This is a genomic window from Candidatus Marimicrobium litorale (assembly GCF_026262645.1).
GTDB classification, from domain to species: domain Bacteria; phylum Pseudomonadota; class Gammaproteobacteria; order Pseudomonadales; family Halieaceae; genus Marimicrobium; species Marimicrobium litorale.
Window position 1 is genome coordinate 55,794 of sequence record NZ_SHNO01000001.1, and the last position, 56,848, is coordinate 112,641.

At 55.3% G+C, this 56,848-nt stretch carries 56 protein-coding genes and 1 pseudogene (2 of these 57 only partly in view); 29 read left to right on the forward strand and 28 right to left on the reverse strand.

What is annotated here, in order from left to right:
• From EYC82_RS00280 to EYC82_RS00290, 3 genes are all read left to right on the forward strand, one after another.
• Window positions 1–29, forward strand: partial view of a hypothetical protein gene (locus EYC82_RS00280; RefSeq protein ID WP_279247553.1) — the 3' portion only. Its footprint begins 1,303 nt before the window's first position; 29 of the gene's 1,332 nt are visible here — the last part of the coding sequence; its start codon lies off the left edge, out of view; the stop codon is at window positions 27–29.
• A 108-nt stretch (window positions 30–137) separates the two neighbouring features.
• Entirely contained in the window at window positions 138–962 is an 825-nt protein-coding gene (locus tag EYC82_RS00285) for a class I SAM-dependent methyltransferase (protein WP_279247554.1), read from the forward strand.
• A gap of 51 nt (window positions 963–1,013) precedes the next feature.
• A complete protein-coding gene (locus EYC82_RS00290) occupies window positions 1,014–1,769 on the forward strand; it encodes an SDR family NAD(P)-dependent oxidoreductase (protein ID WP_279247555.1) in 756 nt (251 codons plus the stop codon).
• Here EYC82_RS00290 and dapE read toward each other — a convergent pair.
• The 7 genes from dapE to map form a co-directional block, all read right to left on the reverse strand.
• Window positions 1,758–2,888, reverse strand: coding sequence for a succinyl-diaminopimelate desuccinylase (dapE, locus tag EYC82_RS00295; protein ID WP_279247556.1), 1,131 nt, complete (start codon window positions 2,886–2,888; stop codon window positions 1,758–1,760). The two genes, EYC82_RS00290 and dapE, sit on opposite strands and share 12 nt — an antisense overlap.
• A 19-nt stretch (window positions 2,889–2,907) precedes the next feature.
• The gene (dapD, locus tag EYC82_RS00300; protein WP_279247557.1) at window positions 2,908–3,927 is read right to left on the reverse strand and encodes a 2,3,4,5-tetrahydropyridine-2,6-dicarboxylate N-succinyltransferase; all 1,020 of its coding nucleotides are present in this window, start codon (window positions 3,925–3,927) and stop codon (window positions 2,908–2,910) included.
• A 191-nt stretch (window positions 3,928–4,118) separates the two neighbouring features.
• Window positions 4,119–4,475 carry an ArsC family reductase gene (locus EYC82_RS00305; RefSeq protein ID WP_279247558.1) on the reverse strand — a complete coding sequence of 119 codons (357 nt, stop codon included), beginning with the start codon at window positions 4,473–4,475 and terminating at the stop codon, window positions 4,119–4,121.
• Window positions 4,476–4,605: 130 nt separating this feature from the next.
• The gene (gene nth / locus EYC82_RS00310) at window positions 4,606–5,259 is read right to left on the reverse strand and encodes an endonuclease III (protein WP_279247559.1); all 654 of its coding nucleotides are present in this window, start codon (window positions 5,257–5,259) and stop codon (window positions 4,606–4,608) included.
• Between the two features lie 2 nt (window positions 5,260–5,261).
• Window positions 5,262–6,452: a succinyldiaminopimelate transaminase gene (dapC, locus tag EYC82_RS00315; protein ID WP_279247560.1), complete on the reverse strand. Its 1,191-nt coding sequence runs from the start codon at window positions 6,450–6,452 to the stop codon at window positions 5,262–5,264.
• Window positions 6,453–6,456: 4 nt separating this feature from the next.
• Entirely contained in the window at window positions 6,457–9,135 is a 2,679-nt protein-coding gene (gene glnD, locus EYC82_RS00320; protein WP_279247561.1) for a [protein-PII] uridylyltransferase, read from the reverse strand.
• The gene (map, locus tag EYC82_RS00325; RefSeq protein ID WP_279250626.1) at window positions 9,132–9,929 is read right to left on the reverse strand and encodes a type I methionyl aminopeptidase; all 798 of its coding nucleotides are present in this window, start codon (window positions 9,927–9,929) and stop codon (window positions 9,132–9,134) included. The genes glnD and map overlap by 4 nt, the downstream gene beginning before the upstream one ends.
• Window positions 9,930–10,250: 321 nt before the next feature.
• On the opposite strand from map, the pseudogene rpsB reads away from it, so the two are divergent.
• From rpsB to EYC82_RS00400, 15 genes and pseudogenes are all read left to right on the forward strand, one after another.
• A pseudogene (gene rpsB, locus EYC82_RS00330) lies at window positions 10,251–11,000 on the forward strand (30S ribosomal protein S2); the annotation flags it as partial.
• A gap of 272 nt (window positions 11,001–11,272) precedes the next feature.
• A complete protein-coding gene (tsf, locus tag EYC82_RS00335; RefSeq protein WP_279247562.1) occupies window positions 11,273–12,130 on the forward strand; it encodes a translation elongation factor Ts in 858 nt (285 codons plus the stop codon).
• A 264-nt stretch (window positions 12,131–12,394) separates the two neighbouring features.
• The gene (pyrH, locus tag EYC82_RS00340; RefSeq protein ID WP_279247563.1) at window positions 12,395–13,120 is read left to right on the forward strand and encodes a UMP kinase; all 726 of its coding nucleotides are present in this window, start codon (window positions 12,395–12,397) and stop codon (window positions 13,118–13,120) included.
• 20 nt (window positions 13,121–13,140) lie between these two features.
• A complete protein-coding gene (frr, locus tag EYC82_RS00345; protein ID WP_279247564.1) occupies window positions 13,141–13,698 on the forward strand; it encodes a ribosome recycling factor in 558 nt (185 codons plus the stop codon).
• A gap of 9 nt (window positions 13,699–13,707) precedes the next feature.
• Complete coding sequence (gene uppS / locus EYC82_RS00350) at window positions 13,708–14,490, forward strand: polyprenyl diphosphate synthase (RefSeq protein WP_279247565.1); 783 nt, start codon at window positions 13,708–13,710, stop codon at window positions 14,488–14,490.
• Entirely contained in the window at window positions 14,483–15,319 is an 837-nt protein-coding gene (locus EYC82_RS00355; protein WP_279247566.1) for a phosphatidate cytidylyltransferase, read from the forward strand. Before uppS ends, EYC82_RS00355 begins: the two co-directional genes overlap by 8 nt.
• Window positions 15,313–16,506 carry a 1-deoxy-D-xylulose-5-phosphate reductoisomerase gene (gene ispC / locus EYC82_RS00360; RefSeq protein ID WP_279247567.1) on the forward strand — a complete coding sequence of 398 codons (1,194 nt, stop codon included), beginning with the start codon at window positions 15,313–15,315 and terminating at the stop codon, window positions 16,504–16,506. Before EYC82_RS00355 ends, ispC begins: the two co-directional genes overlap by 7 nt.
• A gap of 26 nt (window positions 16,507–16,532) precedes the next feature.
• On the forward strand, window positions 16,533–17,888 hold the full coding sequence (gene rseP, locus EYC82_RS00365) for an RIP metalloprotease RseP (protein WP_279247568.1): 1,356 nt from the start codon (window positions 16,533–16,535) through the stop codon (window positions 17,886–17,888).
• A gap of 63 nt (window positions 17,889–17,951) precedes the next feature.
• Entirely contained in the window at window positions 17,952–20,540 is a 2,589-nt protein-coding gene (gene bamA, locus EYC82_RS00370) for an outer membrane protein assembly factor BamA (protein ID WP_279250627.1), read from the forward strand.
• Window positions 20,541–20,576: 36 nt separating this feature from the next.
• Complete coding sequence (locus EYC82_RS00375; RefSeq protein WP_279247569.1) at window positions 20,577–21,101, forward strand: OmpH/Skp family outer membrane protein; 525 nt, start codon at window positions 20,577–20,579, stop codon at window positions 21,099–21,101.
• A 97-nt stretch (window positions 21,102–21,198) separates the two neighbouring features.
• Complete coding sequence (gene fabZ, locus EYC82_RS00380) at window positions 21,199–21,627, forward strand: 3-hydroxyacyl-ACP dehydratase FabZ (RefSeq protein ID WP_279247570.1); 429 nt, start codon at window positions 21,199–21,201, stop codon at window positions 21,625–21,627.
• Between the two features lie 51 nt (window positions 21,628–21,678).
• Complete coding sequence (gene rnhB / locus EYC82_RS00385; protein WP_279247571.1) at window positions 21,679–22,302, forward strand: ribonuclease HII; 624 nt, start codon at window positions 21,679–21,681, stop codon at window positions 22,300–22,302.
• A 14-nt stretch (window positions 22,303–22,316) separates the two neighbouring features.
• Entirely contained in the window at window positions 22,317–25,814 is a 3,498-nt protein-coding gene (gene dnaE / locus EYC82_RS00390) for a DNA polymerase III subunit alpha (RefSeq protein ID WP_279247572.1), read from the forward strand.
• Window positions 25,815–25,880: 66 nt separating this feature from the next.
• The gene (locus EYC82_RS00395; RefSeq protein ID WP_279247573.1) at window positions 25,881–26,669 is read left to right on the forward strand and encodes an SDR family oxidoreductase; all 789 of its coding nucleotides are present in this window, start codon (window positions 25,881–25,883) and stop codon (window positions 26,667–26,669) included.
• 76 nt (window positions 26,670–26,745) lie between these two features.
• Window positions 26,746–27,033, forward strand: a complete 288-nt coding sequence (locus tag EYC82_RS00400) for a DUF1244 domain-containing protein (RefSeq protein ID WP_279247574.1) — start codon at window positions 26,746–26,748, stop codon at window positions 27,031–27,033.
• On the opposite strand, the gene EYC82_RS00405 is transcribed toward EYC82_RS00400, so the two are convergent.
• On the reverse strand, window positions 27,030–27,434 hold the full coding sequence (locus EYC82_RS00405; protein WP_279247575.1) for a hypothetical protein: 405 nt from the start codon (window positions 27,432–27,434) through the stop codon (window positions 27,030–27,032). The two genes, EYC82_RS00400 and EYC82_RS00405, sit on opposite strands and share 4 nt — an antisense overlap.
• Window positions 27,435–27,586: 152 nt before the next feature.
• Here EYC82_RS00405 and EYC82_RS00410 point away from each other — a divergent pair, with 152 nt between their 5' ends.
• From EYC82_RS00410 to EYC82_RS00420, 3 genes are all read left to right on the forward strand, one after another.
• Window positions 27,587–28,051 (forward strand): DUF2141 domain-containing protein, encoded by a 465-nt coding sequence (locus EYC82_RS00410; protein ID WP_279247576.1) that lies wholly within the window; start codon window positions 27,587–27,589, stop codon window positions 28,049–28,051.
• 183 nt (window positions 28,052–28,234) lie between these two features.
• Complete coding sequence (locus tag EYC82_RS00415; protein WP_279247577.1) at window positions 28,235–28,450, forward strand: hypothetical protein; 216 nt, start codon at window positions 28,235–28,237, stop codon at window positions 28,448–28,450.
• A gap of 99 nt (window positions 28,451–28,549) precedes the next feature.
• On the forward strand, window positions 28,550–30,055 hold the full coding sequence (locus EYC82_RS00420; protein ID WP_279247578.1) for an MBOAT family O-acyltransferase: 1,506 nt from the start codon (window positions 28,550–28,552) through the stop codon (window positions 30,053–30,055).
• A gap of 16 nt (window positions 30,056–30,071) precedes the next feature.
• On the opposite strand, the gene EYC82_RS00425 is transcribed toward EYC82_RS00420, so the two are convergent.
• The 4 genes from EYC82_RS00425 to EYC82_RS00440 all read right to left on the reverse strand — a co-directional run bounded on the left by EYC82_RS00425 (window position 30,072) and on the right by EYC82_RS00440 (window position 34,276).
• Window positions 30,072–31,340, reverse strand: a complete 1,269-nt coding sequence (locus EYC82_RS00425) for a hypothetical protein (RefSeq protein ID WP_279247579.1) — start codon at window positions 31,338–31,340, stop codon at window positions 30,072–30,074.
• 216 nt (window positions 31,341–31,556) lie between these two features.
• On the reverse strand, window positions 31,557–31,919 hold the full coding sequence (locus EYC82_RS00430) for a nuclear transport factor 2 family protein (RefSeq protein WP_279247580.1): 363 nt from the start codon (window positions 31,917–31,919) through the stop codon (window positions 31,557–31,559).
• Between the two features lie 17 nt (window positions 31,920–31,936).
• Window positions 31,937–33,076 carry an acyl-CoA dehydrogenase family protein gene (locus tag EYC82_RS00435; protein ID WP_279247581.1) on the reverse strand — a complete coding sequence of 380 codons (1,140 nt, stop codon included), beginning with the start codon at window positions 33,074–33,076 and terminating at the stop codon, window positions 31,937–31,939.
• A 12-nt stretch (window positions 33,077–33,088) separates the two neighbouring features.
• Window positions 33,089–34,276 carry an acyl-CoA dehydrogenase family protein gene (locus tag EYC82_RS00440; protein WP_279247582.1) on the reverse strand — a complete coding sequence of 396 codons (1,188 nt, stop codon included), beginning with the start codon at window positions 34,274–34,276 and terminating at the stop codon, window positions 33,089–33,091.
• A gap of 274 nt (window positions 34,277–34,550) precedes the next feature.
• Between EYC82_RS00440 and EYC82_RS00445 the strand changes: the two genes are divergently transcribed.
• Window positions 34,551–35,300 (forward strand): SDR family NAD(P)-dependent oxidoreductase, encoded by a 750-nt coding sequence (locus EYC82_RS00445; protein ID WP_279247583.1) that lies wholly within the window; start codon window positions 34,551–34,553, stop codon window positions 35,298–35,300.
• Between the two features lie 18 nt (window positions 35,301–35,318).
• Here EYC82_RS00445 and EYC82_RS00450 read toward each other — a convergent pair whose 3' ends face one another.
• The gene (locus EYC82_RS00450; RefSeq protein WP_279250628.1) at window positions 35,319–36,323 is read right to left on the reverse strand and encodes a S1C family serine protease; all 1,005 of its coding nucleotides are present in this window, start codon (window positions 36,321–36,323) and stop codon (window positions 35,319–35,321) included.
• A gap of 60 nt (window positions 36,324–36,383) precedes the next feature.
• A complete protein-coding gene (locus EYC82_RS00455) occupies window positions 36,384–37,106 on the reverse strand; it encodes a DUF1499 domain-containing protein (RefSeq protein ID WP_279247584.1) in 723 nt (240 codons plus the stop codon).
• A 220-nt stretch (window positions 37,107–37,326) separates the two neighbouring features.
• On the opposite strand from EYC82_RS00455, the gene EYC82_RS00460 reads away from it, so the two are divergent.
• Complete coding sequence (locus EYC82_RS00460; RefSeq protein WP_279247585.1) at window positions 37,327–38,097, forward strand: glucose 1-dehydrogenase; 771 nt, start codon at window positions 37,327–37,329, stop codon at window positions 38,095–38,097.
• Window positions 38,098–38,110: 13 nt separating this feature from the next.
• Window positions 38,111–38,833 carry an EthD domain-containing protein gene (locus EYC82_RS00465; RefSeq protein WP_279247586.1) on the forward strand — a complete coding sequence of 241 codons (723 nt, stop codon included), beginning with the start codon at window positions 38,111–38,113 and terminating at the stop codon, window positions 38,831–38,833.
• Window positions 38,834–38,849: 16 nt separating this feature from the next.
• Here EYC82_RS00465 and EYC82_RS00470 read toward each other — a convergent pair whose 3' ends face one another.
• From EYC82_RS00470 to EYC82_RS00500, 7 genes are all read right to left on the reverse strand, one after another.
• The gene (locus EYC82_RS00470) at window positions 38,850–39,008 is read right to left on the reverse strand and encodes a hypothetical protein (RefSeq protein WP_279247587.1); all 159 of its coding nucleotides are present in this window, start codon (window positions 39,006–39,008) and stop codon (window positions 38,850–38,852) included.
• A 211-nt stretch (window positions 39,009–39,219) separates the two neighbouring features.
• Window positions 39,220–40,107, reverse strand: coding sequence for a protease HtpX (gene htpX / locus EYC82_RS00475; protein WP_279247588.1), 888 nt, complete (start codon window positions 40,105–40,107; stop codon window positions 39,220–39,222).
• Window positions 40,108–40,185: 78 nt separating this feature from the next.
• On the reverse strand, window positions 40,186–40,518 hold the full coding sequence (locus EYC82_RS00480) for a hypothetical protein (protein WP_279247589.1): 333 nt from the start codon (window positions 40,516–40,518) through the stop codon (window positions 40,186–40,188).
• A gap of 71 nt (window positions 40,519–40,589) precedes the next feature.
• Window positions 40,590–41,303 carry a J domain-containing protein gene (locus EYC82_RS00485; protein WP_279247590.1) on the reverse strand — a complete coding sequence of 238 codons (714 nt, stop codon included), beginning with the start codon at window positions 41,301–41,303 and terminating at the stop codon, window positions 40,590–40,592.
• An 8-nt stretch (window positions 41,304–41,311) separates the two neighbouring features.
• A complete protein-coding gene (locus EYC82_RS00490; RefSeq protein WP_279247591.1) occupies window positions 41,312–41,998 on the reverse strand; it encodes a VWA domain-containing protein in 687 nt (228 codons plus the stop codon).
• A gap of 22 nt (window positions 41,999–42,020) precedes the next feature.
• Window positions 42,021–42,209 carry a hypothetical protein gene (locus tag EYC82_RS00495; protein ID WP_279247592.1) on the reverse strand — a complete coding sequence of 63 codons (189 nt, stop codon included), beginning with the start codon at window positions 42,207–42,209 and terminating at the stop codon, window positions 42,021–42,023.
• A 105-nt stretch (window positions 42,210–42,314) separates the two neighbouring features.
• Window positions 42,315–44,327: an alkaline phosphatase D family protein gene (locus EYC82_RS00500; protein WP_279247593.1), complete on the reverse strand. Its 2,013-nt coding sequence runs from the start codon at window positions 44,325–44,327 to the stop codon at window positions 42,315–42,317.
• 65 nt (window positions 44,328–44,392) lie between these two features.
• Between EYC82_RS00500 and msrA the strand changes: the two genes are divergently transcribed.
• Window positions 44,393–45,046: a peptide-methionine (S)-S-oxide reductase MsrA gene (gene msrA / locus EYC82_RS00505; protein ID WP_279247594.1), complete on the forward strand. Its 654-nt coding sequence runs from the start codon at window positions 44,393–44,395 to the stop codon at window positions 45,044–45,046.
• A 103-nt stretch (window positions 45,047–45,149) separates the two neighbouring features.
• Here the strand turns inward: msrA and EYC82_RS00510 are convergent, their stop codons facing one another.
• The 6 genes from EYC82_RS00510 to EYC82_RS00535 form a co-directional block, all read right to left on the reverse strand.
• A complete protein-coding gene (locus EYC82_RS00510; protein ID WP_279247595.1) occupies window positions 45,150–47,711 on the reverse strand; it encodes a TonB-dependent receptor in 2,562 nt (853 codons plus the stop codon).
• A 261-nt stretch (window positions 47,712–47,972) separates the two neighbouring features.
• Complete coding sequence (locus tag EYC82_RS00515; protein WP_279247596.1) at window positions 47,973–48,680, reverse strand: 16S rRNA (uracil(1498)-N(3))-methyltransferase; 708 nt, start codon at window positions 48,678–48,680, stop codon at window positions 47,973–47,975.
• A gap of 7 nt (window positions 48,681–48,687) precedes the next feature.
• Window positions 48,688–50,013, reverse strand: coding sequence for a 30S ribosomal protein S12 methylthiotransferase RimO (gene rimO, locus EYC82_RS00520; RefSeq protein WP_279247597.1), 1,326 nt, complete (start codon window positions 50,011–50,013; stop codon window positions 48,688–48,690).
• 201 nt (window positions 50,014–50,214) lie between these two features.
• Entirely contained in the window at window positions 50,215–51,954 is a 1,740-nt protein-coding gene (locus EYC82_RS00525; protein WP_279247598.1) for a DcaP family trimeric outer membrane transporter, read from the reverse strand.
• A 7-nt stretch (window positions 51,955–51,961) separates the two neighbouring features.
• Window positions 51,962–52,261 carry a putative quinol monooxygenase gene (locus EYC82_RS00530; protein ID WP_279247599.1) on the reverse strand — a complete coding sequence of 100 codons (300 nt, stop codon included), beginning with the start codon at window positions 52,259–52,261 and terminating at the stop codon, window positions 51,962–51,964.
• Between the two features lie 109 nt (window positions 52,262–52,370).
• The gene (locus EYC82_RS00535) at window positions 52,371–52,985 is read right to left on the reverse strand and encodes a thermonuclease family protein (protein WP_279247600.1); all 615 of its coding nucleotides are present in this window, start codon (window positions 52,983–52,985) and stop codon (window positions 52,371–52,373) included.
• A gap of 540 nt (window positions 52,986–53,525) precedes the next feature.
• Here EYC82_RS00535 and EYC82_RS00540 point away from each other — a divergent pair.
• Together EYC82_RS00540 and EYC82_RS00545 are read left to right on the forward strand one after the other, a co-directional pair.
• Window positions 53,526–54,350 (forward strand): sulfurtransferase, encoded by an 825-nt coding sequence (locus EYC82_RS00540; RefSeq protein ID WP_279247601.1) that lies wholly within the window; start codon window positions 53,526–53,528, stop codon window positions 54,348–54,350.
• Between the two features lie 31 nt (window positions 54,351–54,381).
• Window positions 54,382–54,642 carry a DUF5062 family protein gene (locus EYC82_RS00545; protein WP_279247602.1) on the forward strand — a complete coding sequence of 87 codons (261 nt, stop codon included), beginning with the start codon at window positions 54,382–54,384 and terminating at the stop codon, window positions 54,640–54,642.
• Between the two features lie 51 nt (window positions 54,643–54,693).
• Here the strand turns inward: EYC82_RS00545 and EYC82_RS00550 are convergent, their stop codons facing one another.
• On the reverse strand, window positions 54,694–55,356 hold the full coding sequence (locus EYC82_RS00550; RefSeq protein WP_279247603.1) for a pseudouridine synthase: 663 nt from the start codon (window positions 55,354–55,356) through the stop codon (window positions 54,694–54,696).
• 81 nt (window positions 55,357–55,437) lie between these two features.
• Here EYC82_RS00550 and EYC82_RS00555 point away from each other — a divergent pair, with 81 nt between their 5' ends.
• Both EYC82_RS00555 and EYC82_RS00560 read left to right on the forward strand, forming a co-directional pair.
• Entirely contained in the window at window positions 55,438–56,091 is a 654-nt protein-coding gene (locus EYC82_RS00555) for a class I SAM-dependent methyltransferase (RefSeq protein ID WP_279247604.1), read from the forward strand.
• 89 nt (window positions 56,092–56,180) lie between these two features.
• Window positions 56,181–56,848: the 5' portion of an acetyl-CoA carboxylase carboxyltransferase subunit alpha gene (locus EYC82_RS00560; RefSeq protein WP_279247605.1), read on the forward strand. Its footprint extends 280 nt past the window's final position; 668 of the gene's 948 nt are visible here — the first part of the coding sequence; it begins with the start codon at window positions 56,181–56,183; the stop codon falls past the right edge of the window.

A 56,848-nucleotide genomic window follows, 5' to 3' on the forward strand; every position in this document is an offset into this window, starting at 1 on the left:
AAAAACCGAAGACGATTGTCGAGGAATGATGAAGCCACAGCGGCGATCTGCTGGCGAAATGGTGTCAGGCCTCCTGTGCCTGTCCCGAGACCAGCAACGTGATGAACGTCTGCGTCCAACTACGTTAGTGACCACCCATGTTTGCCGTCCGGAAAATGTTGCACCAGGCTGCTCCTGAATTTCCGGCTGTTCTGGCCGCAGGCGGTGGTCAGGCGGAGCGCGCCCGGGATCTTGCCCGGCGCTTGCAGCTGCCATTGCTTCCCATTGGCGCGGAGTTCACCGCGATGCCAGCCGGGAAGGTGGTGTTGTTTGTGGAGCCTGACGGTTTGGCGCTGCAGTATACGGGGATGGGAGCGCCGGGGCCGGTGAGGGTGGCATTTGAAGGCGGCGATATGCTTCACCGTCGACGTACGGGCGGTGCTCGCTTGCTGGGTAAGGCGGTTGGCCACGGTAAAAAAACCGTTTTGCATGTGCTGGACGCAACCGCTGGTCTGGGGCGCGACGCCTTCATGCTCGCAGACATTGGTTGTCGTGTCCGCCTGTGTGAACGTGAGCTACTGCTGGCGGAATTATTGCGGGATGCGCTCGATCGTGCTGCCCTTGCGCGCGACCCGCAGCTGCGAGCGGCGGTGCAGAGTCTGCAGTTATTTGCCTCTGATTCGACTGCACTGGATGCGGGCCAGCTGGATGGACTGGATGTGATTTATCTGGACCCTATGTTTCCGCAGCGTTCCAAGAGCGCGGCCGTCAAGAAGGAAATGGCCATTTTTCAGGCGCTGCTGCAGCACACAGTGCCGAGCGATGCTGATAGACTGCTGTCGTGGGCATTGCAGCAGGATGTTGCCAGGATTGTGGTCAAACGTCCCCTGCGAGCCCCCCACCTCGGCGCAGTATTGCCTTCGCACAGTGTCGTCGGTAAGACCGTGCGATTCGATGTGCATGTACGCCGCAAGCTGGCTTGATGGTGCAGGCCACAGCGCTGAATCTAGCCGTTCAATACCCCGGGAGAAAATATGCCTGACAGTAAAACCATCGCACTGGTTACCGGTGCATCTGCTGGCCTTGGTGCTGAATTCTGTCGCCAGTTAGCCGCTCGCTGTGATGTTGTTATTGGGGTGGCCAGGCGTCAGGATCGGCTTGATGCACTGGCCGCTGAGATCGCCGGGTCGGCGGAATTTCATGCCTTGCAAGCGGATCTTGCCACTGTAGAGGGGGTTTCGAGAACCATGGAGGCTCTGCGACAACGGGGCCCGGTGACGATGCTGGTGAACAATGCAGGTGTGGGGTCAATGGGCGAATTTGACTCCCTTGCGATTGAGTCGCAGCGCGCCATGGTGAGTTTACATGTGGATGCGACGATGAGCCTGTGTCGGGCAGCCATTCCCTTTATGCGTGAACAGGGCGGTGGCGAAATCGTCAATGTCTCCTCGTTGGGTAGTCTGGTGGAGGGGAAGGGGATGGCCGTCTACGGTGCGACCAAAGCATTTCTGAATTATTTTTCGCTGGCCCTGCAGGCAGAGCTGGCGGGCACAGGTATCGAGGTGCAAGCCCTTTGTCCCGGGTTTACTCGTACGGAATTCCACGATGCGATGGTCTCTGAGGGCTTTGACCGCGACTGGATTCCAGAGTCGATGTGGCAGACGGCGGAGCAGGTAGTAGAGGTAAGCCTGGCAGCGCTTGGCAGCGGCCGGGTGATTGTGGTTCCCGGCGCCGCTAATTGCGCTATGGCCAAGTCAGGACTGGAGCAACAGCTCGCGCTACTCGACTAGCAGTCTACTCATAACACCCTTGTATATAGCAGCCAAGCGCGGCAAGTCGGTTGCCAGCACCTGTTCGTTGAGCTTGTGAATAGTGGCATTGCTCGGCCCTATTTCCACTACTTGTGCTCCGGTGGGAGCGATGAAACGCCCGTCAGAAGTGCCGCCTGCGGTTGATAGTTCGGGCTTGCACCCGGTTACCTGCTCGATGCTGTCTATTGCGGCCTGCACCAGTTCGCCTGCCGGCGTCAGAAAAGGTTGGCCACTGAGGTTCCAGTCAAGGCTGTAATCCAGTTCGAAACCCTCGAGTATGCTGGTTGTGCGCTTGCGCAGTTCTTCATCCGTTACCTCGGTAGAAAAGCGGAAATTAAAATCGATTTTGGCTTCTCCGGGGATAACGTTGGTCGCACCTGTACCGGCGTGGATGTTAGAAACCTGGAAAGACGTCGGGGGGAAGAATTCGTTGCCCTCGTCCCAAGTCTCCGTGGTCAGTGCATGTATTGCCGGCATCAGTGCGTGAATTGGGTTGGTTGCCAAATGGGGGTAAGCGATATGACCCTGTACCCCATGAACAGTCAGGGTAGCGCCCAGTGAGCCCCGTCGGCCATTCTTTATCACGTCGCCCAGCGTTGCTGAACTGGAGGGCTCACCGACCACACACCAGTCGATGGATTGGCCGATATCCTGCAGGTATTCTAGTACGCGAACCGTGCCATCTACGGCCGGGCCCTCCTCGTCGGAGGTGATGAGAAAACCGATTCTGCCCCGGTGGTTGGGGTGTTCTGCGACAAATTCCTCACAGGCAACCAGCATCGCTGCCAGGCTACCTTTCATATCCGCACTGCCGCGACCGAACAGAACGCCATCGGTGAGTGTGGGCTCGAAAGGGGGTGTATCCCAGGCATCGACCGGTCCGGTGGGTACCACATCGGTGTGGCCCGCGAATGCAAGTACGGGGCCGGAGTCACCGCGCTGCGCCCAAAAATTGCTCACTTTGCCGAAGGGCAAGCCAGTGCACTCGAAACCGAGAGCCTGTAAATGCTCCATCATCAATGCCTGGCAACCAGCATCCTCAGGTGTAACCGAAGGTCGTCGGATCAGTTCACTGCATATGTCTAGCGTGCGTTCCATCAATCTTGCCCGTCTTGATTCAGTTGTGCGCGTGAAGCTCCTCGTTGAGCTCTACGGCACTGCGATTAGTCAGGCACTCTACCGCGCCTGTGGTCGAGTTGCGACGGAACAGCAGGTCAGATTTGGCCGCAAGATCGCTAGCCCTGACTGTTTCCACGGCTGCACCATCTGCGTCGAGCATAGCAACTTTCGTGCCTGCGGTAAGGTAGAGCCCCGCTTCGATCGTGCAACGGTCTCCCAGTGGGATGCCGGTACCGCCATTGGCCCCGACCAGACAGCCTTCGCCCATACCGTTGACCAGTTTGCCGCCCCCGGACAGGGTGCCCATAGTGGAAGCGCCGCCTCCCAGGTCCGAGCCCGCTCCAATCATGACGCCTGCGGAAATGCGGCCTTCGATCATGCCCGGCCCCTCGGTCCCGGCATTGAAGTTCACAAAGCCCTCATGCATGACGGTTGTTCCTTCACCCAGATAGGCGCCGAGTCGCACGCGCGCGGTATGTGCAATACGCAGGCCAGTGGGCACCACGTAATTAGTCATCTTGGGGAACTTGTCGACACAGCTCACGTCAAGAACCTCACCACGCAAACGAGCTGCCAGTTGTCGCTCTGGCAGTTCCTCGATGTCCACTGCGCCCTCGTTGGTCCACGCTACGTTGGGGAGTGCGCCAAACAGGCCTTCAAGATTCGTGCCATGGGGTTTTACCAGCCTGTGGGAGAGCAACTGCAGTTTTAGGTAGGCCTCCGGAACGTTATTTGGTTGTTCATCTGCAGTCAACAATACAGCTACGACCGGCTGCTTTGTACTGCGAAATCTGGCCGCCAGGTCTGCCTGAGCGGACTCGCCGGCTGCCGTCAGCGCAGTCTCTAGCGCCTCGAGATCGGAGCCGCTCAGCGCGGCATTGTTGTCGCATTCGCGCACAGCATCTGCCAGCGCCCGGGACGGATTTAGGACGGGGGTGGGAAAATAGACCTCGAGCCATTCGCCCCCATTGTTATGGGTGCCTACACCCAGGCCAAACGCAAAAACGTCATCGCTCATCTTTATTACCCTTGGAAGTGATATCCCCTCACAGAAGCTCTTTTCTCCGAGGGGCCGCAAAAAGTTTGCGCATTATCAGGGTGTTAGGGGGTCTGGGGCAAGTTGTTCTGCCATGGATCACAAAGAGTGCGGCGATGGGGGCTTGTCTATTTTTTTGCGGCGTCAGGCTCGTGACTGTATCGGACGGCAATTCATAGGGTGTGCAACTCAAAAATTTTTTCGTAGTCGGCGGGAGTAAAGCCTGTATGGCACTGCTTTCCTGTATCGAGCAGCGGACGCTTAACCAGTGTCGGTTGGGACAGTGCTGCCGCTGCGGCGGACTGGTCGTTCATGGTGTCACGTGCACTGGAATCCAACGCTCTCCAGCTGGTGCTGCGACGATTGATCACTGTTTCCCAGCCTAATTCCTTGACCCAGGTTTGCAGTGCGCTCTTTTCCAGACCGTCATCGCGAAAATCGTGATATCGATACTCTATGCCGTGCGCGTCCAGCCACTTGCGCGCTTTTTTCACTGTGTCGCAGTTCTTGATACCGTACAGAGTGACCACAGCAAGACTCCCGAAAAACCCGTTTTCTACAATGGCACTGAGGATAGCAAATACCGTCTGCCAGTTACAGCAGCGGGGAGCGTCGGCGAACGCGTCGATGGACGCACAACAGCCACTGTTCAGGTTGTCGCTAGGCCTTTTTGGTCTTCTTTGGTGATTTACGATTTGGGTAGCACGCCTGGCATATGTCGCAGCCCCGTCCATCGCAACCGCGTGCCGTGCAGAATTCGCGACCGTAGAAAATAATCTGTAGGTGCAATCGATTCCACTGGTCCATTGGGAATAGGCGTTTTAGATCTTTCTCGGTCTGGCTGACATTTCTTCCACTGGTCAGCCCCCAGCGCTGGGCCAGGCGATGAATATGCGTGTCGACGGGGAATGCGGGCACGCCGAAGGCCTGTGACATAACCACGCTGGCCGTTTTGTGACCCACGCCCGGGAGGCGCTCCAGTGCATCAATGTCACAGGGCACTTCGCCCCAGTGTTCTTCAATAAGTATTTCACTGAGGCGCTGTATGGCTTTCGCTTTTTGCGGCGAAAGTCCACAGGATTTGATCAGTGCCTCGATCTCTTTCACGCTCAACCGGGACATCTCTGCTGGGTTGTCTGCGCGCTTAAACAGTGCCGGTGTCACCTTGTTTACCCGTTCGTCCGTGCACTGTGCGCTGAGCAGAACGGCTATCAGTAGTGTGTAGGGGTCTTTATGATCAAGCGGAACAGGAGTTTCCGGATACAGCGCCTGCAAGCGATGCAGGATGTACTCGGTGCGCTCGGCTTTAAGCATGCCTATAGCCTGCTCAGATAGCGTGTGATTCGATGTGCTGCCTCGATACAATCATCCAGGTTGGCGACCAGCGCCATTCTGACCCTGTTCTCTCCCGGGTTCAGGCCATGGGCCTCTCTGCCGAGAAATCGGCCTGGCAACACGGTAAGGTGTTCCTCTCTGTACAGTCCGCGAGCGAACTCGGTATCACTGACGGGGGTTTGTGGCCAAAGGTAAAACCCCGCGTCTGGCTGAGTGACAGGCAGGTGTCCATGCAGCGCTTTGAGCACATGACTGAATTTTTCACGGTATCGTTGCCGGTTAATTCTGACGTGATCCTCGTCACTCCAGGCAGCGATACTGGCGAGCTGGTGGTGTATTGGCATGGCGCAGCCATGGTACGTCCGGTACTGCAGAAAGGGTTTCAGAATATCGGCATCGCCGGCGACAAAACCGGAGCGCAGGCCAGGCAGGTTGGATCTTTTTGACAGGCTGTGGAACGAAATGCAGTTACGAAAGTTCGGGTCACCCATTTGTGAGCAGGCTTGCAGCAGACCGGTGGGCGGCGCGCTATCGTCCGGGTATATCTCTGAATAGCACTCGTCGCTGGCAATGATGAAATTGTGCTCATGGGACAGTTCGATAATTGTCTTCAACTGGTCATATGACATGACAGCGCCGGTGGGGTTCCCTGGAGTGCAAAGATAGAGCAGTTGGCAGCGCTGCCAATTCTCTTTTGGGACACTGTCAAAATCGGGCAGTAGGCCGGTATCCTGTGAGCAGTTGATGAAATACGGGGTAGCGCCCGCCAGTAGAGTCGCGCCCTCATAGATTTGATAAAAGGGGTTAGGGCACATGACTTGCGCACCTGGCACGGGGTCGATGACTGTCTGGGCTAGGGCAAACAGCGCTTCGCGTGTTCCATTGACCGGCAGCACCTGCTGCCCCGGATCGACATGTTCAAGCTTGAACCTGTTATTCAGCCAACCGGCGATAGCGCTGCGTAGTTCCGGCATCCCTGCGGTGGTGGGATACTTGGCCATGCGCGACAGATTATCTTCGATAACCTGCAGAACGAATGCTGGCGACTCGTGTTGCGGTTCGCCTATCGACAGCGCTATCGGCGTCTTGTCAGGCGCCGGGGTCACATCGTCGAATAAGTCTTTCAGCTTGGCGAAAGGGTAGGGCTCGAGTTTTTGTAGATCAGGCTTCATGGGGTCAGGCTGCGGCCAGTTCGTCAAGTTCTTCGCGAATTTTGCTTTGCAGGCTGTCGCAGACGGCCGGGTCGGTAATAGCCTGCTGATTCGTGTCGGTAATAAAAAATACGTCCTCGACACGCTCACCGAGGGTCTGGATCTTGGCTGCCTGAACCTCGATATTGAGTGAGACGAATATCTTCCCGAGCCTGGCAAGTAGCCCGGGTCGGTCTGGCGTCAACACTTCCAGCACAGACTGGTTCTTAATCTTGTCGATGCTCATGCGAGTTTCGGTTGGCACGGAAAACGACTTCATCTTCCGTGGGGTCAGCCGGGTGGATGTGGCTGGATGCTCGGTCTTGTTTCCCAGTTCGTCGCTCAGGTATTGCTTGATATGCGCCAGTCTCGCCCCGTCTTCCGAAATAGGTTGCCCCGCGGAATCGAGAATAAAAAACGTGTCAAGGCACATGCCGTCGCTGGAGCTGTAAATGCGCGCATCGTAGATGCTCAGGTCCAATTGTTCGAGTGCGGCACAAATTTTTGAAAAAAGTTGGGGATGACTGCGCGCATGGATAAAAATTTGAGTGGTGTTGGCAATGCTTGATTCAGCCAGGTTACGTATGAGAACCAGCGGTACGTCGCGATGATGATGGTCTGCGATAGCCTCGCTGTGCCAAGCGATATCTTCGCTTCGCTCACGCAGGAAGTATTCTTCAGTGCGCTCGCTCCACATGTCATCCAGTTCGTCAGGGGTGAAGCCCCGCCCGTCCAGAATCTCTGCGGCTGCGCTGCGCGCCTGCGTTATGATGGCCTGCTTGTCCACCGGATTATCCAGCCCTCGCCGCAATGCTCTGCGCGTTTCTGTGTAAAGCTGCCGCAGCAGGCTTCCGCGCCACGCGTTCCAGAGTGTGGGGTTGGTGCCATTGATGTCAGCGACTGTCAGGGTATAAAGATAATCAAGGTGTTCTTCATCGCCGACATGTTGCGCAAATTGCTGGATGACTTCTGGGTCGGAGATGTCCTTGCGCTGAGAGACGGCCGACATCAGAAGATGGTTTTTGACCAGCCAGACCACCAGCTCGGTATCTCGGGCGTCAAGGCCGTGCTCGTCGCAGAATGTCGCTGCATCGACTGCGCCGAGCTCCGAGTGGTCTCCACCTCTGCCTTTGCCGATATCGTGATAAAGACCGGCAATGTAGAGTAACTCAACCTTGCGCAAGCGACGCGCGACACGGCTCGATACCGGGAATTTATCTTCCAGGTCCGGGAACTGAAAACGGCGGCTGTTTTTTATCACCTCCAGCGTGTGCGCGTCTACCGTGTAAGTGTGAAAAAGGTCGTGCTGCATCTGGCCCGTAATCCGGCCAAACTCCGGCAAGTAATCGCCAAGGATGCCGTAGCGATTCATGCGTCTCAGCTGGCGGGTCATCTTGTGTGGTGCGGCCAGTATGTTCAGAAAGGTCTTCTTGTTGCGCGGGTCTGCCCTGAAAGCATCATCTATCAGGTGCCGGCTATCCCTGATCATGCGAATGGTCGGGGCAGAGATGCCGATGATATTTTCGTGGGTGGCGCACTCTAGAAAGACGGTCAGCAGCGCATTGGGACACTGGTTGAATAGGTTTTCATGGCGAGCCTCAATGTAGCCATTGCGTATCTGAAAGTATTCGTCCAGTGCAGTGATGTCGTCAGCCTGATGCTCACGCAATATAGCCTGGTCAAAATTGAGGATTAGAACTTCATTTAGCTGTCCAAGCGCCAGTGCCCAGCGGTAATAAATTTGCATGAACTGCTCTACAGCGAGCTTTTTTTCGTCCTTGAATCCCCACAGATCGGCCAGCTCCCGCTGGTATTCAAACAACAGTCGATCCTCAGCGCGCCCGGTTATCATGTGCAATGCGTAGCGCACCTGCCACATAAAATTTCGTCCGGTTATCAGAATCGTCATTTCGTCGGTGCTGACAAATTCCTCGGCGCTGATGTCTTCGATCGCTGTGACGCCAAAGTGGCGCTCCGCAATCCATCCAATTATTTGTAGATCGCGCAAACCGCCCGGAGAGCCTTTAACATTGGGCTCGAGGTTATACTCAGTATCGGCGAACTTATTGTGGCGTGCTCTTTGCTCTTCCAGTTTTGCCTTGAAGAAATCGCTGCTGGGCCAGATCTTGTCCGGTCTTGTCAGTTCTCGAACACGCTCCATCAGAGCGGCATCGCCGCTAATAACCCGTGCTTCCATTAGGTTGGTCAGAATTGTGATGTCTTCTGCTGCCCGCTTTGCACATTCTGAGACATCCCTTACGCTATGCCCGATATCCAGGCCGATGTCCCACAGCAATGTGAGGAAGCTGGAGAGTTCCTCGTTGCTGTTGTTATCGCCATCTCCCACCAGAAACAGTAAATCCACATCCGAGTGAGGGTGCAGTTCGCCGCGGCCGTAGCCCCCGACTGCTACCATCGCCAGTTGTGAACTGCCCCAGCTCTGACGATCCCAGAGGGTGCCAAGCAGGACGTCGATAAAAGATGCACGCAGACGGATAAGGTCGTGAGCTTGCGCACCAGCGCGGAACTGTCCATGCATGTAGTCGGTTGCGGTAGAAATGGCCTGCTTGCAGCAGTGGATGGTGTCTCCGCTGACTAGTTGAGCGTTTAGCTGCGCAGGGTCAAACAAGTCCTGTGGTAGTTCTCCGGGTTGCCCGGCGGTCATACGTCCAGTCCGGATTCGTCAGAGCGGAGCGTCAAAATTTCGCAGCCATCTTGCGTCACTGCCAGGGTGTGCTCCCACTGGGCGGAAAGCCGTCCGTCTCTGGTGGTGACAGTCCAGCCATCCGATTTGTTCAGCCGCGTTTGTCGCCTGCCGGCATTGATCATAGGTTCAATGGTAAAGGTCATGCCGGGCTCGAGCACCATGCCGCTGTCTCGTTGGCCATAGTGCAATACCTGAGGTTCTTCATGAAATACTTTACCAATACCGTGGCCACAGTATTCCCGGACAACGGAGTAATAGTTTTTCTCGGCGTGTTTTTGGATTACATAACCGATGTCGCCTAGCGTTGCGCCCGGTTTGACCTCGTTGATGCCTTTGTAAAGACACTCCTGGGTCACTTCGATCAGGCGGGTCGCGTGGGGCGGCACATCGCCTACCTGCACCATAATGCTGGAGTCCCCGTGGAACCCATCCTTGATAACGGTGACGTCGATATTGACGATGTCGCCATTTTTGAGTTTTTTGGCGTCTGAGGGAATGCCGTGACAAACTACATCGTTAATAGAGGTGCAGATCGAGCGAGGGAAACCGTGATAGTTCAGCGGAGCGGGAATCGCATGCTGGGTGGCTGTGATGTAGTCATGACAGATTTTGTCCAGCTCACCAGTGGTTATCCCCACCTCTACGCGGGGAGCGATCATTTCCAGCACCTCGGCCGTCAGGCGGCCCACAATGCGCATTTTTTCGAGTTCTTCCGCGGTTTTGATCGAGGCGGGCATGTTTAACCTGTTGATATATATCAATAAATAGTTTTTTTGGCGACGCTTGAGACCCAAGCGGCGAACGTATTCTAACCCATTCTTCGCGTAATTGTGCATCCGGCACGGGTTGCGGGGCCGTGAAATCCTTTAATCCGGGCGGGGCTTATGGTATAAAGCGCGCCACTTTCAGGGGATATGCCTAGATTCTCGCGAATGGGCGACGTCTCAATGAAAGTGACCAAAACGACACACACATATCTCAACCCGCACCAGGGTGCCTGCAGGCAGTAAAACAGCCAAAGGGTTTGGTCGCGGGGATATGTGGAGGATTAACCCGTATACAGGTAACTAACAATGTCTCAAACGCAAGTGAGTATGCGTGATCTGCTTCAAGCCGGTGCGCACTTCGGTCACCAGACCCGTTACTGGAATCCTAAAATGGACCAGTACATTTTTGGAGCCCGCAATAAAATCCATATCATTAATCTCGAACATACTGTCCCTGCGTTCAACAGCGCACTCGAGCTGGTCAAGCAACTGGCCTCCAACAAAAACAAAATCTTGTTTGTTGGAACCAAACGCGCTGCCGGGAAAGTGATCAAGGAGCAGGCCGAGCGAGCCAGCATGCCCTTCGTAAATCACCGCTGGCTCGGCGGCATGCTGACCAACTACAAGACTATCAGAGCCTCGATCAAGAGGCTGCGTGAGTTGGAAGGGCAGCAAGCCGACGGTACATTTGAAAGCCTGACCAAGAAAGAAGCCCTAATGCGTACCAGAGATATGGAAAAGCTGGAGCGCAGCATTGGTGGAATCAAGGAAATGGGCGGCTTGCCTGATGCCTTGTTTGTAGTCGATGTAGATCATGAGCGTATCGCGATCAGCGAGGCCAATAAACTGGGTATCCCTGTTATCGGCATCGTGGATACAAACAGTAATCCCGATGGGGTTGATTACATCATCCCCGGCAATGATGACGCGATCAGAGCAATCAAACTCTATGTCACTGCCGTTGCGGATGCCTGTGTCCAGGGCCGCTTGGAAGCCGGAGATCTGGCTGCCGTGAATGACGAGTTCGTGGAGGAGGGCGCTGCAGAGGCGCCTGCTGAAGAAGCAGAGGCGCAGGCAGAGGCCGTCGCTGAGCCCACTGAAGAAGCAGCGCCAAAGGTAGAGGTTGCTGCGGAGTCCGCGCAAGAAGCCGCGTCAGAGGCAGAGGTTGCCGCAGATCCGGCTGCAGAGCAGGAAAAACCGTCTGCCGATTAAGCCTTCACGTTTCCTGGCCACTGTGTGGCTGGGAAGACGTTTAATCCCCGGTCTAAACGCCGGGGTTTTCGATTCAGGGAAGCTGTTTCCAGCCTGTTAGTAGAGGAGAGACGCGAATGTCTGCAGTATTGGTAAAAGAATTGCGAGAGCGCACTGGCCTGGGTTTGCTGGAGTGTAAAAAAGCACTGGCCGCTGTGGGCGGTGATATTGAATTAGCGATCGAGGAGCTGCGCAAGTCCAGCGGCATGAAGGCGGCCAAGAAGGCGGGTCGGACCGCGGCAGATGGGGTGGTTGCCACCCGGATTGCTGACGATTGTAGCTACGGAGTGGTGGTCGAGGTCAATAGCGAGACAGACTTCGTCGCAAGGGATGAAAACTTCCTCGGTTTCGTTGAACAAGTTGTGGACGCTGCATTTAGTCACAAGCAAACTGATATCGAGGCGCTGATGTCTGGCGATTTGGAGTCGACTCGCGAGGCACTGGTGCAGAAGATCGGTGAAAATATTGGTGTGCGCCGCATCGAACTGCTCGATGCCGAGTCTGGTGTCGTAGGGGCTTATGTCCACAGCAACAACCGGATCGCGGTGTTGACCAAGCTCAAAGGTGGCGATCAGGATCTGGCGAGGGACGTTGCTATGCATGTTGCCGCTGCCAACCCCCAGGTTGTTTCGCCCGGCGACATGCCTGAGGAGCTTGTCGCCAAAGAGAAAGAAATCTTTGTCGCTCAGGCGCAGGATTCTGGAAAGCCGCCCGAGATCGTCGAGAAGATGGTCGGCGGTCGTGTCAAAAAGTATCTGGCGGAGAACAGCTTGCTCGAACAGGCCTTCGTTAAAGAGCCTGACGTAACAGTGGGTAAGTTGGTGGCAGGGGCTGGTGCTGAAGTCGAGGCTTTTGTCCGCTTCGAAGTCGGTGAAGGTATCGAGGTCGACAAAGTAGATTTCGCCGACGAGGTCGCCGCACAGCTGAATGGTTGATCGAGTAATGCGAGAACGCATTAACGGGGCTTCGGCCCCGTTTTTTGTGCTTTTTCGCACGGGTGGTAGCCTACTGTCTAGCCGCTCATGACGTCCTGCCCCCCGCGACCTTGTCGAGTGATACTGACGCGACTTTGACAGCGGCTGATGGCAAGGCGGCTGCAGCGTGTAAAAGAGCCTAAAGAATCCGAATTATCATCCATACCCGCTAGGGAGATGGCCTGATGTCCTGTAAGATATCGGCGAGCTTTTGGAGGGCGATGCATGCCTCAATCGGCAGGTGATAAAAAATATAAGCGGATACTGTTGAAGCTAAGCGGTGAGGCCCTGACTGGCAACGAGAGGTTTGGTATTGACCCGCGTGTCCTCGACTCGATGGCACTGGCGATTGGCCAGCTTGTGGGTATTGGCGTGCAAGTCGGGTTGGTGGTCGGCGGCGGCAACCTTTTTCGCGGAGCCGCCCTGCAGCAGGCGGGACTCGACAGGGTGACTGGCGACCATATGGGTATGTTGGCCACCGTGATGAATGCGCTGGCCATGCGCGATGCGCTGGAGCGCTCCAATATCGCTACCCAGGCGATGTCTGCGATCCCCATGACGGGCGTAGTCGATCACTATGACAGGCGTAAGGCAATTCGCGCCCTGAACAATGGTGACGTTGTGATTTTTTCCGCCGGCACGGGTAATCCGTTTTTCACCACAGATTCTGCTGCCAGTCTGCGTGCTATCGAAACCGGTGCGGACTTGGTGCTTAAAGCCACCAAGGTGGACGGTGTCTATTCCGCAGACCCGGTAAAGGTGCCAGATGCGATCAAATACGATCGCCTCACATACGATGAGGTACTTGAAAAGAAACTGGAGGTGATGGACCTGACGGCCATCTGTCTCTGTCGTGATCACAACATGCCGGTGCGCGTTTTTGAGATGGAAAAACCGGGAGCGCTGCTCAACATTGTCAGGGGTGGTGATGAAGGCACCCTGATCGATTAGTTGGGCGCGGGAGCAACACAATGATTGAAGATGTCAAACAGGAATCGAAAGAGCGCATGGGTAAAACTCTGGAAGCGCTCGGCCACAATTTTAACAAGATACGCACGGGGAGGGCTCACCCAAGTCTGCTTGACGGCATCAGAGTCGAGTACTACGGTGCCGATTCGCCGCTGAACCAGGTCGCCAATGTCTCTGTCGAGGATGCGCGAACTTTGAGTCTTTCCGTCTGGGACAGAACCATGATCCCGGATGTAGAAAAAGCCATTCTTAAGTCGGATCTCGGTCTGAACCCGGTCACGGCGGGCGAGGTGATTCGTATTCCCATGCCTGCGCTCACCGAGGAAACCCGTAAGGGGTATATTCGTCAGGCTCGCAACGAGGCAGAATCGGCCAGAGTGTCGGTGCGTAACGCACGGCGCGATGCCATGTCTATGCTCAAGGAGTTCGTCAAGGAGAAGGAGATATCTGAAGACGAGGAACGTCGTGGACAGGATGATGTTCAGAAGCTTACAGACGATTTCATCGCCAGAGTCGAAAAACTGCTGGCGGCGAAAGAAACCGACCTCATGGAAATTTGACCGCAGCTTGTGAATACCGGCCTGAATGCAGACGCTATTGGCGGCAGTACTCCTGCTGCAGTGCCCCGACACATTGCCATTATCATGGATGGAAATAATCGTTGGGCGAAGCACAAAGGCGTTTCTGGTCCGGCGGGACACCGCGCCGGTGTCGAGGCGGTTAGATGTGTGCTGCGGGCGTGCCAGGATCATGGTGTGGAAGTGCTGACACTCTTCGCTTTCAGCAGTGAAAACTGGGGTCGACCTGTGCCGGAGGTAAGGGCTTTGCTGGCGCTGCTGTCGAGGTACCTGCGCAATGAGGTCAAGGAGTTGCACCGGGATGGTATTCGTGTCCGTTTCATCGGCCAGCGCAGTCGCTTCAGCCAACGCCAGCAAAAACTGATGCGAGAGTCAGAAAGCTTGACCAGGAATAACACCAAGGCAACACTCGTGATTGCGGTCGACTATGGTGGTCAGTGGGATATCGCCCGGGCTGCACAGACGCTGGCTCTGCAGGTCAAGGAAGGGCGTTTGCGTCCAGAGGATATATCGCCGGATTTGATCGACTCCAATATATCGCTCAGTGATTTACCGCGCCCCGATCTTTGTATTCGTACCGGGGGCGATGCGCGTGTCAGTAATTTTATGCTGTGGCAGTTTGCCTACACGGAGCTGTATTTTACAGATACCCTATGGCCCGACTTTTCCGAATCAGAGTTTGGGCTCGCACTCATGGAATTCGGTCGCCGTGAGCGACGTTTCGGCCTCAGGGAGCTTGGTGGGCCGGCGGCGGGTGAGGAGTCAAGTGCTTAAGCAGCGAGTGATTACCGCCGTGATCATGGCGGCCATCTTTCTGGCGGCTATTGCGTGGTTGCCTCTGGCGGGACTGGCCCTGTTGTTTGGATTGTTGGTGGCAATGGGCGCCTGGGAATGGTCCAGCCTGGCAGGCCTGAACAACCCGGCAATACGTTTTGCCTACGTATTGCTGATTTGCTTGCTCATGGGTGGCGCATACGCACATTACCAGATTGGGGGAGAGTCACGACCAGAGCCGTTGCAATCATTATTTGGATTGGCCTGTCTTTGGTGGTCCGTCGCGCTGTTATGGGTCAAGGGTTACCCCGGCAGCGCCTTGTTCTGGCGATCCGTGCCCATGCGCATGGTACTGGGCGTTTTGCTGCTGGTGCCCGCGTGGTTGGCGTCTGTTTATTTGCTCAGTTTTCCCCGTGGTGGTTTGCTCATGATTGTTCTGGTTATGGTGGTCGCTGCGGCTGATATCGGCGCCTACTTCGCGGGCCGTCATTTTGGCAGGCACAAGCTGGCGGAACACGTCAGTCCGAAGAAGACCTGGGAGGGATTCTGGGGCGGTGTGGCCGCCTGCGCTATACTGGCAGCCGTGCTCTGGACCCTTATGCCCGGTCGGGCCGATCATATCGGGCTGGGTGCGGTGCTCTCGATTATTGTCATATCCGGGCTGGCCTCAGTCGTCGGTGATTTAACCGTGAGTATGGTTAAACGCGAGAGCGGGGTGAAAGATACCGGTAGTCTGCTGCCGGGTCACGGTGGCGTACTGGATCGGCTGGACAGCCTGAGTGCGGCTGCCCCGGTATTTGCCTTGGGCCTGTTGCTGGTGGGATGGTAGCTATGGTGACAAAGCGGGTGGTCAGCGTGATGGGTTCAACAGGCTCTATTGGCGTCAGTACGCTTGATGTTATTGGCCGCCACCGGGACCGCTACGACGTATATGCCCTCGCCGCCTATGCCTCAGTTGATACCATGGTGTTGCAATGCCTCTCCTTTTCACCGCGGTTTGCTGTAATGGTAGATGAAGCCGCGGCGACCGCGCTCCGCGAGCAACTGCCGGCAGAGCTCGGCACCGAGGTGCTGCAGGGTGAGCAGGGTCTGATGCAGGTGGCGTCTGCGGATGGCGTCGATATGGTCATGGCAGCGATTGTCGGTGCGGCGGGTCTTGCGTCCACACTGGCAGCGGCCCGGGCGGGTAAAACGTTGCTACTTGCCAACAAGGAATCTCTGGTCATGGGTGGGCACCTGTTGATGCAGGCAGTGCGACAATCAGGGGCTCGCTTGCTACCTATCGACAGTGAACACAATGCCATCTTTCAGTGCATGCCCGTCGATGTGGACGCGACGCCCCGGCACGAGGGTGTTAGCAAGGTACTGCTGACGGCCTCCGGGGGGCCTTTCCGTCGCTGGAGCACGGAGCAGATGGCCGCTGCCACGCCTGACGAGGCCTGTGCTCATCCCAACTGGTCCATGGGGCGTAAGATTTCCGTCGACTCCGCTAGCCTGATGAACAAAGGCCTTGAGTTCATTGAGGCGTGCTGGATATTCGACCTGGCGCCGCAACAAGTTGAGGTGGTAGTGCACCCGCAGAGTATTGTCCACTCCATGGTGCAGTACCTCGACGGCTCAGTGCTGGCGCAATTGGGCAATCCTGACATGCGGACGGCGATTGCCTATGGCTTGGGTTGGCCTGAGCGACTGACGTCAGGTGTGGCAGCGCTGGACCTCATTGCAATGTCGCGATTGGATTTCGAGGCCCCGGACGAAGCTCGCTTTCCCTGTTTGCGCCTCGCGCGGGAGTCGGTTGCGGCAGGCGGCACCGCTATGGCGGTTTGCAACGCCGCCAACGAGATCGCCGTCGATGCGTTTCTTAGTGAAAAAATCCGTTTCACAGATATTCCGGCCGTGATAGAACAGACGCTTGAGCGGGTAGTGTTCGTTGAACCCGATAGCGTGGCGGTGGTCGAGGCAGCTGATGCCGAGGCGCGGGCCTGTGCCGCTGGTGTGCTGGCCAATCTTCAATAACCCAGAGATAAAATGAGCCGGGCTCGATGGATATTCTGTATACAGTTGTTATAACACTTGCCACTTTAGCGCTGTTGATCGCTATCCATGAGTACGGGCATTTTTGGGTGGCACGTCGTTGTGGTGTGAAAGTCCTTAGGTTCTCCATCGGCTTTGGCACGTCTCTTTTCAGCTGGCGAGACAGACAGGGCACCGAGTACAGCATCGGGGCGATTCCCTTGGGCGGATACGTGAAGATGCTTGATGAGCGTGAGGGGGAGGTTCCTGAGAGCGAGTTGGATATGGCCTTCAACCGCAAGTCCACCCTGCAGCGGATCGCGGTAGTAGGCGCGGGTCCACTGGCGAATCTGCTATTGGCCATTGTCGCCTACTGGTGTCTCTATATGGCAGGCGAAACAGGCTATGTCCCGATCGTTGAGAAAGTGGAACCCGCCTCTATTGCAGCGGTGGCAGGACTGGAGCGCGGGCAGGAAATTGTGTCAGTGGATGGTGTTGAGACGCCCACGTGGCAGGCCCTGAGTTTTCGTTTGCTGGACCGCATCGGTGATACCGGCACTATTCGGTTTGGCGTGCGTTACCCCGATTCGGACATGGTGTACGAGTCGGAAGCCAAAATCGATCATTGGATGTCCGACCAGGAGGCCCCCGACCTCTACGGCGGATTGGGTATTACATTGTATACCCCGGAAGTGCCGCCGGTGGTGGGCGAGGTCGTATCCGGCAGCCCCGCTGAGCGAGCGGGACTTATAGCGGGTGACACGGTGGTGCTTGCCGATGGGCAGTCCATGCCTCTGTGGCAGGATCTGGTTGCCTATATCCGGCCCCGTCCAGAGCAGAGCATCACGCTGGAATATGAGCGCGGCGGTGATTTGTATCAGACCGGCCTGGTGCCCGACCGGGTGACCGATGAGACAGGACAGGATGTCGGGCGTATCGGGGTCGCCGTGGCCATGCCCGAGATGCCCCCGGAGCTGGTGAGACAATATGCCAGGGGGCCGCTGGAGTCCCTCGGCGCGGGTATTGTGAGAACCTGGGACTTATCGATATTCACACTTAAATCCATTAAGAAGATGATCATGGGCCTGATCTCGCCGAAAAACTTGAGTGGGCCTATCACCATTGCTAAAGTGGCGAGCGCGTCTGCAAAGTCTGGTTTGGAATCTTACATCAGCTTCTTGGCCCTGCTGAGCGTCAGCTTGGGTGTGTTGAATTTACTGCCCATCCCGGTGTTGGATGGTGGGCATCTGTTGTTTTATTTTGTTGAGCTATTGGCTGGACGCCCCGTACCTGAGAAAATACAGGTGGTAGGGTATCAACTGGGTCTGTTTTTAGTGCTCTCGATGATGGTTCTGGCACTGTACAATGATTTTACGCGCCTTTAATAGGCGATTCACAATAATAGGTACTGACATGGTCCGGTATGCAGGGTGGATGGGTAAATTTTGATCAGGAACCTTTCTAGATTACTCGCCCTGGTGCTGCTCTTAGCGGTGACTTCCGTCTCGGCCGAGAACTTCACTGTGGCCGATATTCGGGTCGAGGGACTGCAGCGTATTTCTGCGGGCAGCGTATTTGCTGCACTGCCTATTTCGGTTGGCGATACGGTGGACGATCGCTCTCTTCGGCAAGCGACACGCAGTCTCTTCGCCACGGGTAATTTTGACGATATTCGTATCGGTCGTGATGGCAGCGTGCTGGTAGTACTGGTGACTGAACGTCCCAGTATCAGTGAAATCAATATCGACGGTAACAAGGCGATCGAAACCGAGGCCTTGCTGGAAGGTTTAAAAGGTGCAGGTCTCGCTGTGGGCCAGGTATTCCAGCGCTCCACGCTTGAGGCCATGCAGTTGGAGTTGCAGCGACAGTACGTGTTGCAGGGTCGTTACGATGCCGCCATTGAGACTGAAGTGATTGCCGAGCCACGCAACCGGGTGGGCATCAATATTGACGTAGATGAGGGCAATGTAGCCGCTATCAAGCACATTAATGTAGTGGGCAACGAGGTTTTCTCAGACGCCGATATCAGTGATGAATTCGAGCTTCAGACGACGGGATGGCTTTCCTTCTTTACCAATGACGACAAATATTCGAGAGAAAAACTCACCGGCGACCTGGAGACCTTGACCTCGTACTACATGGACAGGGGGTATCTCCAGTTCCGTATTGACTCAACCCAGGTGTCGGTGTCTCCCAACAAGAAGGAAGTGTATATCACGGCCAATATTTCCGAGGGTGAGAAATTCACTATCAGTTCAGTGGATCTGTCCGGTGATTTGGTCCTCCCCGAAGAAGACTTACAGCGATTCGTGTTGGTCTCGGAGGGGCAGGTGTTTTCACAGCAGCTGGTCACCTCTAGTGAGGAGTATATGACCCGCCGCCTCGGGGATGAGGGTTATAATTTTGCCAAGGTGACCGGCATCCCGGAAATAAACCAGGAAGATAACACGGTCGAAATGAAATTCTTTGTTGATCCTGGCAAGCGAACGTACGTCCGCAGGATTAGCTTTGAGGGCAACCAGAAAACAGCGGACGATGTGCTGCGCCGCGAAATGCGGCAGATGGAAAGTGCCCCTGCTTCTTCCGCCGCGGTTGAGCAGGGCCGCGTGCGCCTGCAGAGATTGGGGTTTTTCTCTTCTGCGACAGTCGAGACACCGGGTGTGCCAGGCCACGATGACCTGATCGATGTTAAGTACGCCGTCGAGGAACAATCCTCCGGTAGTATCGGTGCCAGTGTCGGCTTTGCCCAGGACGCGGGTGTGATTCTCGGTCTGAATCTGCAGCAGGACAACTTCATGGGTACCGGCAAGCGCGTTGGTATCGGCATCAATTCCTCGCGCTACCAGGATCTCTATAACTTCAGTTACACCAACCCGTATTACACAGAAGACGGTGTAAGCCGCGGGTTCAATATTTACTACCGCGCGACTGATCTCGAAGAGGTCAACGTGGCTAATTACAGTACCAATACCCTGGGAGGCGCGGTTAACTTCGGTTACCCCATCAAGGAGACGGAACGCCTTGGCTTCAGTTTCGGTATATCCGATACAGAGATCACCACAGGTCGCTTCGCGGTGCAGGAAATCAAATCCAGTCCTCGACTTAATGACTCTATTGACTGGTACGACAGCACGTTGCAAAGCGATGGCACTTACAGCGCCCCCGAGGTCCTGAACCCCCTCTCGAATCTGCCGCCCGGCTACGCGGTAGATCCTCCCTCGGGCCCGGGCTTTCTCGACAGGGAAGGGGATGAGTTTCTGAACTGGACCATAACCGGTAGCTGGAGTCAGTCCACCCTGAATCGGGGTCGCCTGGCTACCCGAGGTGTCGCCCAGACGGTCGCACTCGAGGTCTCGATGCCCGCGTCTGATCTGGAGTTCTACAAGCTAACCTATAACGGCGAGATCTACCTTCCGGTGCCCTTGCTCAATACCTGGACTTTCCACCTGCGCACCGAGCTTGGGTATGGTGACGGTTATGGCGACACCACCGAGCTACCGTTTTATGAGAATTTTTTTGGCGGAGGCTTTGGCTCAGTTCGTGGATATGAAAGCAACACGCTTGGCCCGCGCAGTACGCCGGCGGATCAATACGATATCTCCCAGCCTGTTACGGCTATTGATGCAGACGGGAATCCTACCCAGATAGGCGGTCCAGATGGCGACGAACGGGGTTACGTTGCGGCAAACAATCAGTTAGTGACCAGCACTTTGGACAATGATTTTGATCCTTTCGGCGGCAATGTATTGATTGAAGGCAGTGCTGAATTGCTCTTTCCACTGCCCTTCATCAAGGACCAGAACCAGATTAGAACGGGATTCTTTTTTGATGTCGGTAACGTATTCGACACCAGCTGTGGAAGTACACAAAGAAATTGCCACGACGTGGATTTCAGCGAATTACGCTATTCCGCAGGCATTGGTGTGACGTGGTATACCGGCTTCGGACCGATGTCATTTAGTCTTGCCAAACCCCTAAACTCAGGTGAGTACGACGAGGAAGAAGTGTTCCAGTTCACACTGGGTCGTGGATTCTGAACAACGCTGTAACGTTAAATTATCAGGAGAAAAAATGTGTCTAGACTATTGAAAGTTGCGCTGGTGGCATTTGCGCTGTATTTGCCCGCGCTGACGTGGGCAGAGGCCAAGGTCGCCGTTGTCGATGTACAAGGTGCAATACTGAATACGGATTTCGCTCAGCAGCGTATTTCCGAGGTGCGTGATCAGGGCGATTATAAGAAGAACAAGGCGGAGTACGACCGTTTGAAGTCTGAGGGTGAGGCTCTGTTGAAAACCTACCAGAAAGACGCGGCCATTATGAGTGCAGAACAGAAAGCGGCGTCTCAGCAAAAGCTCACTAGCATGCAGGAAGATCTTGACCATGTAACAGGTAAGTTGCAGCAGGCTGAGCAGGTCGCCGGGCAGGCGCTGTTGCAGGAAATGGCACCCAAGGTGCAGGAAGTCTTGCGTGAAATCATAGAGGCGGACGGTATTGACGTGCTGTTGCAACGCCAGTCTGTTATTCATGCGGAGCCTGAGTATAGCATCACTGTAAAAGTGACTGACAAGCTTAATCAGCAGATGGCGCAGCCGCAGTAAATAGACAACGAAACGGGCGCATTAAACCAGGCAGCAGGCTTGTGTCAGTCTGTCCAGATTTGCCGTAAGCGCAGTGAGAGGTGGGAGTCAGGCGGGAATGGATGTTCCGGAAATGCGCAAGTACCTGCCCCACCGCTATCCCTTTGCCCTGATAGATCGCGTGGTGGAGATAACCGCGGGGGAAGCGATCGTGGCTTACAAAAACCTGACCATCAACGAACCCTTTTTCGAAGGGCACTTTCCCGGTAATCCGGTCCTTCCCGGTGTGTTGCTACTAGAGGCGATGGCCCAGGCGGCGGGCATACTGGGCTTTTATAGTCAGGATAAAACCGTAGACGATGGCTCTATCTATTATTTTGCCGGAGCCGATAAGCTCCGTTTCAAGCGTACCTGTATTCCCGGTGATCGGGTAATGCTGCGCGCTTCCGTCTTGTCACAACGTCGCGGTATCTGGAAGTTCGATGTTAGCTCTGATGTGGACGGCGAGTTGGCGGCGAGCGCTACGATCTTGTGCGCGGACCGCTAGCACGCGAGTGGTTCGGCCGTCAGCGCAATGGCATAGCAGCAGGGCGTTATCATGAACGATATGTTTGAGGTTGAGTACGATCGTCCAGGTGTAGCCGGCGTAGATGAGGTGGGTCGGGGCCCTCTTGCCGGCGAAGTGGTTGCGGCTGCAGTCATACTGGACCCGAGGTGCACTGTGGATGGGCTGCGCGACTCCAAGAAGTTGACAGCAAAGCGGCGTGAACAGCTAGCCATTGTCATTCGCGAGCGTGCCATCGCTTGGTTTATCGCCAGTGCAACCGTTGCGGAGATAGATCAGCTCAATATTTTACAGGCTTCGCTGTTGGCCATGCGCAGGGCGGTAGAGGGCTTGGCGGTCCAGCCGGAATACGTACTCGTGGATGGCAACCACCTGCCCCGATGGGAGTATCCCTCAGAGCCCGTGGTCAAAGGCGACAACCGCGTTGCCGCAATAGCCGCTGCGTCTATCCTGGCTAAGGTGCACCGCGATAATTCACTGGTAGAGCTAGCCCGACGTTACCCGGGTTACGGATTTGATTCTCACAAGGGATACCCTACCGCGCAGCATTTGCGCGCGCTGGAAACTCTGGGCGTGACTCCGGCTCACCGCCGCAGCTACGCACCGGTCAAAAAAGTCCTAGCAGGTAAGACGCTGTGCAATCTCCCAAACAAGTAACGTAGACTCTTTTGATGACTGATTTTGTTCATCTTCGTGTGCACACCGAGTATTCCCTCTCTGATGGATTGGTGCGCGTGAAGCCGTTGGTAGCGCGCGTGGCGGAGCTTGGTATGCCGGCGGTTGCCGTCACGGATGCCTGTAACTTTTACGGTCTGATCAAGTTTCGCAAGGCGGCCTTCGCAGCGGGTGTGCAACCTATTTTTGGTGCCGACCTCATGGTGTTGGATGTCCATGACCCTGACAGGGCTTATCCGCTCTGTTTGCTGGCAATGAATCACGAGGGCTACCACAACCTCACTCTGCTGATTTCACGTGCCTATACTGAGGGACAGACACTGGGAATACCCTATGTTCGCAGAGAGTGGCTGGAAGAAGCCTCCGCGGGCTTGATTGCCCTGTCGGGTGGTGTCGCAGGTGAGGTGGGTCAAGCCCTCGCGTCTGACAAGCAGACGATCGCGCGTGAGCGAGCAAGTTATTGGATGTCGCTATATCCAGGCAGGTTTTATCTCGAGTTGCACCGAAGTGGCAGGGAGGCGGAGGAGGCTTGTCTGCATGCGTCAGTGTCCCTGGCAGAAGAGCTGCAATGCCCAATAGTGGCGACTAACGACGTTCGCTTTCTTGACGCGGATGAATTCGAGGCCCACGAGGCTAGGGTGTGTATTGGCGAAGGGCGCACTCTGGATGATCCACGACGGGCCCGCCGCTACACCGCGCAGCAGTATTTGCGCTCGCCCGAAGAAATGACGGCGTTGTTTTCTGATTTGCCCGAGGCACTGGAAAACAGTGTGCAGATCGCGCGGCGCTGCAATGTTGTGCTGGAACTGGGTAAGCCTTATTTACCAGAGTATCCGGTGCCGAAGGGCCAGACCATGGATGAATTCTTCCGGCAGCGATGCCATGAGGGGTTGAGCCAGCGGCTTCTGGTCGCGAGGGAAAGGGGGCAAGCCTTTTCCCCCGAGCAGGAGCAGGACTACCGGGAGCGCCTGGATTTTGAGCTGCAAACGATTACACAGATGGGCTTTCCCGGCTACTTCCTCATCGTTATGGACTTTATCCAGTGGGCGAAGAATCACGATATTCCTGTAGGACCAGGACGGGGCTCTGGTGCGGGGTCACTGGTCGCCTATGCTCTGCAGATCACTGACCTTGACCCGCTGGAGTACGATCTGCTTTTCGAGCGATTCCTGAATCCGGAGCGAGTGTCCATGCCCGATTTCGATGTCGATTTCTGTATGGAAAAGCGCGACCGCGTTATCGAGTATGTGGCGGATAACTATGGCCGCGAGGCGGTGTCTCAAATTATTACCTTCGGCACCATGGCTGCGAAGGCGGTGGTGCGCGATGTCGCTCGGGTGCAGGGCAAGTCCTATGGATTAGCCGATAAGTTATCCAAGATGATTCCCTTCGAAGTAGGTATAACTCTGGAAAAGGCGCTGCAGCAGGAGGAGCCGCTGCGCGAATTCCTCGAGCAGGACGACGACGCTCAAGAAATCTGGGATATGGCGGAGCAACTGGAGGGCGTTGTGCGCAACGTCGGCAAGCACGCTGGCGGAGTGGTTATCGCTCCGTCCAAGCTGACTGACTTTTCGCCACTGTTCTGCGACGAAAGTGGCTCTGGTCTTGTGACACAGTTTGACAAGGGTGATGTAGAAGATGCCGGGCTGGTCAAGTTTGACTTTTTAGGCCTGCGTACGCTGACCATTATTGATTGGGCGGTCAAGATGATCGATGTCGCAAGAGAGCGGGCCGGAGAGTTGCCACTGGATATATCGCAGCTGCCGCGGGATGACCGGGAAAGTTTCGAGTTGCTGCGTTCCGGTGAGACTACGGCGGTGTTTCAGCTGGAATCACGGGGTATGAAAGAGCTGATCGAGCGGCTGCAGCCCGATTGTTTTGAAGATATCGTTGCACTGCTGGCTCTGTTCCGTCCTGGCCCTCTTCAATCGGGCATGGTGGACAACTTTGTCAATCGCAAACATGGTCGTGAGGAAATCTCCTATCCCGATGCTCAATACCAGCACGAGTCGCTGAAGCTGATATTGCAGCCCACCTACGGGATTATTCTCTATCAGGAACAGGTGATGCAGATCGCTCAGGTTTTGTCCGGGTACACGCTGGGCGGCGCCGACATGCTGCGGCGCGCAATGGGCAAGAAAGATCCGAAGGAAATGGCGCGGCACAGGGAAATTTTCGAGGATGGGGCTCGCGGCAAGGGCGTGGATGGCAAGCTGGCTATAAAGATTTTCGACCTGGTGGAGAAATTTGCCGGATACGGTTTCAATAAATCTCACTCCGCTGCCTACGCGTTGGTGTCCTACCAGACCGCGTGGTTGAAGACAAAATATCCGGCTGAGTTTATGGCAGCGGTGATGAGCTCGGAACTCGATAATACCGACAAAATCGTTGTGTTCGTGGACGAATGTAAACGCATGAAGTTGTCCCTGAAACTGCCGGATGTCAACGAGGGACAGTATATGTTCACCGTGAATACAGCAGGCGAGATTATTTATGGACTGGGTGCGATTAAGGGTCTTGGTGAGGGCCCCATTGGCAATATTCTGAAAGCGCGGGAGGAGGGAGGTGCCTTTGTCGACCTGTTTGACTTCTGCGCTCGCACGGACCCCCGCAAGGTCAACCGAAGAGCGCTTGAAGCAATGATTCGATCCGGCGCCCTCGACTCGTTAAACGTGGAGCGCTGGGTTCTGATGACCTCTCTGGACGATGCGCTCAAAGCAGCAGAGCAGAGTGCGAGCAACCGTGACAGTGGTATGGCTGACTTGTTCGGCGAAGTGGTGCCGAGCTCCGGCAACAGTGGTGAAGATGTCTACAAGGAATTCCGTGGCGCCAGAGCGTGGACCGATAAGGAGCGACTGGGCGGTGAGCGGGATACGCTAGGCCTCTATATCACTGGACATCCTATCGATGAATATCGGGAAGAGGTGCGTCGTTTCGCACCGAACCGCATCGCCAGTCTGAGCCCAGACGGGCCCGGCAGGCAGGGAACTGGGCAGACCGTGGTAGGCCTCATTATGGCTTCCCGGACGATGAACAGCCGGCGCGGCACAATGGCGGTTCTGACGTTAGACGACAGTAGCGCCCAGATTGAGGTCACGCTGTTCTCCGACGCTTACAGCGAATACCGTGAGCTCTTGATCAAGGACACTATCGTAATAGTAGAGGGCAGAATTTCGGTCGATGAGCGCACCGGTAATCTGGCGATGCGGGCTGCGAGTTTGCGCAGTTTGCTGGCTGTGCGGCAGAGTAAAGTGAGTGATTTGACGATAGAAATAAGTGCAGAGCATGCCGATCAAGAATTCGCCGATTTTCTCGAGCAGACCCTGGCCGGTGCAGGCGGCGGGAACTGTCCGGTATCGTTGATTTATCGCCAGTCGGATAATTCAGCCTGCATCAGGCTGGGTGAGCGTTGGCGGGTTATACCGAGCGACGAGCTCCTGCAAGAACTGCGAAACGTGGTAGGTAGCAAAGGGGTTGCACTACAGTATCATTAGCCGGGCTGTTCTGGTTTACTCCCACAGCCTGTATTCAAATCCTGCTTCAGATGAAGGAATCATCCTATGTTATTGAAAGACAAAGTGGTTATCGTATCGGGGATCGGTCCGGGCCTTGGCCAGGAATTATCGACACTTGCAGCGAAAGAGGGCGCCAGTGCGGTGGTGCTCGCGGCCCGCACAGAGGCAAAGCTGGATGTGGCAGAGCAGGAGATAAAGGCACTGGGTCTAGGTACCAAAGTACTTAAAATGGCGACCGATATTGCCGATAAGGAGCAGTGCACAGCGCTTGCCGATGCGGCAGCGAAAACGTTTGGGCGTATTGATGTGTTATTTAATTCAGCCTATAACCCGGGCTCTTTCGAGCCTATTGAATCTGCTGATATGGCGGGCTGGCGGGCTGCTATGGACGTAAATCTCTTTGGGACTATGTACCTGAGTCAGGCGTGTATCCCGCATATGAAGTTGTCAGGCGGCTCTATCGTCATGATCGCGACTATGGTGGAGCACAAGCCGATGGCAACACAGGGCGGTTATGGCGCGTCCAAAATGGCTTTACGCGCTGCGACGAAACATTTGGCACTTGAGCTAGGACAATATGATATCCGCGTAAACAGTGTACACATGGGGTGGATGTGGGGTCCTAACGTAGAGATGTATTTCGACTGGCAGTCCCAGTCCACCGGTCGCGATAAGACCGACTTGATTGCAGAGGTCGCAGAAAATATACCCCTGGGCGAAATACCTGACGATGGTGAGTGTGCCAAGGCGGCCCTGTTTTTCGCGTCTGACTACGCCAGAGTTGTGACGGGAGCCGCACTGGATGTAAATGGCGGCGAGTACATGCCAATTTAGACAGCATTGGGCAGTTTTTCATTGCCGCCGGGGCCAAAAAGATGTGCGGGCACAGTTAATACGACGGGAGTTTGGGATGAGCGATACTGACAAAATTGATGCGGCAGTTTTCCGCCGTTTACTGGAGCATCTGGACGAGCATAAGCATGTGCAGAATATCGATCTGATGAATCTGGCCGGGTTTTGCCGTAATTGCCTATCCAAGTGGTATATGGCCGCAGCGGAGGAGGCGGGTCAGAGTGTTGATTACGATGCAGCACGTGAACGGGTCTACGGCATGCCCTATGGGGAGTGGAAAAAAAAGCACCAGACACCTGCTACCTCGGAGCAGATGGCAACCTTTGACAAGAAGTCCGACGTTTAGAGGGGTCCATAAGGCAGGAAGCGGTTGTCGTTGACCTCTCGCAGCCACTGCAGCATTGGTTTGTCCAGTCGCGCGCCACGCTTGCGTAAAATCCTCGCCAAAGGTATCACCGGTGACTGGGCTCCCGCCTCCCAGCCAGGAAGATTTTCTGCCACGGCGAAAAATCGGAGTAGGTGAATTACCGCGGCATCAGCCAGCGGCTCCGCAACGCCTCGCCAGGCGTCGTGATCAACTTTCATCAGGGCTGCCATGCGCTGCTGTTCGTCGGTACTGAGTAGCTCATCCAGCTGGTGCAGCTTGTTTTCGCGATCATATCCGATAAGCCGATCCAGAGTGTCAGCGCTCAGTAGACTCTCGGCGTTGGTTGACGCCAAGCCCGGATCCCAGGTTCCCAGTGACATAGCTAATAATGTTCCGCATGTGTTGTAAAACCGTAGTGTACTGTAAAAAGTATCTGCTTGAGCACTGCAATACGCTTCTTTTGAGAGAACGCCGGCTGATCCCGGGCACGATATGGGCTATGCTGGTTGCCGATATTACGTGGAGCATAGCCATGTCAAAGAATCTGGTCACAGCATTTCTTCTCAATCTCTTTCTGGGAATGTTTGCTTCTCAGTGGACCTTTGCCGACGATCTGACGGGAATATTGATTGTCGAGCTATCGGGTTTGAAAGACGCGACGGGGGATGTGTATATCGCTGTTTACAATTCAGAAGACGATTGGTTGAGCGAGGACGCCGTTTTTGCCAGCGAAAAAGTTGCCATCGCCGATGCGCTGGATGGCGAGCTCGTGCGAACAGAGTTACAGCTTCCGCTGGATGATTACGCATTGACGGTGTTTTATGATGCCGATGGTGATGGCGAACTGAATACCAATTTTATTGGTATTCCCAAAGAGCCGTTTGCCATGTCGAATAATGCTGTTGCCAAGTTCGGACCTCCAAAGTATGACGAGGCGGTTTTTACGTTGGGTGCCGAACCGCTCATTCAACACATTGTTATCCAGACGCTGGAATAGCAACGGCGTTAGCCCGAAGCAATATTCGCCTCTGAACGTCGCGCCGCACGTGGTAATTTTACACAATGCCCCATAAGAATAAGGGATTTTCTGTGCACTCCTTCACAAGGGGCTGGTGCATGGGCTGTATTGTGTGTGATTAGCTGTTATCAATAACCATGCGTGCAGTATATAGGGCCAATTATGTCTAATGTGCTTGAACACAGCGAAAAGATATCCGCCTCCACCGAGGATGTGTTTCGTGCGCGTATGCTTGAGCAAGTGCGGCAGATTCGTCGCTATCGCAAGAAAATCTTGAAGGACACGGGACGATTAATGAGCCTTGACGAAGCGGCTATTGAGTGGATAGAGCGTTATGCGTCATCGTTTGACATGGATACCGTCTTGAAGGGGTCCTAAGAGCGGCCCGCTGCGGTGCTGTTTAGCCGAGAGTTAGTCTGTATTTTCAGCTATAGTATGTGCTTCGTGGGTTGACCCGTTGTTCTGAAACTGCACGCTATGCTCTTTAATTCCTTTGCTTTTTTACTACTATTTCTCCCGCTTACTCTGGGGTTGTTTTACGCTGCAAGACGCTGGTTATCCGCTCGGATTTCCATTGCCCTGTTGGTGCTTACCTCGTTCTTTTTTTACGCCTATTGGAATCCAAAGTACTTGCTGTTGCTGCTGGCATCTATTGCCATTAACTACGCCTTTGGTCGGTGGCTGGCCGTCAACAATCCCTCGCGGTTTCTGCTTGCGTCAGGTGTTACTATAAATTTGTCTCTGCTGGGCTATTTCAAGTACAGCGGCTTCCTGATCGCCAGTGTCAATGACGCCTTCGATTTGTCCTTTGGCGCAACGTCGGTAGTATTGCCGTTGGCAATTTCGTTTTTTACGTTTCAGCAGATTGCTTATCTGGTTGACTGCTATCGGCATGCCGCCCACGAACGTAACTTTATGAATTATTGCCTTTTCGTTAGTTTTTTCCCGCAATTGATCGCCGGTCCGATTGTCCACCATAAGGAGGTGATGCCGCAGATCAACCGTATGCTTTCGCGCATTGACTTCACGCCTAATTTTGCAGCGGGTCTCTCGTTGTTGATTGTGGGGTTGTTTAAGAAAGTCGTAATCGCTGATAACTTTGCGGTTTATGCGAGCCGCTTCTTCAACTCGGCAAATGAGGGCGCGCTTTATGCCGGGGATGCTTGGGTGGGCGCGCTATCCTACCATTTTCAGATTTATTTTGACTTCTCCGGCTATTCCGATATGGCAATAGGCTTGGGGCTGTTGTTCGGTATTGTATTGCCGATAAACTTCAATTCACCTTACCGATCGCTTTCGATTATCGATTTCTGGCGTCGCTGGCACATGACTTTGTCGCGGTTTCTTAGGGACTACCTTTACTTCACTTTAGGGGGCAACCGCAAAGGGCCATCACGTCGATATGTTAACTTGTTTGCGACAATGTTATTGGGAGGTCTTTGGCACGGTGCAGCCTGGACATTCGTCGTATGGGGCGCCCTACACGGCAGTTATCTAATCCTGAATCACTGGTGGCGAGCGCTCTTTGATCGAATGGGGCTAGGCGGGTTGCGCAGTCATTCGTTATACAAGGTTCTCAGTCTCCTCCTCACAACATTGGTTATCGTCATTGCCTGGGTATACTTTCGTGCTCCGGATATAACGGTCGCAAACAATACGGTGTTAGCCATGTTCGGCATGGGGGAGAGCGGGTTGTCCAAAAGCTATGGTAACTATATCGTCAATGCTGGCTTTGGAAGCCTCGTTTCCTTGCTATGGGGCGCGGCTACGTCGCCTTTAGCGCTGACCGTCGTTATGTTTACCGGGGCTTTGTTGTTCACCCTGTACTTGCCCAATAGCTGTCAGATTTTTAAGCTACTTGACTACGAAGGCGCTTGCCAATGGCGTCCGACGCTGCGATGGGCGCTTCTTGTTGGCGTGCTGCTGGCTTGTTCTCTCGTGGGAATGTTTGGTGCCAGCGAGTTTATTTACTTCCAGTTTTAGTTGCGAGGAAGTAATTTTAAGGTGCCGTTTTAGGCGGCGCTTCAATATACCGCTGATTGCGTTTCCTGAATTTCGCCACTCGGCGTTGTATATCGTCCGCCAGCGACGCGTTGGCTGTTCTGTAGCTTTCGCGATTACTGCGTTGAAGCGCCAACCAATCGTCTACATTACTTAAAGTCAGCTGTTTGCCGAAATTGTCTACTTGCTGCCCGGATACAATATTCAGGATCCGGTTTCCCGTATTGACGTGGGGATGGGCTGAGTCATAAAACCAACGGGGCGGGTCCTCATCGTTAACCGGTTCTGTACTGACCTCGCTATAGCCGTTGAAATCCCACAAAGGAAAAGGCTTGGTGTTTTGAGCAATGGCGATTTTTTCATTGATAGTGACTAGTTGGCGTTTCCAGTATTCAAAATTGGGCCACAGCCCGACGTTATCTAGATTTTCCAATAGGCGGGCATGGACGGGCAAGATAACGACGGTCATATCCAGATTATGCTCCTGAGCCATTACTAGCGTTGCTTTGAAATAGGAAAAGGATTGGTTGGGCGCTGATGGTGTTTCGTGTAGTGAAAATTTGCCACTAGCCGGTAGAAACCAGTTTTGATGTAAATATCCGTTCTCCGTGGAAGCAAAAGCCTTCTCTGTTTGACGCTCGCTGGCAAAGGAAAGATCCCACAGACCATTGGGGCGGAGTGTCGTAACAGTAATGGCCCCGGACTCTGCAGCAGATTGCTTGCGCATTGTGCTAACACTGTCTCGAGTAGCGTAGTAGCTCAGTAAGCTTGCACTTAGGTCCTCCACGGCCTGCTCTATAAATCGAACAGTGCCAAAGGCAGTACGCTTGCGAAATGCATCGGTGGTGCTGGAGGGCAGTTCGTAGTAGGTATTGAAGGTGAAAAAATCAACAAAGTAATAGACATGCTGCACCGGTCCGGACGCGATCGCTGACCGAAGCTTGAGGTAGTCGTATTCCGGAGTGCCTCCGGGGGTGGCGTAGTTATAAAAACCCCGTTCACTAAGCAGTGGATGGTTGGGGTCAATGGCTGTGCCAGCCCTTGATGAGCCAAGCACAACATTGGCCTTGTCCCCGGCGTAGAAATGATAGGGTTTGGCGACGGCTAAGTGAAAAAATATATCAGTCTTCTTTTCGTTCAGACCTGTGATAGCCGGGATAGGGAGCAGCTGGTAGGGATTTATAGTGGCGTTAAACGCAGCCAGAAGCCCGAGAAAAAATAGGGTGAAAAAAGCGGTTTTGACAATATAGCGATGGCCGTTAGTCATAGCATTGGCGTATCAACGTGTGGATCTTCTTTTTTACATTATAGCGAGAATTGACAAAAAGTACCCGGGCAGGCACGTTGATCTTATCGTGTTAATAATCTCTCATTTTTATCAGCGGGACCGATGCTGCGGGAAGAATTACGCAAAGTAATCGAAAAGCTGTTTTTTTCTGCAAATTCTATCAGTTGACCCTTGCGGGCGGGCGTGCCGACGATGCTACTCATCGGCTTGCATATTTCCGTCGCTCCAGTAGGCCTTCATGCTGTTCACTTTCCCTTGCCCATTGAACTCAAATACATCGATGATATCGATCGCAATTCCGGGCATCTTGACCTGAAACGGAAAAGCGACTGCGTTGCCAGCGCAGCGGGGTTCGCCACTGAGTTCCAATTTTGCGCCTGAGCTGAGCGCGTTATCGTAGAACTCACAGATCGCATCAATTCCGTTGTGCGTGTCGGTGCCTACAGGATCTTCCACGCAGGCGTCATCAGCATAGATGTCTCGGATAATGCTGATGTCCTGCTTGTCGAACGCTTCCACGTACTTGTGCACCATGTCGATCATTTTGCTGTGGTCCATTGTATTACCTCTATTTCTCAGTAGCCGTTGAGTGTTGCATAGCGATCCTTGTGGTAACCGGTATCTCCAAATATCTGCATGGCACTGCGTGCTCGCTTCAGAAAAAATCCGATTTCCAGATCATCGGTAACGCCGATACCACCGTGCATTTGCACGGCTTCATTGGTTACCAGTTTGACCAGCTCGTTCAGGCGTGACTTGGCGAGACTGGCCATAACTGGCAGATCCTCGGGAGACTCATCCACGCTGGATAGTGCCTGCAACAGTACCGAACGGCTCAGCTCCAATTCGGATTGCATATGGGCGGCTCGGTGTTGCAGCGACTGGAATGTACCGATGAGTACGCCGAACTGTTCACGTTCCTTTAAGTAGTTGACGGTGCGTTCAAAGGATTCCAGTGCGCACCCCATCATCTCTGCCGCCAGCGCGACTCGGCCACGGTCCAGCACTGGCTCCAATACGCTCCACCCCTCTCCGACCTCGCCGAGGATGCTGCTCGCGGTGACGGTGACGTTGTTGAGCTGGATATTGGCTGCATTCCGGCTATCGGCCATTATGGTGCGCGTTCGCGTTACGCCCGGAGCATTTCCGTCCACTAGGAATAGACTGAGTCCTTCCGTGTCGCGTGTTTCACCGTGGCTACGTGCGACTACGATGAGCCTGTCGGCATTGTGGCCATCAAGCACAAAGCTCTTATTGCCGTTAAGGACATACCCATCTTTCTGCTGACTGGCAGCGACCCCAATATGATTGGGACGATGGTGGTGGGTTTCTTCCAGCGCCAGTGCAAAGGTCAGTTCTCCTTGCGCGATGGACGGCAGCAAGGACTGTTTCTGTTCTTCGCTGCCACCCAACAAGATGGCAGAGGCGCCGACCACGCCGGAGCAGAGCAGGGGTGACGCAGTCAGTGTTCGGCCTGCCTCCTCGATGACGACGCCCAGGCCGAGAAAGCCAAATTCCAGTCCTCCATATATCTCCGGTACTATAATACTGGCCCAACCCATTTCCGCCATCTCTTGCCACAACGCAGCGTCGTAGCCGATAGCGTCGCGCTTGTCGCGCAGCTTCCGCAGCGCCTCCACTGGCGCACGACTGCCCAGAAAATCTTTGGCAGTCTCTTGCAGCAATCGTTGTTCTTCGTTCAGTACCAGTGCCATGTATAGATGCTCCTAGGGCTGTGGCAATTCAAGAATTTTCTGTGCGACCAGGTTGAGCTGTACTTCGCTGCTGCCGCCGGCGATGGTCATTGCCTTCGACATGGCCCATAAGCGCAGAGTGTCGATTTCCTGCTCAGTAAAACCGTCCCCCTCCCAGCCCAGCCCGCGACTGCCCAGAATCGCTAAAAGTAGTTCACTTTTGGTTTTTTCCGCCTCTGTGCCTACGTACTTCATTACCATAGGCGCTGCACTGCGCATGCCTGCTGCTTTTTCCTCGAAGGTGCGGAAGTGAGTCAGTGCCACCGCCTGCATGAGCATATCGTAGTCTGCGAGATCGCTACGCAAACGCGCATCGGCGATTTTACCGTCCTCGAATTCCAGATATTCTCTGGCGGCTTCATTTGGAGTAAGCACCTGGCGAGGGCTCTCGCTGCCCATTTCGGACATGAGCTTGCGTTCATGCACCAGCAGAGCCTTGGCAACTGACCAGCCCTTGTTGAGTTCGCCAACAAGGTTTTCCTTGGGTACTTCGACGTTGTCGAAAAAGGTCTGGCAAAACTCGGATTCGCCGCTGATCAACTCAATGGGTGTTGTGCTAACGCCGGGGTCATCCATATCAATCAGCAGGAAGCTGATACCCTCCTGTTTTTTCACGTCCGGATCGGTTCGCACGAGGCAGAATATCCAGTCGCATCTATCAGCGGCCGTAGTCCATATTTTGCTGCCATTGACCAGGAAGTGATCACCTTTATCTTCAGCTTTGCATTGCAGGCTGGCCAGATCTGATCCAGCGCCTGGCTCGGAGTAACCCTGGCACCAGCGGTGCTCACCGTTAACTATCGCCCTGATATGTTGCTGCTTTTGTTCTTCGCTGCCGTATTCGAGCACGGCCGGCCCAAGCATCCAGAGTCCCAAGCCAAATAGGGGCGTGCGCGCGTGAATGCGCTTCATTTCTTCTTTGAGTACGCGCCCCTGTTGCGGCGAGAGACCACCGCCGCCATAGGGGGTGGGCCATTCGGGTGCGGTCCAACCCTTGTCTCGCATGCGCTCGAACCAGGTTTGGGCATCTTCGCTGGGAAAACTTCCCTTGCGGCCACCCCAGTACTGCTGTTCTGGCGTGATGGGTTGACGCTGCGAATCTGGACAATTTGCCGTCAGCCATTCGCGGGTGTCCAGTCGAAACTGTTCAAGGTCTTCCATGTCTGCTCCTGGCAGGTGGTGTTATGGCTCTGGGAGATAAAGTCCGGAGCGCGCTATTGGGTGATGCACGTATGATACGGACGCGTTTGCGGCAGATAAAGGTACACCAGCGCCAGTTCGGCGCAATGGCCTAAAATGTCAGCCTGCGGTGATGAAATCCGCCAGTCCCGTGCGCCCTGTCAATTGTACTGGGACGGTATATTGCCTCGAACCGGTTCGTTTGACCACACGCGCCGTCGCGGGCATTCTGCCTTCCTGAAGAATTGGAGGCATTATGCAAAGACTTGAGGGCAGGACGGTTCTGGTAACGGGGGCCGGCAGCGGCATAGGGAAGGCGAGCGCGCTGCGGATTGCTAGCGAGGGCGCCTCGGTTTTTTGTGTAGACCTCAATGGAGATGCGGTAGAGGCCACTGCGGCGCAAATCCGGAGTGCGGCAGGCGAGGCGACCGCGTGCACTGGCAACCTGGCAGACGAAAGCAGTGTTAATGAGACGGTAAAGGCGTGTATAGACCGGTATGGCAGTTTGCACGGTGTGGTGAACATGGCGGGTGTATTGCGTTTTGACGACACCGAGCAGCTGCAGGCCAATCACTGGCAAAAAGTCATCGATGTGAATCTCACTGGTACTATGTATCTCTGCCGCGCGGCCCTTCCTCATCTGGTGCAGACTCAGGGGAGCATCGTGAACGCTGCGTCTACTGCTGCATTGCAAGGCCTGCCCTGCGGTGTCGCATACTCTGCCAGTAAAGGCGGTGTATTGGCAATGACCCGGAGTATCGCTGTGGAGTATGCCAAGCGCGGCGTGCGGGCAAATTGCGTCTGTCCTGGTGATATCAACACAAATATGACAGACGGTATCGGGTTTCCTGAGACAATGGATTTTGACCTCATGCCCCGCATCATGTCTCTGACTGGCGCGAAGTCGCCAGAAGTGGTGGCAGGTGTTATTGCCATGTTGATATCGGATGATGGTATCCACATCACAGGTGAAGATATTCGGGTTGACGGCGGCACTTTGTCCTGACCGGGCCGTGGGGCAGCGTTACTGTGAGTCCGCCAGTTGTACGCGGAACAGGTGCTTGCTGTCATTCCTGCGAGTTTCTATTTCAATATGATCTCCGCTCTTGCGGGATTCCAGTGCGCTAAAGTAATCATCCTGGCTGCGAATGGGCTTGCCATTGATCGCTATAATGATGTCCGCCAGCTCAATCTCTCCGCGGCCATTGTGGAATGCACCTGCCATACCTGCTTTGTGCGCGGGTGAGCCGGGGGCAATATGGATAACGGGCACGCCCTCGATCCGGTAGCGTTTAACCCAGTAGTCGCTCGCTAATTCGATTCCTGCAGTGGGGCGCAGCACACGGCCATAGCTAATCAGTTGTGGTACCACATTGCGCACGGTATTAACCGGGATAGCGAAACCGATACCTGCGCTGGCGCCGCTAGGACTGTAGATAGCTGTGTTCACACCAACCAGCTGCCCGAGGGAGTTCAGTAGCGGCCCGCCCGAATTTCCGGGATTGATAGCGGCATCGGTCTGGATAACGCCACGAATCTTGCGGTTGCCTGCAGCGCGAATCTCCCGGCCTAGTGCACTCACAATGCCGGTTGTCAGTGTGGTGTCTAGGCCAAAAGGGTTGCCAATGGCGAGGACCTTGCGTCCCACGGTCAGCTCTGTAGAGTCCCCGAGAGGAAGCGTGATGAGGTTGTCGGGCGGTTCCTTTATTTTCAATACGGCTAGGTCTTTCTCCGGTGCCTTACCGACAATCATTGCGTCGTACCGTGACCTGTCCTGCAAGGTAACGGTCAGCTTTTGTGCACCAGCGACCACGTGGTAATTAGTGACAACCAGTCCGCTTTTGTCCCAGATAAAACCGGTGCCACTACCGCGAGGTATTTCCATAATGTCCAGGCTGAACAGCCGGCGGCGCAGTGCTGTATTGGTGACATAAACTACCGCGGGGCTTGCCTCGCGAAATATCTCCATGGTGTTGGTTTCGTCCTCAGTGGCGAAACTCAAGTAGTCTGAAGCCTGCGCGGCGGCCATTGCCGCACTGAATACAGTGAGGCAGGCAAGGATGCGGATGATTGTGTACACGCGCGCAGCCTAACTCCCGGGAAATGCAGCGATAAAGGCGTTGATGCGTTTGGCATTAGCGCCTATATCCCCCTTTCCTACGCGGGATACAGAGCGCAGGTCAAGCAGGCTGCCGCCCGGCAGCGGGCGAATCCGGATCACCACGTCATCCTTAAAAGCCATGAAACTGGTGGTATCGACGGCCTCGATAATACCCGCGCCTCGATCTTCGTGATAAATCTCCCACTCCAACTCGCGCACGACGACCAGCGCGCGATCGAAAGCCGCACTCGGTGCGAGGGAGCTCTCAAGTCCTGAAAGCTCTGGGTAAGCATCTCTTTGTTGTAGAATGCTATCGGGCTTGATAGCCAGTGTATTGCTATCCGGGCCACGCGCCTGCTCTGCCATTACAAACAACGGCGGCTCATCTGTGTCCGTGGTGATATCGTGAATAGTGGGGTAGTCACCTGCATTAAGCATGGTAATAAACAGCAGGGTTCCGGGAAAGGAAAACAGCATGTTGAGAGTGATATTGGTGCGCCAGGCAGCCATGCGTGGCATAACGAGCAGCACGATGGCAACCACTAGCAGCAAAGTACTGCCAAGGATTGCTATAGCGTAGATCAGCAGTGCAGGCTGCCAAGCGCCAGTGCGGGCAGCCAGAACGGATACGGGCAGTATTAACAACATGGCCAGTGACAGGTAGCCGGTCCAGTTGACCAGACGCGGTGCTTTACTTGATGATGATTCCATGATGATTCTCCAGTTTTCGCCAGACCGGCAGTCAATCAGAAGAATACTACTGGTCTGCCCAGCTGGCGAGTCCTTGAATGGTTCAATTGGGCAGCCCTAAGCAGTGTTTGCGCGACGGCAGTTTGAGTCATGGCGGGCCATCTGATTAACTGGCGCGCAACTATCAAGAGCCGCTGGATGCAGCGGGCATATTGCGGCTAAAACAGGAGAAATAATCACTATGGCTAGAGTAGACGGCAAAGTCGCAATTGTTACAGGGGGTGCCAGTGGTATGGGTGCAGCAGATGCCGAGGTGCTTTCTCGCGAGGGGGCCAGTGTTGTGGTTGCCGATCTTAACGAGGCCGATGGCCGCGCTGTTGCTGAGCGCGTTGGAGGTAATGCCGTATTCATGAAGCTGGATGTGACTGACGAGGCAAACTGGCAGCAGGTGATTGCCCGTACCGTGGAGAAGTTTGGCAGGCTCGACATCCTGGTAAATAATGCAGGCGTGCTCGCTGTGGGAACAGTTGTCGATACCACCCTGGAGTCCTGGCGGATGATAAATGCGGTCAACAGTGAAGGCGTTTTTCTCGGTTGCAAGCATGCTATTCCCGCGATGGTGGAATCGGGCGGCGGATCGATCATTAATATGTCCTCTGTCGCAGCAATTCATGGTCAATCATTTGTCGCTGCCTATACGGCGAGTAAGGGTGCTGTGCGGGCGCTTACAAAAAACGTTGCGATGTATTGCAAGGAGCAAAAGAACGGTGTGCGTTGTAACTCGATTCATCCGGATGGTGTTGCAACCCCGATGATTGTCAAAGTCGCAACCGGCAAGGATACGGCCAGTGAAGAAGACATTGAAAAGCTGCGGCATGTCGAGAACATCTGTGAGCCTGTAGATATCGCCAACCTTGTTCTGTATCTGGCATCTGATGAGTCGCGTTATGTGACTGGCGCTGAGATGTTGGTAGACAACGGCTCTACCATTACGCCGCCTGTTGGCGTGTAGCAGGTTCGCTACGATGGAGAAATGGATCTATCCACTTTGGAAGCGCTCCGGTCAGACGGCTGATGAACTGCGCGACACCCTGTTGGCTGAGCTCTCTCCCAAATTGACCTCCCGGATCGACGTCCACGGACTGCGTATCTGTGTGGCCGATAGTGCGGTCTCTGCGGCCAGCGGAAGGCGCATGGAATCCTGCACACCCGTGCCGGACGCTATGCTGTCGCTATGGGTTGATTTCCGCGGTGTGGCCCCGGCTTGGGAAGCGCTGGTCGATCAATATGTGGCGCGTAAAACCGCCTATCTCGTGGCAGAAGCGGAGCCTTTGGTCAGCCAACTGCGTCATCCGTCGCAATCGGGCGAGCGGGTTTATGGTATGTGTCAGGTGGTGTTCCTGTCCTCACCGGCGGATATGGAGCGGGAAGATTTTCTCGCGACCTGGAAAGACAGCCACACGCAAGTGGCAATTGATACCCAGTCGACATTCGGCTATCGCCAAAATCTGGTGGTGAGAAGGCAAGAGGGTGACGCACGCCACTGTGACGCCATCGTAGAGGAAAATTTTCCTCCCGAAGCTATGAAAGATGACCATATATTTTATGCGACAGGGGGTGATAAAGATCTGCTGAAGCAGCACATGCAGGCAATGATGGATAGTTGCACGCGCTTTATTGACTTCGCGAAAATCGATGTAATTCCGATGAGTGAGTACCTCATGGAGCCCCTGCTAGAGGTCCGTTGACGCGATCGTTAGGTGACTAATGATTGACGATGTCGGTGTCGTCGTCTTTGCCCCAGAGAATGTGCTCATCTTTCTCTTGCGTGATGAGACGCATGAAAACGGCCATGAACAGTATCGGCACGATAACGAACAGCATGAGGAAAATAGCAGTAACTTCTAATAATAGGCTAAACATTTTTAGCTCCTGAATATCCGAAAGTGGATATGCGTCGATTTCAGGAACAAGGTTAATGCTGGTCGGTTGCTTTTTCTATCCGCCTAACGATCTAAACGGAAGTTTACTTTAGATGTTGTGCAGACGGCTGCGATGTGTGCTCACTGTGTCGACTGCGAATCGCGCGCCAGGGTGCGTGTTGAGTCAGCTGGCGTGATGCGGCGGAACCGGCTTACTGTCGGCCCGCTTGCAATGCTGTGATCCTGTCGTTGAGAGGCGGGTGGGAACGAAAAAGCCCGCTGAGGCCTTCCTTCAATTGCTCGCTAATACCGAACGCCGTCAGTTCTCCGGGTAAATCCTGCGGTTGATCCTGTTCCATTTGCAGACGCTGCAAGGCTGCGATCATATCGCCCGGCGAGGCTAGAGTGGCACCCGCGTAATCTGCCCGGTATTCCCGCCAGCGGGAAAACCAGAACACAATGGCGCTGGCCAGCACACTGAGAACCATTTGCGCGACAATAGTCACCACAAAGTAGCCGATACCGTAGCCCCGCTCATTGCGAAACACCAGCCGGTCGACCGTATGGCCAATAACACGCGCAAGAAAGAGCACAAACGTATTCACTACACCCTGTATCAGGGTGAGTGTCACCATATCGCCGTTGGCCACGTGGCCAATTTCATGCGCCAGGACAGCCCGCACCTCGGCGGGCTTGAAGCGTTGCAGCAGGCCGACACTCACGGCGACCAACGCGCCGTTGCGATTCCAGCCGGTGGCAAACGCATTGGCTGAGTCGGAGGGAAATATCCCGACTTCAGGCATACCTATTTGCGCCTCATCCGCAAGGGCTTTTACGGTATCTATCAGCCATTGTTCGTCTGTGTTGTCTGGGGTTTCGATAATACGAGTGCCGGTCCCGCGCTTTGCCATCCACTTCGACAGGAACAGCGAAATTAGCGAGCCGCCGAAGCCAAACAGCGCGCACATGATGAGCAGCGCCCCCAGGTTGAGGTCCACGCCGTTCTCCGCCAGGATGCCCTGTAGCCCCAGCAGGTTGAAAACAATGCCAACCAGCACAAGAACAGCGACATTGGTGGCAAGAAACAAAAGTATTCGCATGACGTAATCCCTCTGGACCTCCTGTCAGTCTAATGGCGCGGTAGCCTTCAATGGTTCCCGCTTACAATAAACTCGCGATCAGGCGTCGGCCGCGCTGGCGGCTGCTTCCTCAGCCGGTGTCTCCCGCGTTACGCCCTCCTCGCCGCTGGCTGTGTCTTCGCCCGACTCGTCTGGCAGCAGCGTATCACTGGGTTGAACTACTGGCTCACCCCGATCATTTATGGCCGCGGCGAGCACCTCCCCGCGCAGTTCAATATCCTTTGAGCTCAGCTCGAACAGCGTATTGATGGCTTCGTCTTCGTGAGAAGAGTGCAGCACCCTGCGGGGGTCTGTGCCATCCACCCAGTGCTTCTTTTTGCCCCAGTAATGGCCCAACTGGTTACGCACAACAAATACATTTAAATCAGCCATAAATAGGGAGTGTCCTCGTGAAAGCTGGGCGAGAGTGTAAACAACCCGACGGCTCGAATCCAGTTGCAGTTTCAGCCGAGAAGTATGTCCTTGGCGCGGTTAATCTGTGCTGCGAGGTAGTCATTGCCTCCCCGGTCAGGGTGCAGTTTCTGGATCAACTTGCGGTGTGCATCGACGATTTCCGGCTCGCCGGCATCATCCTCCAAGCCCAGAACAGCGAGTGCTTCCTTGCGGTCCATGGGTTGCGCGGAAGGGCTTTGTCCTCCAGGCGGGTTATCAAAGGGCGCCTCGCCTGGAAATTTCTGCTCCAGATAGCTAGACAAAAGGCGCGCTGAGTCGGCATCTTCTGCCTGACAGTAGCGATAGAACTCCTCGAGTTGCTCGCGCTTCATTTCCGCGAGCCGCCAGTCCTTGAATGCGCCCTGCAGTATCTCCCCCTGCAGCTCTCCGCTATCGTGATCAAGGTGCATGCGCAACAGCGGCGTTTCCACAGTGGAACTTTGGCCAGCGCCGAGTGCCCCTTTACCCCTGAGGCCCGCGAGCATGGGGAAAAAACGCATCAGCAGTGGCAGCGCCTGGCGGGCGGTCACGAGCAGGGCAGTGATAGCAGCCCCCACCCAGTGCAGACGCCCGGTCAAGGCGAGGATCGCTGTAGCGAAAAGGGCGACCCCGAGGCCAAGTTTGAAATACTCGCTCCTGCGCTTATGCGGAGGTAGGGCTTGCACCCGGCGGACCAGCAGGTAGACAACGGCGACTACCGCCATTAGCAGTATCAATCGGGGCACAGCATTTCTCAGTGGTTCAGTTGGCGAAGGAGTAGTTTAGCACTGTCACCCTCAAGCGTTTCAAGTGCAGTGCGACCGCCCCTTGCATAGCTTGCTACCGCACCCAGCAGGCCAGCCAGTATTTCTGCACTGTGTGCATCGAACCGTCCCCAGGCGCCACCACTGAGTCGAGCCATGCTTTGCAGACACTGTTCGACCGCGCTGTCATGACCTTCCTGAAACAGGAACAGGGGAAGTTTTAGCAGACCACACTGGCCTGCGAGTTCGCACAAGGTGTCTGGATTTTCCTCGAGGGCGTCACCAATAAACGCCAGAGCCTGCACCGGCATGCGGTTATGCTCCTGCAGAGCGTGGCGCAGAAGTCTGGCGATCTGTGTATGCCCACCTTCGCATTGTACCGTGCCCATGAGACGCGCCAGTGCATCGCTGTCCGTTAACCACCGGCTGGCCTGAAGCTCTCCGAAACCTCGATAGTAGCAAAGCTGCACGGCGAGAGAGTTGATTTTGCCACTGGCTCGGAACATCGACTGCTGCAGGTGGCTGGCGCGGTCCCAGGTGGGCTGACGTGAGGCGGTAGCGTCGATGGCGAAAATAAGCCGGGGCTGTCGTTCCACGAATTCAGTGATGTCCCTGCTTTTTTGCAGGAACTGTGCAATGTCCCCTGAGGTCGACCGGCGAGCGGGTGGTTTAGCCATACAGTATCAGTTCGCTAGGGTTTCAGGCGGTTGACTGTTGGTCGATTTTGCTAATTTTTTGCATATCATTGAGATCGTGACAGCGCTCGCGTAATTCTGCAATTATCTCTGACAGCTCGTCCAGGCTCAACTGGTCTGCCGCAGGAGTTTCAGCCAGTTGCCAGAGCTTGCGGCTGGAGAGTTCCTTCGGGTTGATCCGGGTTATATTCATTGGCGTTTCTCACACATTTCTTCTCGCTCGGGATTATAGTCCAGATGGGGATGTGGGATATGCCCCGTTCATGTTAATTCTCCAGTAGCACCCGTGTTATGCGATTCAGTTCTCTTTGCTGGCAAAGGGGAAGGGGGCCTCGCCCGTGAAGATGGGCCCAGTGAGCTCGGGGGCGTCGTCGCCTGTCCAGGCGGGCAGTTCGAAGCGGGCAGTATACCGAATGGCAGGGGGGGTCTCGAAGTCCCTCGTGCAGTCTTCCAGCGCCTTGTAGACTACCGTGACGGCTTTAGCATCCATACGCGCCAGTCCGTAGCCGTTGGTGGTGGTGTCCATGTACTGCAGACCCGTGTTGGCGGGGTTTGGACCCAGCCAGCGCGCCAGCGCCTGAGAACTGCTGCGGCTGTACGTCATACCAGCCAGAACGCCCTGCAGCATGGTGATATGCCAGACCGGTTCCAGCTCCTGCCCGTCTTCACGGTACACCAGACGAGAGAATTCCCCATGGTCACCTCGGGCAGCTTCGACAATATCGCTGAAAACAGGTGATGAGGCAATCCCTCCAATGGTGAAATCAACCGCGACGGGCGGAGTATTGGGCTCGCTGGCCGAGCGGTTTATCGTGCCGGCGGCATGCAGGTGGTGATCGCCAGAAAATGAAACGATTCCGCTAATACCGCGCGCCTCAACTTGATCCATCAGGATCATTTGCTCGTGGGGGTATCCCGCCCATCCATCGATATTGATAATCGAGTCCTCATAATCCAGGAAGGGTAGCGAAGAGGTATCCAGTCGCATCGGAATCAGGGGCATGGCGTTGCCCCACAGCTTCCAGGTGGCCGTCGAGCCGGCTAGCGTGTCCAGCAGCCACTCTCGCTGCTGTCGCCCCAGCATACTGCCCGGAGCCCGGTCGCGAGCGGCATTGGCTGTGTTGCCGTCGCCATAGGGCAGAGTCGCGGGGGGATTGCCGCCATTGTAGGCAGCGCCTTCATCGGCAAGGGCAACCAGCTTTACCGTATCCATCGGCAGTCCAAGGGACTTGCTGAGGCCCGTGGGGAGGCATGCGGGGCTGCGGTAGCTGCGGCCGTCGGTAAGCAGGATGTCGACGTGTTTGCCCCAATTGAGTTTGCGATAAATACACAGACTGTCGACCGCAGCCGCATTGCGCTGACTGTTGTCACCCGTGCTCACGTCTTCTGGTATGAAATCGTATGCAGGCTGTCCCTTTAGCTCTGACAGCACTGTGGGTATGTACTCGAACCAGGCCTGATTGGCGTCCTGTTTACGCCGGGGTTCGAGCAGGGCCTTATCCGCATAGGTTGAGTAGGCCTGAAAGGCGTTATTGGCGAACTCGTGGTCGTCCCACGTGCAGATAAACGGCCAGTTGGCGCGCGCATCCTGTAGGTGTGGATCGTCGAGATAGGTGCGGTAAAGGTGGCGGTAATCGGCGAGCGATATGGCATAGCGGTTTTCATCCGTGGTCACCCCGTCCGGGAACGGGGGCAGAGTGCGCGACTGCGGGCTGCCGTCGATGCGAGTGTGCCAGCAGCGTTCGTAGATAAAATCGCCAAGGTGTAATATGAACTGCAGACGTTGTCCCTCGGGCAGAGCTCGATCGTCCTCCAGCATGCGCGCCCATCCGCCGTAAAAGGCCTGTTCAAAATTTTGGCAGCTGGTAAAGCCAAAGTTGACCGGCGTCGCGTCATCGGGGTCGGGTGCTGTGCGTGTCCGCCCGACGCGGGAGGCGCTGCCCTCAGCCCCGAGAAAGCGATAGTAGTAGTGTTTCCCCGGGGAGAGACCATCGACGTAGGCTCGCACAGTAAAGTCGGTCTCGGGTTTGGCCTGCAGCACCTCCTCCATGAGGGGCGTCTCGGTGAATGTTTTATCGGTGCTGAGCTGCAGTAATAGGTTTACAGGCGAGCCAGTGTCACCCTGCGGCTGCGCCCTTGTCCACAGCATGATACCGTCCGGTTGTGGGTCGCCGGAGGCGACCCCCTGGGGAAAAGCCAGCCGATGGAGGTTAACGCCTGTAGCGGGATGGTTCGAGGCCCGTGCGCCCACGGATAAAAAAAACGTGCTGCTGGCGAGCAGCTTTAGCATGTGTCGGCGGTTCAGTGTCATGGCGTATTACAGTTATTCGATGATGATTGCGTACTGTAGCGAATTTATCGCTATACTGGGAACCTATGAGCCTCTTTGATTTACGAAAAAAACACGCGATGCCCTCGCCCGATACGGCCCTGCCCGGCAGGCCGGAGTCGATGCCGGTGTCGGAAGCTCACTTTGTTAATGGAAATCCGCTGCGCGGCCCCTTTCCTGCGCATCTGGAGCAGGCCATATTCGGCATGGGTTGCTTCTGGGGAGTAGAGCGCAAATTTTGGCCAGTGGAAGGCGTCTTCACCACGGCCGCCGGGTACGCTGCGGGTCTGACGCCCAACCCGTCCTATCAGGAGGTGTGTGGCGGGTACACAGGCCACAACGAGGTGGTGTTAGTGGTGTTCGATCCTGCGAAGGTGGCTTACGAAGAGCTGCTGAAACTGTTCTGGGAGGGCCACGACCCCACGCAGGGTATGCGTCAGGGCAATGATATGGGCACGCAGTATCGTTCGGGTATTTATACCTCTGACGAAACGCAGGTGTCAGCGGCAACGGTATCCCGAGACGCCTACCAGTTAATGTTGCAAGAGGCAGGCTTTGGGATGATTACGACGGAGATTATTCCAGCCGCCGAATTTTACTATGCGGAAGACTATCATCAGCAATATCTGGCAAAAAACCCCGGAGGCTATTGTGGCCTCGGTGGCACAGGGGTGAGCTGTTCCGCTACTGACGGAGCGTAAAGTACGACAGGTCAATGGATGAACGATGCGGCTGCCTGAATGTGGTAGGCTAAAAAAAAGGCCGGACTGACATTGTCAGACCGGCCTTTTTAATTGTGTCGTCTTACCAGGTATAGGCAGCTTCGATACCGTAAGTCCGTGGCGTGTTATAAATGGTGCCCGCCGTTTCGGTCACGTCAACCAAGGGTGTGCCTCCCTCTACATAGCGGTCATCAGTGAGATTGTTGCCATAGGCGGTTACACGCCAGTTCATCTCAGGTGATGTCCAGGTCAAACGAGCGGTGACGTCTTCCTGGTTGACCTTGTAAATGCCCGACTGACAGCTGGACACGTCGAAGCAGTTGTCAAGGTTCGTGCGGTATGACCACGACACCATGGGTACTACGTCGCCATATTCAGTTGCGAAAGTGTACTGCACTGCAAGGAAATAAATACTGTCAGGCAGTCGCGGCAGGTCCTCATCTGAGCGATCAACCGGGCAGCTGTTCACAGTACTGAGACCGACCGGGATGTTGGTGCATCCGTCCGGGACCGGAGCACCATCTACAGCCGCAAAGATACGTTCGTCCTCATACTTATCGATATCACTATCGTTAAAGGTGACGTTTGCCGTAATCTGCAAGTTCTCCACCGGAAGCACGATAGCTTCGAACTCAACGCCTGCAATCCAGGATGATTCCGCATTGATCAGAGCTCCAGCAATGCGACCCGTTTCCGGATTAATCCTCACGGTGGTCAACTGGCGATCCTCGTAGTCGTTATAGAACAGGGCAGAGTTCAACCGCAGTTTGTTGTCCCATGCTTCCATTTTGAAGCCGATTTCATAGTTCCAGACCTCTTCTGGATCGTAGTTCTCTATCAAGTTGGTCGCGACATTGGTCGTGTCAGTAATGCCTCCTGAGAGGTAGCCGTTAGCGATGGTAAAGTACAATGTTCCGGAATCCATGAATCCTATGGCGTCAAAATTGCGCTGGATACTCGCCATGGGGGTGACCTTGGAATCATCGTATTTCTGCGTCTGATTGCCCAGTGGATCTGGCTGACCATCGGGTCCCGTAGCGTAGGCAAAACCGTGATCGGGGTTGAAGCTATCCGGGCCGCTGGGGAATTCAAAAAACGTTTCATTGATTGCAGATACGCCAGCATCTCCTGTCTTGGCCAGCGTGGAAACGTCAACAGGTCGAAATCTGCGCGTGAGTTTTTTCTCCTCCCAGGTGTATCGCGCGCCGAGCGTTAAGCGCCAGTACTCATTAAAATTCCAGTCTGCCTGGCTATAAAAAGACAGCGACGAGTTCTTGGTCAAAAGCTCTGTCGTGGCGTTCTGGTAAAAAGCGAGGTTCGGATCACCAAGCGATCCAAAGAAGGGGCCAGATGGCGAGGCGGCTGTGCCTTTATCGGTTTCTTCATGGAACCCGAAGGTGCCCACCACGTAGTCCAGTTTGTCCTCAAACGCGGTACCTGCAAATTGGAACTCCTGACTGTAGCTGTCAGTATTGCGTTTTTCGGTGCTATTCCATTTGTAGTTGGTCCTTCCCAGCAATGCTATGCTGATTGCATCGAGCTCATTGACTTCGCCGCCCTCGGTATTGCGCGCGGACGAGATGCTTTTGAACGTGCCGTAGTCACCGACCTCCCAGTCGACAGTGAGCGCCAGCGTGTTGACTTCGGCTTGATACTTGTTGGGTGTCAGGTTGGTCATGATCTTGTCTTTTCCGAGACGCTGGTTATCCCGGCACCAATCCTTGATGGTCTGCCCGGTCGATGGCTCGATAATAAATGGGTCCTGCAGAGCAGCCTGCCAGCCGGCACCCTCAATGCCTTCAACGACCTCACAGTTCTGGCCGCGGGATTTCTGATCGGTTTTGGCGTAGTTGTAGTTCAGGTCGAGAAGCAGAGTGTCGCTGGCTACCCAACGCAACTGGGCCTGGCCACCGTAGCGCTCAACATCGTTGTAATCCTCTCCGTCGGTAAATCCGGGGTAGTTGCCGGTGGCCTGTGCGGGCAAGCCATCTGGAATCTTGCTTTTGACGTAACCGTCGCGGTTGGTGCTAAAAACTGAGAAGCGCGACATCAGAGTGTCGCCGATGATGGGAATATTGAGGGTGCCCTTGCCATCCATTTGATTGTAGTTGCCGACCCGGCCTTCTACGTGCCCGCCAAATTCCTCATTGGGTTTGTTGGTGGCATAGAGGATAGCGCCGCCGGTGGTATTTTTGCCGAATAGGGTGCCCTGAGGCCCGCGCAACACCTGAATAGATTGAATGTCGACATTGTCCAGGATCGCACCATCCGCACGGGGGACATACACACCGTCAACGTAGATGCCAACGCCAGAATCGAAGTTGACGCCCGTATTGCGCGCACCAACGCCACGAATAAACACGTTCCCGGCGCCGGTGGTGCCATTACCGGCATACATATCAACGTTGGGGACGACTCGGGTCAGGTCGGTAATATTGTTTAACCCCAGCTCCTCCAAAGTTTGATTGTTGAATGCAGATATCGCCACGGGTGTCTCCTGCAGCGACTCCTCACGTTTCCGCGCGGTGACAACAACTTCTTCCAGGACCGACTGGCCTAGTGCAATGCTGGGGGCAAAACCTGCCGTGCCGGCGGCGATTATGGCTGACAGCTGAAATGCGATAGTGGTGTTTTTTGTGGACATTTTGTACCTCTCAAGATTCAGCGCGATTGGACCAGGGGTGTCCTGCTCGCTGTCATCAACGATGTAGAGCTCATTATTCTATTGTGAGCGTGCTCCGACGTCGGATCCTCGCTAGAGGAAAAACTAGCACCATGCGCTATCGAAAGCTATACCCAACCCGGGTTTCTTCCTGTACCTGTGATAAAACAAACCCGGGGTTTAGATTTTTGCATTGGCTATCTTACGGCCGCCTGCAGACGACTCCGGGTTGCCCCTGCTGATTTAAAATAGCCTACCAATCAGATAGTTGATGGCATTCTCCACGCGCAAGATGCGTGGTCCCAGAGAGACGACTTCGCAGCCTGCATTGCTTAAGCTGGTCACCTCGTATGGAATAAAGCCGCCCTCTGGGCCAACGATCAGTGAGGTCTGCTTTTCGATATGTCGAGGGCAGGGGGGGGTATTGCCTGGATGTGCCAGTAACGCCCTTTCGCCAGTTATCAGCGCGGGCAGGGTATCCTCGACAAAGGGTTTAAAACGTGGATGGCAATGCACCAGAGGCAGTATGGTGTCGCGTGATTGTTCCAGTCCCTGCAGCAGGAGCTCCCGCATGGTCTCACTGTTCAGCACCGGGCTTTGCCAATAGCTTTTTTCTACGCGGTAGCTGTTTATCAGGTGCAGTTCGGCCACGCCGATCTCGGCTACAGTGCGCAGGATGCGGCGCAACATTTTAGGTCGGGGAAGGGCGACAATAAGGCGCAGGGGCAATTTTTCTGGTGGCGAGTGTTGCAGTGAGATGGCCAGAGTTGCGCGGTCTGCTGTGATATTCAGAAGCTTCCCCTCCCCGGTCAAACCGCCGATCTCGCCCACGCGTAGCGTGTCGCCAGCATGTGCACGGTGCACTTTTTGAAGGTGTTCGAGACGACGGCCTTGAATTACGATTTTGTTTGCGTCCAGTCGATCATCGTTGCAGAACAGGAGTAAATTCAAGCTGCCCTCAACCCACCCACAGGTCATATTCATCGGTGGCGGTGACTTCGGCTTCTACAAGGTCTCCCGGAGAGAGCCCATTGACCCCGGGTAGGTAAACCTTACCATCAATCTCCGGCGCATCGGCGCTGGAGCGGCCCACCGCGCCCGAGGCATCGGTCTCATCGATTAAAATTTCAATGGTTTTGCCAATCTTGTTCTGCAATTTGGCGGCGCTGATCTGTTGCTGTAGTGCCATAAAACGGTCCCAGCGCTCTTGCTTGATTTCTTCAGCAACATGGCCAGCAAGTAGATTAGCCCGTGCTCCCTTCACAGGCGAATAACGGAAACAGCCGACACGATCCAGTTGTGCTGCGCGCACAAAATCCAGCAGTATTTCAAAATCATCTTCTGTCTCACCGGGAAAGCCAACGATAAAGGTGCTGCGCAACGTGATGTCAGGGCAAATGTCACGCCATGTTTCAATGCGTTTCAGTGCTTTTTCTGCCGCGGCGGGCCGTTGCATCTGCTTGAGGATAGCGGGGCTGCCATGCTGCAGGGGTACGTCCAGATAGGGGAGTATTTTACCCTCGGCCATAAGCGGTATGAGCTTGTCTACATGTGGGTAAGGGTAGACATAGTGCAGGCGAACCCATACACCCAACTCTCCTAGCACTTCGCACAGTTCTTGCATGCGGGTTTTCAGCGGACGACCATTCCAGAATCCGGTGCGGTATTGGGTATCGACACCATAGGCACTGGTGTCCTGAGAAATCACTAGCAGTTCACGCACGCCTGCGCGAACGAGGCGTTCCGCTTCATCCATAACATCCCCGATGGGTCTGCTCACGAGGTCTCCACGCATATCCGGAATGATGCAAAAACTGCAGCGATGATTGCAACCCTCGGAAATTTTCAAATAGGCATAGTGTCGCGGGGTCAGCTTGATACCCTGTGGCGGCACAAGATCAATAAAGGGTTTGTAGTCTTGGCTTTGAGGCGCCCATTGATGCACTGCGCCCACCACTTCCTCATAAGCCGCCGGGCCTGATACGTTAAGCACCTTGGGATGCAGTTTTTTTATCGTGTTCGCATCGTCGCCTTTGCCCATGCACCCCGTGACAATGACCCGCCCGTTCTCGCTAATAGCCTCTCCAATGGCCTCCAGCGATTCCTGCTTGGCACTGTCGATAAAGCCACAGGTATTGACGACTACGACATCGGCGTTTTCATAGGTAGGGACGATGTCGTAGCCGTCGGTCTTGAGTTGCGTGAGGATACGCTCCGAGTCAACCAGAGCCTTGGGGCAACCCAGGCTGACGAAGCCGACACGTTTTTGTTCGGTTTTATTCATAATGAGCCCAGTGACGGTTCGGGTTGAGTCTGTCCCGCGTTGCTCAGCGTGGTGCCTTGCTAATGTTGTAGGCCCGCTGAAGGGCGAGGATGATACCCGATGCAGCGGTGAGAATCAGTGCCAATCGTCAAAAGCGCAGATCACAGCGCTGCCCCCGAGTCCGAGCTTTTCGTTCGCTCGCTAATCTGGGCCCGAGCGGGTTTAGAATCGGTACCTTGCCATTATTTGGAATTGGGTTGCAGTCCCTTCTTCGTCATCTTGGTTCTCCCGCTGGCCCCAAAGGTATTCGCCGCCTAGGTCAATACGGGGAATAGGTGACCAGATCAGATTTGCAGAGAAGCGCAAGGTCCGTTTGTAGGCTTCACTATCAACAAAGTCCGGATTGTCCACCTCCACCGCGCCGAAGGTAAAGTTAGAGCGCAACTGGTTAATGCCCCACCAGTGCTGCCAGGACACATACCCCGCTGTAACATAGAACAGTTCGAGCTTGTTTTCTTCGTTGAAGATGCCGTCGTAGTTTCCGATGCTGGACAGATCATTCACATAGCGCCCGATGCCGTTCCCGGTATTTATTTGAAACAACAGCTTATCCCTGTCATCGAAGTAGGGCGTAGCGATGTTGCCGCTGAGTGACACCCCCCAGGCATACTCTGTGCGGACTTCACTCTCTGTGTTGGATTTACTGGTAGAGGTTACGGTTTGGCCGCGTATTTCGCGCCCAAGTAGTGACAGTTTAGTATGCAGATTGTAAAGATCGATTCGTCCCGCCACGATCAGATCCGGTTTGCGCGTGACACCGGAGCCGTTCTGAATTCTCGGGTCGGGGTCCTCCAGAGCAAGCTGTAATTCATACTGCTCACCAAATCGGGGCATAAAGCGCAGTTGTGCCTGTCGCACGTTGATACGACCGTTGAGACCCTCGAAGTCGATTTCCTCGGGGGAGGCGTCCGGGTCCATGAAAGTCGACCAGGTTTTACCGGTGACAACCCGTGCCCACTGGCCAAAGGCGTGCCGCAGGCGGAAGGTCTCATCTTCGCCGGCAAAGTCACCCTCGATAAAAGCGCGCATGATGCCGTATTCGGTGGGCTGTCGGAGGTCGAAATTAATGCGCGACTGGTCGGCTGTGACGCTGCTTTGCGCTTCGTCGGTGCTTTCCTTTGCAACACCCACCGGGATAGACCCCACGATAAATCTATCGTTTATTGCAAGGGCGTCGTTATTGTATACCGCTGATGTTTTCACATAGCCGCCGATGCGCAGCGCTGCACTGGTGCCGGGAAGGCGCCAAGCGCCGGTGAAGTCTGCAAGCAGGTCTCGTGTAGGGTCGTCCGCCTGTGCCTGGGCGACCTCGGTGCCGGTTTTTTCGGCGCGCTTTCGGTCTTTGAGTTCTTTTTGGGTCTCTGTCGCGGTTGTTCCGTCGAGGCCCGGGTCGACCGGTTTTTCCTCCTCGGTGTTGGCAGCTACCCGCAGTGTGCTGTCTTCCTCGATGGGAGGGGACTCCTGAAGCAGGTCCAGTTCGTTAACAAGCGTCGCAATTTGTTGCCGCTGGCTCTCCAGTTGGCGTTGATGTGCAGCGATGGTCGTTTTCGCCTCATCGCGGGTGACCATTGCGGGAGCCGAGCGCAGGGTCTGCACCTCTTCGCTGAGCGCGGCGATTTGTCGAGCCTGAGCTTCCAGCAGTTCCCGCTGGGCGACCAGTTCGTCCGCCTGTCGTTGGAAAAGAACGATCAGGTCGCTGATTGCAATTGGGGTGTCCTGCTTGGCTGAATCCGCTGCCGGGGTAACTGCGGTGGCGGAGCCCCCTGCATTGCCTGCGACCTGCACCTCGGCAGTAACTGACGAAGTGTCTGCCCTGGCAATAGACGCCGACGTGAGCAGCAGGGCAGCGATACAGGCACCTTTAACCGTTATGGGCTTTTTTCTGTAATCGGCGCTTGGCATAGCTTTGTCAGAAGGGCTGAATCTCCTCGGCACCGTAGAATTTTACATCCATCGCCTTGGGCGGGTGTGCGCCAATGGCGCCCTGGAATTCTGCCATATGAGGCGTTGCCATGTGTGCCTGGAGTGCCTCAACGGTTTCCCACTTTTCGGTGATTCGCAGTGTATTCGGGTCAGACACCTCAACGCTGAATGTGTAGTCGAGGCATCCGTCCTCCTGACGACTGGCTTTTTCCATCACGCCGATGGCGTCTTTCAATGCACTGATGTCGTCCGCTGACGTGCTCACAATGGCGTTGACTACAACCATCTCAGGCTCCCTGTTCGATAAGTTATTGAGGCGAATGTCACTACGGGTTAATGTACCGCAATCCCCTTAGCTTTCCCAGCAGAGCCAGAGAACAATCAGCGTGCGGTCGCTAGCGCTGTCGTTGCCGCCTGCGCCAGTCCCAGGGCGGGACGGGGTCCGGTTGTGCCCAAAGGCCGCGACTCTGTGCGCGCGCCTGATCCTGCGCTACGCGCAGTGGGTGTTCATCGGGGGCATAGTAGGCATACCACCAGGCATGGCCGGCCGTCACCATGGCCCGGTTGATATTGGTAGAACCTCGGTAGAGTGTCCCCACCTTGCGTCCGTAACTGTCCGTTTCCACGACCACGACACCGACGTGTTTTCCGTCTACCAGGTCTGCCAGTGCGGCTCCCGCTAAACTTCCGTGGGGTTGGTCTCGCTCCGGTGTGTCAATACCAAAGAGACGTACCTTGTGTTGCTTATTGTTTCCATCCAGCACGGAGACTGTGTCGCCGTCGGCCACTCTGACAACCCGGCCGCGGATATCGAATGCTGGCGGCGGCAGGCCCTCCCGGTTGGCGCCCAGCGTTTCGGCGAGGTCCGCTGCTTTGCGCCAGACCTTGTCCGGGTCGGACAGCTGCCGTGTGAGGTGAGTCTCGACGTAGCGCAGCAGGTCGGATGGCCAGCTGACGCTGCCGTTTTCCTGATACTGCAGTGCGCTGAAACCGACAGCCAGGATGAGCATAGTGACCACGCCGCGTCGGGAACGGCGGACAGTCTGTTTACCGGTGTGCTTTCGTTTTCTGGTCAAGGCAATCGACACGTTAGGGCAGGGAATAGTCTGTTGGTAAGCAACAGGGCCGAGAGCAAGCTACCACGATCGGTCTTCGCGCGACAGGTTTGACTTGGCGGTATGACCCGAAGTGGAGAGTGCCAGAGGGCTAAAGTCGGTGCAAATGAGCAAGCTCGGTGCAGAGTCGGCGCGATCCGGCCTCGTAATATGTGCAGCCATTGCAGAGACTGATCTTAGACGTATGGAGCTCGCGCCACTGCAGTGTAATCTGCGAACAGCCGAACAGCCGAACAGCCGAACAGCCGAACAGCCGAACAGCCGAACAGCCGAACAGCCGAACAGCCGAACAGCCGAACACACGGTAAGCCGGAATGCGCGCGGTGACTGATGGTGCACAGCGCTGATCGGCCCCGGCCTGTGATAGGGTACTGACTGCCAGCTACTTTGCTGTCGATAAGAGCTGTCACGTCGGCCCCGAGGAGATTTAGCGCAATGTCAATGGCGCAGTTTGTCATAGAGCCACAGGCGTTGATTGCCGGTGTTGAATGCGTGGTATTTGATTGCCGTTTTATCCTCGGGGATCCCGATGCGGGAGAAGGTCTCTACCGCCAGGGCCACGTCCCGGGCGCGCACTATCTGAATCTTGAACGTGACCTCTCGGGAAACGTGGCGCAGCATGGTGGACGCCATCCTTTGCCCGATCCGGCGACATTTGCCGCACGGCTGGCGCGCGCCGGAGTCACTCGGGAGACCGCCGTTGTTGCCTATGATGATTCCCGGCAGGCGTTTGCCTGCCGTCTGTGGTGGCTGATGCGTGCGGCTGGCTACCGGCCACCCCGCCTGCTCAATGGTGGCTACCAGGCGTATTTACAGGCAGGTGGGGAAGTCGTCACGCTTGAATCTGTTGCGGTTGCGGCCCCTGTAGAACAGATCAGCGGGTTTGCGCAAAGTTGCGACATTGCAGGTGTGCGGACAGCGCAGGGGTACGGTGCCCTGCTCATTGATTCCCGGGAACCTGCACGGTACTGCGGCGAGGAAGAGCCCATCGATCCTGTGGCCGGGCATATTCCTGGCGCGCGCAACAGACCTTGGCAGGCCGTCACGGACGATTGTGGCCGGCTGCTCGATTTGGATCACCAGCGGGCCCATTGGGGCGACATGCTGGACGCAGAGAACCTTCTCGTCTATTGCGGCTCAGGCGTGACTGCTTGCGTGAACCTTTTTTCGCTGGCTGTGCTGGGCCGGCACGACGCGTTACTCTATGCCGGTAGCTGGAGTGATTGGTGCAGTTACCTGTCTGACGCTGGGTCGCCATAGGCGTGTCGCTGAAAATTCAGAGGAGATTCCGTTGAGTAAACTCAAGCACGAGGCAGAGCTGGTGGCTCACGCATTGAAGGTGGGCGCCGTCTACGCAAAAAAGCGGGGCGTAGGGGAGTTCGATACGGTGGATTCCCAAAAAGACAAGATTACCTACCTCTACCGTTTACTGGTGCATGACAAACTGATTCAGCCGCTGGCAAAAGGTCAGGAAACTGAGCCTCTTATGAAGCACAAGCTGGCACTGTGGATGTCGCGACAGTTGCCGGAGGGCCACGCCTTATTGCAGTAATTTACTGCCTTGTGCTGCGCGTTCCCGGACAGGCGGTGCGAACGACGTGGCTCAAAAACCAGGAGGGCAACAGCCTTTCATCAGCTTGCCGCTGGCAGGGTGCTCAAATTCCAGCGAGCTGGCGTGCAGCATCAGTCGATCTGCCATGCCCAAGGCCTGGTCGTGGGCGTAGAGGTCGCAGCCGAGGATCGGGTGTCCCAGTTGCGCCAGATGAATACGCAGTTGGTGGGAGCGGCCGGTGACCGGTTTCAGCAGCAGACGGGTACCATGGTCCATGCGCTCCAGCACTTCGAATCGAGTGAGTGCCTGTTTGCCCCGCTCGTGGCAGATTTTCTGTCGCGGTCTATTGGACCAGTCCGGCGCGATTGGCAGATCGATTTCTCCCCCGTCCTGCCTGACAGCACCGAACACGATGGCGTGGTAGTCCTTCTTTACGGTGCGCTGCTGGAATTGCCTGCTGATGTGTCCATGGGTCGGTTTGTTCAAGGGAATGACCATGATGCCCGAGGTGTCGAGATCTAGCCGATGCACGATACTGGCAGAGGGGTAATCCTGTCGCAGGCGCGCGATAAGGCAGTCTTTGTTTTTTGGATGGCGCCCTGGAATGGTCAGCAGCAAGTCCGGCTTGCGCACCAGCAACAGGTCCCGGTCGGCGTAGAGAATGTCGATTGCCTCGGAGCTATGAGGTACAAGGTAGGGCTCTGACGGTTGCAAGAAAGTCTCTCCGCGGCAGTTGAGGCGTCAGCCGGCTCGGGCGCTATACTACCGCTCCTACTCATTGCTTAAAACCGGCTTATGACCGCATTGCGAAATTTGCAGCGACATTTGGCTGGCATTATTCCCGGCGCTCGTCTCGAACCTACAGTGCTGCCTGGCTGTCCGGAAATCTGTCTTTATCTGTTAAATGCCGACTACCCGCAGGAGGCGCTGGCGGCATCAACGGTGCAGCGTGTGATGGATAACCCACTTTACTGGACATTCTGCTGGGCTTCGGGCCAGGTGCTGGGCGCGCACCTACTGCGTCACCCCGAGCGCGTAGCAGACAGGCGAGTGCTTGATTTTGGCTGTGGCAGCGGGGTTGTCTCCATTGCGGCCGCCCTCGCCGGTGCCGGCGAGGTTATCGCCTGTGATCATGACCCGTTCGCACTGGCGGTGACCGAGCGCAACGCAGCGCTAAACGGGGTCCGGGTGCAGTTGGCATCTGACTTCGATTCGCTGGCTGGTCCGATAGAGCTGATCACCGCTGCAGATGTCTTGTATGACAGGGAAAACCTGCCATGGCTCACGCGTTTTCTGCGGCGTGCTGATGAGGTGCTGGTGGCGGATTCCCGTTTGCAGAGTTTTAACTATCCGGCCTATTCCGAGATAGCCCGGCAAGTCAGTCTTACCGTGCCTGACCTGGACGAATCGCCAGAGTTTCGCGAGGTGCGTGTGTATTTATCCCACTAGTTCGGGGTATTTCACGCCAATCCCTGTATGGTCTGCAGCCGCGTAATTTTGTACACTGTTTGCCACGCTAACCCGGCCGGAACCTCCGTATGAATCCGAATTACCTCGACTTTGAGCAGCCTATTGCCGAGCTGGAAGTCAAGATAGAGGAGTTGCGCTTGGTTGGCTCGGACAACGAAATCAACATCGGCTCCGAGATTGAGACCCTGCGCAACAAAAGCACCCGGCTGACGGAGAAAATTTACTCCAATCTGAGTGCGTGGGATATTGTCAAAGTGGCGCGTCACCCAAGGCGCCCCTATACCCTCGACTACATCGAGCGGATTTTCACTGAGTTTGACGAGTTACATGGAGATCGACATTTCGGTGATGACAAGGCCATTGTGGGCGGCTTGGCACGCATCGACGACCAGCCCGTCATGGTAATCGGCCAGGAAAAAGGCCGTGCCGTAAAAGACAAGGTTTACCGTAATTTTGGTATGCCCAAGCCGGAGGGTTACCGCAAGGCCATGCGCCTGATGGAAATGGCCGAGCGTTACAAGATGCCTGTTATTACATTGATCGATACACCCGGAGCCTATCCCGGTATTGATTCTGAGGAGAGGGGCATCAGTGAGTCTATCGCCCAGAACCTTGCGGTAATGTCTCGTCTTGCGACGCCTATCATCTGCATTGTGATCGGTGAGGGAAGCTCTGGCGGTGCACTGGGCATCGGTGTGGGTGATCACCTCGTTATGCTGCAGTACTCCACGTACTT

Excerpts from the sequence above, each read along its gene's own strand:
- EYC82_RS00290 (WP_279247555.1), top strand. The coding sequence starts at position 1,014 with ATGCCTGACAGTAAAACCATCGCACTGGTTACCGGTGCATCTGCTGGC.
- dapE (WP_279247556.1), bottom strand. The coding sequence starts at position 2,888 with ATGGAACGCACGCTAGACATATGCAGTGAACTGATCCGACGACCTTCG.
- EYC82_RS00470 (WP_279247587.1), bottom strand. The coding sequence starts at position 39,008 with ATGTTTAGCCTATTATTAGAAGTTACTGCTATTTTCCTCATGCTGTTC.
- tsf (WP_279247562.1), top strand. The coding sequence starts at position 11,273 with ATGTCTGCAGTATTGGTAAAAGAATTGCGAGAGCGCACTGGCCTGGGT.
- EYC82_RS00500 (WP_279247593.1), bottom strand. The coding sequence starts at position 44,327 with ATGACACTGAACCGCCGACACATGCTAAAGCTGCTCGCCAGCAGCACG.
- htpX (WP_279247588.1), bottom strand. The coding sequence starts at position 40,107 with ATGCGAATACTTTTGTTTCTTGCCACCAATGTCGCTGTTCTTGTGCTG.
- EYC82_RS00460 (WP_279247585.1), top strand. The coding sequence starts at position 37,327 with ATGGCTAGAGTAGACGGCAAAGTCGCAATTGTTACAGGGGGTGCCAGT.
- EYC82_RS00555 (WP_279247604.1), top strand. The coding sequence starts at position 55,438 with ATGACCGCATTGCGAAATTTGCAGCGACATTTGGCTGGCATTATTCCC.
- EYC82_RS00400 (WP_279247574.1), top strand. The coding sequence starts at position 26,746 with ATGAGCGATACTGACAAAATTGATGCGGCAGTTTTCCGCCGTTTACTG.
- EYC82_RS00525 (WP_279247598.1), bottom strand. The coding sequence starts at position 51,954 with ATGCCAAGCGCCGATTACAGAAAAAAGCCCATAACGGTTAAAGGTGCC.
- EYC82_RS00540 (WP_279247601.1), top strand. The coding sequence starts at position 53,526 with ATGTCAATGGCGCAGTTTGTCATAGAGCCACAGGCGTTGATTGCCGGT.
- EYC82_RS00435 (WP_279247581.1), bottom strand. The coding sequence starts at position 33,076 with ATGGCACTGGTACTGAACGAAGAACAACGATTGCTGCAAGAGACTGCC.
- EYC82_RS00495 (WP_279247592.1), bottom strand. The coding sequence starts at position 42,209 with ATGAATATAACCCGGATCAACCCGAAGGAACTCTCCAGCCGCAAGCTC.
- EYC82_RS00530 (WP_279247599.1), bottom strand. The coding sequence starts at position 52,261 with ATGGTTGTAGTCAACGCCATTGTGAGCACGTCAGCGGACGACATCAGT.
- pyrH (WP_279247563.1), top strand. The coding sequence starts at position 12,395 with ATGCCTCAATCGGCAGGTGATAAAAAATATAAGCGGATACTGTTGAAG.
- rnhB (WP_279247571.1), top strand. The coding sequence starts at position 21,679 with ATGAACGATATGTTTGAGGTTGAGTACGATCGTCCAGGTGTAGCCGGC.
- EYC82_RS00405 (WP_279247575.1), bottom strand. The coding sequence starts at position 27,434 with ATGTCACTGGGAACCTGGGATCCGGGCTTGGCGTCAACCAACGCCGAG.
- fabZ (WP_279247570.1), top strand. The coding sequence starts at position 21,199 with ATGGATGTTCCGGAAATGCGCAAGTACCTGCCCCACCGCTATCCCTTT.
- nth (WP_279247559.1), bottom strand. The coding sequence starts at position 5,259 with ATGCTTAAAGCCGAGCGCACCGAGTACATCCTGCATCGCTTGCAGGCG.
- ispC (WP_279247567.1), top strand. The coding sequence starts at position 15,313 with ATGGTAGCTATGGTGACAAAGCGGGTGGTCAGCGTGATGGGTTCAACA.
- EYC82_RS00425 (WP_279247579.1), bottom strand. The coding sequence starts at position 31,340 with ATGACTAACGGCCATCGCTATATTGTCAAAACCGCTTTTTTCACCCTA.
- EYC82_RS00410 (WP_279247576.1), top strand. The coding sequence starts at position 27,587 with ATGTCAAAGAATCTGGTCACAGCATTTCTTCTCAATCTCTTTCTGGGA.
- EYC82_RS00430 (WP_279247580.1), bottom strand. The coding sequence starts at position 31,919 with ATGGACCACAGCAAAATGATCGACATGGTGCACAAGTACGTGGAAGCG.
- EYC82_RS00455 (WP_279247584.1), bottom strand. The coding sequence starts at position 37,106 with ATGGAATCATCATCAAGTAAAGCACCGCGTCTGGTCAACTGGACCGGC.
- EYC82_RS00450 (WP_279250628.1), bottom strand. The coding sequence starts at position 36,323 with ATGGCCGCCGCGCAGGCTTCAGACTACTTGAGTTTCGCCACTGAGGAC.
- EYC82_RS00420 (WP_279247578.1), top strand. The coding sequence starts at position 28,550 with ATGCTCTTTAATTCCTTTGCTTTTTTACTACTATTTCTCCCGCTTACT.
- rseP (WP_279247568.1), top strand. The coding sequence starts at position 16,533 with ATGGATATTCTGTATACAGTTGTTATAACACTTGCCACTTTAGCGCTG.
- EYC82_RS00480 (WP_279247589.1), bottom strand. The coding sequence starts at position 40,518 with ATGGCTGATTTAAATGTATTTGTTGTGCGTAACCAGTTGGGCCATTAC.
- EYC82_RS00490 (WP_279247591.1), bottom strand. The coding sequence starts at position 41,998 with ATGGCTAAACCACCCGCTCGCCGGTCGACCTCAGGGGACATTGCACAG.
- rimO (WP_279247597.1), bottom strand. The coding sequence starts at position 50,013 with ATGAATAAAACCGAACAAAAACGTGTCGGCTTCGTCAGCCTGGGTTGC.
- dapD (WP_279247557.1), bottom strand. The coding sequence starts at position 3,927 with ATGAGCGATGACGTTTTTGCGTTTGGCCTGGGTGTAGGCACCCATAAC.
- EYC82_RS00465 (WP_279247586.1), top strand. The coding sequence starts at position 38,111 with ATGGAGAAATGGATCTATCCACTTTGGAAGCGCTCCGGTCAGACGGCT.
- EYC82_RS00535 (WP_279247600.1), bottom strand. The coding sequence starts at position 52,985 with ATGCTCATCCTGGCTGTCGGTTTCAGCGCACTGCAGTATCAGGAAAAC.
- EYC82_RS00285 (WP_279247554.1), top strand. The coding sequence starts at position 138 with ATGTTTGCCGTCCGGAAAATGTTGCACCAGGCTGCTCCTGAATTTCCG.
- dnaE (WP_279247572.1), top strand. The coding sequence starts at position 22,317 with ATGACTGATTTTGTTCATCTTCGTGTGCACACCGAGTATTCCCTCTCT.
- dapC (WP_279247560.1), bottom strand. The coding sequence starts at position 6,452 with ATGAAGCCTGATCTACAAAAACTCGAGCCCTACCCTTTCGCCAAGCTG.
- msrA (WP_279247594.1), top strand. The coding sequence starts at position 44,393 with ATGAGCCTCTTTGATTTACGAAAAAAACACGCGATGCCCTCGCCCGAT.
- EYC82_RS00415 (WP_279247577.1), top strand. The coding sequence starts at position 28,235 with ATGTCTAATGTGCTTGAACACAGCGAAAAGATATCCGCCTCCACCGAG.
- EYC82_RS00440 (WP_279247582.1), bottom strand. The coding sequence starts at position 34,276 with ATGGAAGACCTTGAACAGTTTCGACTGGACACCCGCGAATGGCTGACG.
- EYC82_RS00445 (WP_279247583.1), top strand. The coding sequence starts at position 34,551 with ATGCAAAGACTTGAGGGCAGGACGGTTCTGGTAACGGGGGCCGGCAGC.
- glnD (WP_279247561.1), bottom strand. The coding sequence starts at position 9,135 with ATGACCGCCGGGCAACCCGGAGAACTACCACAGGACTTGTTTGACCCT.
- EYC82_RS00395 (WP_279247573.1), top strand. The coding sequence starts at position 25,881 with ATGTTATTGAAAGACAAAGTGGTTATCGTATCGGGGATCGGTCCGGGC.
- frr (WP_279247564.1), top strand. The coding sequence starts at position 13,141 with ATGATTGAAGATGTCAAACAGGAATCGAAAGAGCGCATGGGTAAAACT.
- EYC82_RS00510 (WP_279247595.1), bottom strand. The coding sequence starts at position 47,711 with ATGTCCACAAAAAACACCACTATCGCATTTCAGCTGTCAGCCATAATC.